The sequence below is a fragment of the uncultured Brachyspira sp. genome, assembly GCF_949287625.1.
Taxonomy (GTDB): Bacteria; Spirochaetota; Brachyspiria; order Brachyspirales; family Brachyspiraceae; genus Brachyspira.
This window is the reverse complement of sequence record NZ_CASEGO010000005.1, coordinates 1-57,671: the sequence shown is the minus strand read 5'-3', so window position 1 is coordinate 57,671 and position 57,671 is coordinate 1. Positions and strand designations below refer to the sequence as shown.

The 57,671-nt window shown below is 29.3% G+C and carries 55 protein-coding genes (1 of these 55 running past the window's edge); 15 read left to right on the top strand and 40 right to left on the bottom strand.

Going from position 1 to position 57,671, the window contains the following annotated elements:
* Both Q1X91_RS02185 and Q1X91_RS02180 read right to left on the bottom strand, forming a co-directional pair.
* Positions 1-854, bottom strand: the 5' portion of a protein-coding gene (locus Q1X91_RS02185) for a dicarboxylate/amino acid:cation symporter (RefSeq protein WP_300752978.1). 382 nt of this gene lie to the left of the window's left edge; the window shows 854 of its 1,236 coding nt (coding positions 1-854); the start codon lies at positions 852-854; its stop codon lies off the left edge, out of view.
* A gap of 17 nt (positions 855-871) precedes the next feature.
* Positions 872-2,071 (bottom strand): MalY/PatB family protein, encoded by a 1,200-nt coding sequence (locus Q1X91_RS02180; RefSeq protein WP_300752977.1) that lies wholly within the window; start codon positions 2,069-2,071, stop codon positions 872-874.
* A 156-nt stretch (positions 2,072-2,227) separates the two neighbouring features.
* Between Q1X91_RS02180 and Q1X91_RS02175 the strand changes: the two genes are divergently transcribed.
* Positions 2,228-2,896 carry a PAS domain-containing protein gene (locus tag Q1X91_RS02175; protein ID WP_300752974.1) on the top strand — a complete coding sequence of 223 codons (669 nt, stop codon included), beginning with the start codon at positions 2,228-2,230 and terminating at the stop codon, positions 2,894-2,896.
* 539 nt (positions 2,897-3,435) lie between these two features.
* On the opposite strand, the gene Q1X91_RS02170 is transcribed toward Q1X91_RS02175, so the two are convergent.
* From Q1X91_RS02170 to Q1X91_RS02080, 19 genes are all read right to left on the bottom strand, one after another.
* A complete protein-coding gene (locus Q1X91_RS02170) occupies positions 3,436-4,197 on the bottom strand; it encodes a DUF4253 domain-containing protein (protein ID WP_300752971.1) in 762 nt (253 codons plus the stop codon).
* A gap of 69 nt (positions 4,198-4,266) precedes the next feature.
* Positions 4,267-5,883: a peptide ABC transporter substrate-binding protein gene (locus Q1X91_RS02165; RefSeq protein ID WP_300752968.1), complete on the bottom strand. Its 1,617-nt coding sequence runs from the start codon at positions 5,881-5,883 to the stop codon at positions 4,267-4,269.
* A 187-nt stretch (positions 5,884-6,070) separates the two neighbouring features.
* Complete coding sequence (locus Q1X91_RS02160; RefSeq protein WP_300752965.1) at positions 6,071-6,373, bottom strand: nucleotidyltransferase family protein; 303 nt, start codon at positions 6,371-6,373, stop codon at positions 6,071-6,073.
* Complete coding sequence (locus tag Q1X91_RS02155) at positions 6,370-6,813, bottom strand: HI0074 family nucleotidyltransferase substrate-binding subunit (protein WP_300752964.1); 444 nt, start codon at positions 6,811-6,813, stop codon at positions 6,370-6,372. The genes Q1X91_RS02160 and Q1X91_RS02155 overlap by 4 nt, the downstream gene beginning before the upstream one ends.
* Before the next feature lie 49 nt (positions 6,814-6,862).
* On the bottom strand, positions 6,863-8,053 hold the full coding sequence (locus Q1X91_RS02150; RefSeq protein ID WP_300752961.1) for an acetate kinase: 1,191 nt from the start codon (positions 8,051-8,053) through the stop codon (positions 6,863-6,865).
* 182 nt (positions 8,054-8,235) lie between these two features.
* Entirely contained in the window at positions 8,236-8,697 is a 462-nt protein-coding gene (locus tag Q1X91_RS02145) for a hypothetical protein (RefSeq protein ID WP_300752959.1), read from the bottom strand.
* Between the two features lie 63 nt (positions 8,698-8,760).
* Complete coding sequence (locus tag Q1X91_RS02140; RefSeq protein WP_300752957.1) at positions 8,761-9,177, bottom strand: hypothetical protein; 417 nt, start codon at positions 9,175-9,177, stop codon at positions 8,761-8,763.
* A 26-nt stretch (positions 9,178-9,203) separates the two neighbouring features.
* Positions 9,204-9,983 carry a hypothetical protein gene (locus tag Q1X91_RS02135; RefSeq protein WP_300752954.1) on the bottom strand — a complete coding sequence of 260 codons (780 nt, stop codon included), beginning with the start codon at positions 9,981-9,983 and terminating at the stop codon, positions 9,204-9,206.
* A 732-nt stretch (positions 9,984-10,715) separates the two neighbouring features.
* Entirely contained in the window at positions 10,716-11,480 is a 765-nt protein-coding gene (locus Q1X91_RS02130; RefSeq protein ID WP_300752951.1) for an ankyrin repeat domain-containing protein, read from the bottom strand.
* Positions 11,481-12,036: 556 nt separating this feature from the next.
* Positions 12,037-12,801, bottom strand: coding sequence for an ankyrin repeat domain-containing protein (locus Q1X91_RS02125; RefSeq protein ID WP_300752948.1), 765 nt, complete (start codon positions 12,799-12,801; stop codon positions 12,037-12,039).
* A 374-nt stretch (positions 12,802-13,175) separates the two neighbouring features.
* Entirely contained in the window at positions 13,176-14,054 is an 879-nt protein-coding gene (atpG, locus tag Q1X91_RS02120) for an ATP synthase F1 subunit gamma (protein WP_300752945.1), read from the bottom strand.
* A gap of 15 nt (positions 14,055-14,069) precedes the next feature.
* Positions 14,070-14,927, bottom strand: a complete 858-nt coding sequence (locus Q1X91_RS02115; protein WP_300752943.1) for a beta-1,6-N-acetylglucosaminyltransferase — start codon at positions 14,925-14,927, stop codon at positions 14,070-14,072.
* 3 nt (positions 14,928-14,930) lie between these two features.
* The gene (gene atpA / locus Q1X91_RS02110) at positions 14,931-16,430 is read right to left on the bottom strand and encodes a F0F1 ATP synthase subunit alpha (RefSeq protein ID WP_300752941.1); all 1,500 of its coding nucleotides are present in this window, start codon (positions 16,428-16,430) and stop codon (positions 14,931-14,933) included.
* A 27-nt stretch (positions 16,431-16,457) separates the two neighbouring features.
* Positions 16,458-17,099 carry an ATP synthase F1 subunit delta gene (gene atpH, locus Q1X91_RS02105; protein WP_300752938.1) on the bottom strand — a complete coding sequence of 214 codons (642 nt, stop codon included), beginning with the start codon at positions 17,097-17,099 and terminating at the stop codon, positions 16,458-16,460.
* Between the two features lie 31 nt (positions 17,100-17,130).
* A complete protein-coding gene (gene atpH / locus Q1X91_RS02100; RefSeq protein ID WP_300752932.1) occupies positions 17,131-17,679 on the bottom strand; it encodes an ATP synthase F1 subunit delta in 549 nt (182 codons plus the stop codon).
* Positions 17,680-17,717: 38 nt separating this feature from the next.
* Complete coding sequence (gene atpF / locus Q1X91_RS02095) at positions 17,718-18,218, bottom strand: F0F1 ATP synthase subunit B (protein WP_020004475.1); 501 nt, start codon at positions 18,216-18,218, stop codon at positions 17,718-17,720.
* 27 nt (positions 18,219-18,245) lie between these two features.
* Complete coding sequence (gene atpE, locus Q1X91_RS02090; RefSeq protein WP_297298785.1) at positions 18,246-18,467, bottom strand: ATP synthase F0 subunit C; 222 nt, start codon at positions 18,465-18,467, stop codon at positions 18,246-18,248.
* A 54-nt stretch (positions 18,468-18,521) separates the two neighbouring features.
* Complete coding sequence (gene atpB / locus Q1X91_RS02085; protein WP_300752929.1) at positions 18,522-19,433, bottom strand: F0F1 ATP synthase subunit A; 912 nt, start codon at positions 19,431-19,433, stop codon at positions 18,522-18,524.
* Positions 19,434-19,572: 139 nt separating this feature from the next.
* Positions 19,573-19,908, bottom strand: coding sequence for an STAS domain-containing protein (locus Q1X91_RS02080; protein WP_300752927.1), 336 nt, complete (start codon positions 19,906-19,908; stop codon positions 19,573-19,575).
* A 298-nt stretch (positions 19,909-20,206) separates the two neighbouring features.
* On the opposite strand from Q1X91_RS02080, the gene Q1X91_RS02075 reads away from it, so the two are divergent.
* From Q1X91_RS02075 to Q1X91_RS02050, 6 genes are all read left to right on the top strand, one after another.
* Entirely contained in the window at positions 20,207-20,923 is a 717-nt protein-coding gene (locus tag Q1X91_RS02075) for a helix-turn-helix domain-containing protein (RefSeq protein ID WP_300752925.1), read from the top strand.
* 28 nt (positions 20,924-20,951) lie between these two features.
* Positions 20,952-22,415, top strand: a complete 1,464-nt coding sequence (locus Q1X91_RS02070) for a TolC family protein (RefSeq protein WP_300752922.1) — start codon at positions 20,952-20,954, stop codon at positions 22,413-22,415.
* 147 nt (positions 22,416-22,562) lie between these two features.
* On the top strand, positions 22,563-25,757 hold the full coding sequence (locus Q1X91_RS02065; protein ID WP_300752919.1) for an efflux RND transporter permease subunit: 3,195 nt from the start codon (positions 22,563-22,565) through the stop codon (positions 25,755-25,757).
* Positions 25,758-25,943: 186 nt separating this feature from the next.
* Positions 25,944-26,405, top strand: a complete 462-nt coding sequence (locus tag Q1X91_RS02060) for a hypothetical protein (protein WP_300752916.1) — start codon at positions 25,944-25,946, stop codon at positions 26,403-26,405.
* A 4-nt stretch (positions 26,406-26,409) separates the two neighbouring features.
* Complete coding sequence (panC, locus tag Q1X91_RS02055; protein ID WP_300752914.1) at positions 26,410-27,240, top strand: pantoate--beta-alanine ligase; 831 nt, start codon at positions 26,410-26,412, stop codon at positions 27,238-27,240.
* Between the two features lie 179 nt (positions 27,241-27,419).
* A complete protein-coding gene (locus Q1X91_RS02050; protein WP_300752911.1) occupies positions 27,420-27,914 on the top strand; it encodes a DUF5675 family protein in 495 nt (164 codons plus the stop codon).
* Positions 27,915-28,122: 208 nt separating this feature from the next.
* Here the strand turns inward: Q1X91_RS02050 and Q1X91_RS02045 are convergent, their stop codons facing one another.
* The 10 genes from Q1X91_RS02045 to Q1X91_RS02000 all read right to left on the bottom strand — a co-directional run bounded on the left by Q1X91_RS02045 (position 28,123) and on the right by Q1X91_RS02000 (position 39,057).
* Positions 28,123-29,076, bottom strand: a complete 954-nt coding sequence (locus Q1X91_RS02045; protein WP_300752909.1) for an ABC transporter permease — start codon at positions 29,074-29,076, stop codon at positions 28,123-28,125.
* Positions 29,077-29,113: 37 nt separating this feature from the next.
* Positions 29,114-30,226 carry an ABC transporter permease gene (locus Q1X91_RS02040; RefSeq protein ID WP_300752907.1) on the bottom strand — a complete coding sequence of 371 codons (1,113 nt, stop codon included), beginning with the start codon at positions 30,224-30,226 and terminating at the stop codon, positions 29,114-29,116.
* Between the two features lie 402 nt (positions 30,227-30,628).
* Entirely contained in the window at positions 30,629-31,501 is an 873-nt protein-coding gene (locus Q1X91_RS02035) for an Rpn family recombination-promoting nuclease/putative transposase (protein ID WP_300752905.1), read from the bottom strand.
* Between the two features lie 45 nt (positions 31,502-31,546).
* Positions 31,547-33,082 carry an ABC transporter ATP-binding protein gene (locus Q1X91_RS02030; protein WP_300752902.1) on the bottom strand — a complete coding sequence of 512 codons (1,536 nt, stop codon included), beginning with the start codon at positions 33,080-33,082 and terminating at the stop codon, positions 31,547-31,549.
* Between the two features lie 97 nt (positions 33,083-33,179).
* A complete protein-coding gene (locus tag Q1X91_RS02025) occupies positions 33,180-34,256 on the bottom strand; it encodes a BMP family ABC transporter substrate-binding protein (protein WP_300752900.1) in 1,077 nt (358 codons plus the stop codon).
* Between the two features lie 62 nt (positions 34,257-34,318).
* Positions 34,319-35,395: a BMP family ABC transporter substrate-binding protein gene (locus Q1X91_RS02020; RefSeq protein ID WP_300752898.1), complete on the bottom strand. Its 1,077-nt coding sequence runs from the start codon at positions 35,393-35,395 to the stop codon at positions 34,319-34,321.
* A gap of 34 nt (positions 35,396-35,429) precedes the next feature.
* Positions 35,430-36,218, bottom strand: a complete 789-nt coding sequence (locus tag Q1X91_RS02015; RefSeq protein WP_300752897.1) for a nucleoside phosphorylase — start codon at positions 36,216-36,218, stop codon at positions 35,430-35,432.
* 2 nt (positions 36,219-36,220) lie between these two features.
* Positions 36,221-37,036: a nucleoside phosphorylase gene (locus Q1X91_RS02010; RefSeq protein ID WP_300752894.1), complete on the bottom strand. Its 816-nt coding sequence runs from the start codon at positions 37,034-37,036 to the stop codon at positions 36,221-36,223.
* A gap of 32 nt (positions 37,037-37,068) precedes the next feature.
* The gene (gene deoC, locus Q1X91_RS02005; RefSeq protein WP_300752892.1) at positions 37,069-37,722 is read right to left on the bottom strand and encodes a deoxyribose-phosphate aldolase; all 654 of its coding nucleotides are present in this window, start codon (positions 37,720-37,722) and stop codon (positions 37,069-37,071) included.
* A gap of 216 nt (positions 37,723-37,938) precedes the next feature.
* Positions 37,939-39,057, bottom strand: coding sequence for a DegT/DnrJ/EryC1/StrS aminotransferase family protein (locus tag Q1X91_RS02000; protein WP_300752889.1), 1,119 nt, complete (start codon positions 39,055-39,057; stop codon positions 37,939-37,941).
* A gap of 216 nt (positions 39,058-39,273) precedes the next feature.
* Here Q1X91_RS02000 and Q1X91_RS01995 point away from each other — a divergent pair, with 216 nt between their 5' ends.
* Positions 39,274-39,714, top strand: coding sequence for an ATP-binding protein (locus Q1X91_RS01995; protein ID WP_300752887.1), 441 nt, complete (start codon positions 39,274-39,276; stop codon positions 39,712-39,714).
* On the opposite strand, the gene Q1X91_RS01990 is transcribed toward Q1X91_RS01995, so the two are convergent.
* From Q1X91_RS01990 to Q1X91_RS01975, 4 genes are all read right to left on the bottom strand, one after another.
* Entirely contained in the window at positions 39,698-41,014 is a 1,317-nt protein-coding gene (locus tag Q1X91_RS01990; RefSeq protein WP_300752884.1) for an MATE family efflux transporter, read from the bottom strand. The genes Q1X91_RS01995 and Q1X91_RS01990 overlap by 17 nt on opposite strands.
* Positions 41,015-41,369: 355 nt before the next feature.
* A complete protein-coding gene (locus Q1X91_RS01985) occupies positions 41,370-42,098 on the bottom strand; it encodes an amino acid ABC transporter ATP-binding protein (RefSeq protein WP_300752881.1) in 729 nt (242 codons plus the stop codon).
* Positions 42,091-42,804, bottom strand: coding sequence for an amino acid ABC transporter permease (locus Q1X91_RS01980; RefSeq protein WP_300752879.1), 714 nt, complete (start codon positions 42,802-42,804; stop codon positions 42,091-42,093). The genes Q1X91_RS01985 and Q1X91_RS01980 overlap by 8 nt, the downstream gene beginning before the upstream one ends.
* Positions 42,805-42,921: 117 nt before the next feature.
* Positions 42,922-43,665: a basic amino acid ABC transporter substrate-binding protein gene (locus Q1X91_RS01975; RefSeq protein WP_300752876.1), complete on the bottom strand. Its 744-nt coding sequence runs from the start codon at positions 43,663-43,665 to the stop codon at positions 42,922-42,924.
* A 235-nt stretch (positions 43,666-43,900) separates the two neighbouring features.
* Between Q1X91_RS01975 and Q1X91_RS01970 the strand changes: the two genes are divergently transcribed.
* From Q1X91_RS01970 to Q1X91_RS01950, 5 genes are all read left to right on the top strand, one after another.
* Positions 43,901-44,509 (top strand): LemA family protein, encoded by a 609-nt coding sequence (locus tag Q1X91_RS01970; RefSeq protein WP_300752873.1) that lies wholly within the window; start codon positions 43,901-43,903, stop codon positions 44,507-44,509.
* 117 nt (positions 44,510-44,626) lie between these two features.
* Positions 44,627-45,661 (top strand): LacI family DNA-binding transcriptional regulator, encoded by a 1,035-nt coding sequence (locus Q1X91_RS01965; protein ID WP_300752871.1) that lies wholly within the window; start codon positions 44,627-44,629, stop codon positions 45,659-45,661.
* A gap of 193 nt (positions 45,662-45,854) precedes the next feature.
* A complete protein-coding gene (rplS, locus tag Q1X91_RS01960; protein ID WP_300752868.1) occupies positions 45,855-46,286 on the top strand; it encodes a 50S ribosomal protein L19 in 432 nt (143 codons plus the stop codon).
* Positions 46,287-46,323: 37 nt separating this feature from the next.
* Positions 46,324-47,151 carry a sulfide/dihydroorotate dehydrogenase-like FAD/NAD-binding protein gene (locus tag Q1X91_RS01955; RefSeq protein ID WP_020004631.1) on the top strand — a complete coding sequence of 276 codons (828 nt, stop codon included), beginning with the start codon at positions 46,324-46,326 and terminating at the stop codon, positions 47,149-47,151.
* Positions 47,152-47,766: 615 nt separating this feature from the next.
* Positions 47,767-49,290, top strand: coding sequence for a YifB family Mg chelatase-like AAA ATPase (locus Q1X91_RS01950; RefSeq protein WP_300752866.1), 1,524 nt, complete (start codon positions 47,767-47,769; stop codon positions 49,288-49,290).
* An 85-nt stretch (positions 49,291-49,375) separates the two neighbouring features.
* On the opposite strand, the gene Q1X91_RS01945 is transcribed toward Q1X91_RS01950, so the two are convergent.
* The gene (locus Q1X91_RS01945; protein ID WP_300752864.1) at positions 49,376-49,861 is read right to left on the bottom strand and encodes a hypothetical protein; all 486 of its coding nucleotides are present in this window, start codon (positions 49,859-49,861) and stop codon (positions 49,376-49,378) included.
* 505 nt (positions 49,862-50,366) lie between these two features.
* Here Q1X91_RS01945 and Q1X91_RS01940 point away from each other — a divergent pair.
* Positions 50,367-51,845 carry a helix-turn-helix domain-containing protein gene (locus Q1X91_RS01940; protein WP_300752862.1) on the top strand — a complete coding sequence of 493 codons (1,479 nt, stop codon included), beginning with the start codon at positions 50,367-50,369 and terminating at the stop codon, positions 51,843-51,845.
* Positions 51,846-51,928: 83 nt separating this feature from the next.
* The gene (gene trxB, locus Q1X91_RS01935; protein ID WP_300752859.1) at positions 51,929-52,861 is read left to right on the top strand and encodes a thioredoxin-disulfide reductase; all 933 of its coding nucleotides are present in this window, start codon (positions 51,929-51,931) and stop codon (positions 52,859-52,861) included.
* Between the two features lie 63 nt (positions 52,862-52,924).
* On the opposite strand, the gene Q1X91_RS01930 is transcribed toward trxB, so the two are convergent.
* The 4 genes from Q1X91_RS01930 to Q1X91_RS01915 all read right to left on the bottom strand — a co-directional run bounded on the left by Q1X91_RS01930 (position 52,925) and on the right by Q1X91_RS01915 (position 57,123).
* The gene (locus Q1X91_RS01930) at positions 52,925-53,938 is read right to left on the bottom strand and encodes a guanido phosphotransferase (protein ID WP_300752856.1); all 1,014 of its coding nucleotides are present in this window, start codon (positions 53,936-53,938) and stop codon (positions 52,925-52,927) included.
* On the bottom strand, positions 53,928-54,476 hold the full coding sequence (locus Q1X91_RS01925) for a UvrB/UvrC motif-containing protein (RefSeq protein WP_300752853.1): 549 nt from the start codon (positions 54,474-54,476) through the stop codon (positions 53,928-53,930). Before Q1X91_RS01925 ends, Q1X91_RS01930 begins: the two co-directional genes overlap by 11 nt.
* Before the next feature lie 77 nt (positions 54,477-54,553).
* Positions 54,554-55,252 carry a 2-C-methyl-D-erythritol 4-phosphate cytidylyltransferase gene (gene ispD, locus Q1X91_RS01920; protein ID WP_300752851.1) on the bottom strand — a complete coding sequence of 233 codons (699 nt, stop codon included), beginning with the start codon at positions 55,250-55,252 and terminating at the stop codon, positions 54,554-54,556.
* A 14-nt stretch (positions 55,253-55,266) separates the two neighbouring features.
* Positions 55,267-57,123 carry an MATE family efflux transporter gene (locus Q1X91_RS01915; RefSeq protein WP_300752849.1) on the bottom strand — a complete coding sequence of 619 codons (1,857 nt, stop codon included), beginning with the start codon at positions 57,121-57,123 and terminating at the stop codon, positions 55,267-55,269.
* Positions 57,124-57,671 lie beyond the last annotated feature (548 nt).

Sequence of the window (57,671 nt, the reverse complement as noted above, 5' to 3'; positions counted from 1 at the left end):
CTAACATCTTCGCTTATTCCTATTTTTTCAGATGCTTCCAAGTTGATAGGAAGTGTAGCAATAGAGCTTTGTGTTGATAATGATGTTATCATAGGAGTTATCAAATACTTCATAGATTTTACACCGTATTTTCCAGCAGCAATATAACCATATATAGGGAAGAAAATAATAAAGTACAAAAATGCAGCAGGATAATAAACAGCACATGCTCTGGCATAAGTACCTATCAATTCTGGTCCGAACTTACCTACTAAATTGGCAAAATAAGCACCCAAACCTATAGGAGCATAATACATTATAATACTTACCAATTTCATCAATGCCAATGTAGCACCGTCAATAACAGCAACAAGAGGTTTAGCTTTTTCTCCTACCAACTTTATAGAAAAACCAAAGAATAAAGAAAATACTATAAGAGGAAGCATGTTGCTTATAGAAAGCAAATCTTTAAAATCTGTAACTGTTATCATTTTTACCAACTGTTCTGATACTTTAGGAGGATTAGGCTCTTCTACCTGAGTTATAGGAATTTGGAAACCTTCAGCTGGATTAAATACCCTTACTGTAATTATCATTATAGTTGCTGCAATAAGTCCAGTAATAATAAATACTACAAACATTGAAGCTACTATTTTTCCTAATCTTTTCATATCGTCCATCTGAATAATAGAGTTGGTAATAGATAAAAATATCAAAGGAACTACTACTGTGAAAAGTATATTAATAAAAATATCCCCAAAAGGTTTTAATACAGCAGCTTTTTCTTTCAATATTATACCCAATATACTTCCAATTACTACTCCTGAAACTAAAAGTATAGGAAATCTGTAATTTTTCCAGAAAGAACTTTTCATATTATGCCTCCTATTTTTTATTTATAATTTTTATTTTTTAATTGTGAAGATACTTTATTTACAAACTCCTCTATGTATTTAAAATCAGTTGCAACATTAACTCTTATAAATCCTTTACAATTATCAGAAAACCATTCACCGAAATCTATAGCTATTTTACAGTCATCTTGTATAAACTCTTTTACTCTCTCTGGATTAACAACTTTTCTTAAATCTATAAAAGGCAAATAAGTACCTTCTAAAGGGCTAGTTATTATTTCTGGAACTTTTGCTTTTAATTCATCTCTTATATATTCATAATTGCGTCTTATTGTTTTTAAAAGTCCGTCAACCCAATCTTCTCCGTATCTGTATGCTGCTTCTGCTGCTACCATACCAAGCAAACTTAATTCTGTTCTATTTACAGTATTAACATATTTATTATATTTTTCTCTCATTTTTTCATCTGGTATAACTATATGAGAGTTTAGAAGACATGCCAAATTAAACGTTTTTGAAGGCGAAGTTAAAACAACTAATCTGTCCAAATATTTATCTTTATTTTTTATAGAAAGTGCTGAAATAAATGGGCGAAAACCCAAATTTATATCTTGGTGAATTTCATCGGAAACAATATATACATTATGTCTTTTACATATATCAAAAGTTTTATCTATTTCTTCATCAGTCCATACCCTGCCAGCTGGATTATGAGGATTGCAGAATATCATTAATTTTACATTGTTTTTTACTATATCATCTTCTAACTTTTCAAAATCTATAGAAAATACTCCGTTATCGTTTTTTAACTCACATTTAATCAAATTTCTTTCATTATCTTTAACTGCATTATGAAAAGGATAATAAACAGGTGTAAGTATTACAACACTGTCGCCTTTATTTGTATATGTATTAACAAGCCAATATAATGCAGTTACAAGTCCAGTTGAAAAATTTATCCATTCTTCTTTTAAGTCTATATTATATCTTTTTTTCTGCCAATTAAAAAATGCTTCAAAATAACTGTCCCATAAAACAGTATATCCAAAAACTCCATGGCTTACTCTTTTATTTAAAGCCTCTATTACTTCATCAGGAGCTCTGAATTCCATATCTGCAACCCACATAGGTATAAGTCCGCCTACCTTAAATCTCCTGTCTTTTATTGTGTCCCATTTTTGAGAATTTGTACCTTCTCTGTTTACTAAATACTTGCTGTTAAATTCTTCTATTGTCATAAAATATTCCTTAATTAAATATATAATATAGTATATACAAATAGTTTATACTGTCAACAAAATTTGATAGTTTATATATTATTTTTATATTTTATATTTGTTTTTTATAAAATTATAAGATATAATACATTTAATAATAATCAATGGGGTAATTTTATGGATAATTATACTAAGTCTGGTTCTGTAGTATTAGATGATACGGATAGGGCTATAATACAATCATATGAAAATGCAGTAAAAGGAATAGCAAATATATTCGGAACATATTGCGAAGTGTTGGTTCATTCATTAGATAATTATGAACATGCGGTTTTATTCATAGAAAACGGGCATAATTCTTCAAGAGATGTAGGAGCACCTATAACTGATTTGGCTTTAGAGCTTATAAACTCAGTGCATAAAGATAAAAAATTTTTAGAATCTTATGAATCAAAATTTCCAAACGGAGATAGGTGCAAGTCCGTTACAATACCTATAAAAAATAAAGACAAATTAATCGGTTTATTATGCATCAATATAAATATGGAAGTAAGCCTCATAGATTTTATGAGAGAATTTTCTATAAATAAAAATGATAGTGAAGAGCATACTCATTCTGAAAATTATAGTTCAAATATTGACGACATGATAAAATCTATACTCAATAAAAATATTAATGATATAATACTAGATATGTCAATACCAAATCAGGAGAAAAATAAACAGATTATATTAAAACTTCATAAAATAGGATTTTTTCAATTAAAAGGTTCTGTTGAAGCATTAGCTGAAAAACTTCATATTTCAGTTCATACAGTTTATTCAAATATAAGAAAATATACATAAAAATATATCGTACTTGTTTTAAAACTTATTCATATTGTTTTTAATTTAGTAAATTATATATGTGTTTTAATCTTTTAAGAATATAAAATATCTTAAAACATATATAGCTATAATCATTGAAAAACTGAATTTTAAAAGCTTAAATATATAATTTAAAAACTTACAATATATACCTAAACAAATACAGTTTGTCAAATTTTAATTATTTATAAATGTAATGATAACTTATGAATATTATAAAGTATTATTGAGTATTAATAAAATAAGTTTAAAATCTATATTTTAGTTAAAAAATGCCGTCCTTCGCAACAACGGGCTGTGCCTGCTTCTCGCCTGCCTACGGCACACAGAGTGAGGCGTACTTCGTATGGGTCACCACCGAGTAGGCAGAGCGGACGGCAAAAGAAGCTGGAGTGTGGCACGACTGTGTACTTCGTAGGGCAAAGCCACTACAAACAATAAATTAAAAAAACTAACTTTTGACAAACCTAAGAATTTTTAGTATATATCTATATGTTTTAAAACAAGTATAATAAATATTAATCCCACCAAAAATACCAAACATTAGATTTTAATAATGTGCCTGCTAATTTTCCATGATCATAATTTTCGCAATATTGATCAACCCTATCCAAACAAAAATAATAATGTTCTATAGCAAGCTCTTTAGCATCTTCTTCTGTATTAGGAAGTTTTTGAACAAAAATCTCCCAAGTATCATATCCAACTACAGCTGGATAAGCATTATATTTTTCATACCAATATTTAAAAATAGCAGTCTGAGTCTCTGGATTTGGACAGTCATTAAATCCGCCCATAGGGATATAGCATGCCAATTCATAAGGATTAACAGTAGGAATTTTTGCTAATATTAAATCAACAGTACTTTTAGTTTCATAATCATAATATGAACCAAAACTATCAAATACTTCAAATCCTCCTTCTATAGGAGCATTGAATGATTTTTTTATCTCTTCAATATATTCTTTATCTTCATAAATATCTTCTACATTTTGATTCAAATATTTTTTATAGTCTATATCTTTTGACTTTTCTATGTACTCATTTATTAATTTTCTTGAATCTTCTATATCGCAGTCATTATCTTCCAAAAAACACTCTATTGCCTCAGTAAGCATCTCACTTGGTATTATAATTAGAGGTGTATATCCTTCTTTTTTTCCTTTTTCAAGATTTTCTTTATACCAATTCATTATATCAGTGTCATCTTCAAGTCCGCCATCAAGTATCTCGTAATCACATTTTAGAAAATCGGTTATAAACTTAATATCTTCATTCATATGTATTCTCCATTATCATTTGTATATAAAAACACTATGTAATTATAATTGTAAAAAATCATAATATAATTACTCTGACATATATGCCCTACTAAAATTATATATTCCAAATATATCGTAAATTACATCATTAAGTTTTTTATTCTGCATAACAGTACCAGAATAATAGAATATAGGTATAATAGCCATATCGTCCATAGCTATACTTTCAGCTTTATGCAGATATTCACTTCTCTCTAAATCACTTTGAGAGAGTGCAGCATCATACAAAGCTTTGTCAAACTCAGCATTACTATATCTTCCCTCATTAAGAACATAACCTGTTTTTACCAAAGATAAAAATGCCTGAGGACTGTTGTATCCTCCTATCCAGCCCTGTCTCGCCATATCAAAATTTCCATCTCTTCTAGTCTGAAGCAGTACAGCCCATTCTTCCTGCCTTATTACCATATTTATATTAAGTGCCTCTTTAAGCATAGACTGCACACTTTCTGCAATAGTTACATGAAATCCTGGATTAGTTAAAAATTCAAATACTGGAAAACCTTCCCCATTAGGATACCCAGCCTCTGCAAGCAAAGCCCTAGCCTCTTCAACATTTTTATTATAGTCTTCGCTATTAACAGAAAAATATCCGTCTTTTTGATATCTGAAATCATTAGTACCGTAAACATCTTTTATATTATAAGGTACTATGGCAGCTGCAGGTTTTTCTCCAGCCTTCATTATATTATTTACTATATATTCTCTATCTATAGCTAAAGAAATAGCCTTTCTAACTCTCTCATCATTAAAAGGAGCTTTAGTATGATTAACCTCATAAAAATAAAGTGATACATTAGGAACTACCCTAGCAACTCCATCTTCAATAAGTTTTGCTCTGTCATTAATAGGAGCATTATGATAAAAAGATATCTCTCCGTTTAAAATTGCAGACATAGCTGTATTATCATTATCTACAAACTCAAAATTTATTATATCTGGCTTAATCTCTTTATAATTCCAATAATCTGTATTTTTGCGTACAACTAGCCTTGAATTATGATCCCATCTTACAATCTGAAAAGCTCCGTTTCCAACCATAGTATCAGTTTTTAAAGTCCAGCCGTCTTCATCTTGACTTACAATATCTTCACGCAAAGGCGTATATGCAGTATGAGCTGCCATCTCCGGAAAATAAGGTACAGGATATTCTAACTCTACATATAAAGTTTTATTATCTAAAGCTTTTACTCCTAATGTATTTTTATCCTTTTTTCCCATCATAATATCGCTTGCATTTTTTATAACATCTAAAAGTATGGAATATGATGCTCCGTTTTTAGGGTCAGCTATACGCCTCCAAGCATAAACAAAATCATCAGCTGTTACGTCCATTCCGTCGCACCATTTTGCATTGCTTCTAATATTAAAAATATATATTGTGTTATTATTAGACGATACCCAGCTTTCAGCAGCACCTGGTATTATATTTCCATTTTCATCTTTAATAGTAAGATTTTCAAATAAATGTGTTGTATATATCATAGCATCTACTGCTGAGTTTATAGTAGGATCTATTGTTTGAGGTTCAGGACCTACAGAAACTGTTATCTCATTTAAAATATTTTTAGGCTCTTTAGAACAAGATATCAAAAAACAAATTATTATAAATAAAAAAACTGTAATTAATATATTCTTTTTCATAAAATCATATCCCTAACTTAAAATTATTATTTTTCTTATTATTGCTAATAAAAATTGTTCGCTAAAAATATATAGCAAATGAATTTGCTATATGCTCACAATTTTTATATTTAGCTTTCTAATATTAAAAATTATTATTTTTTAATATCGAAAAAAAATATGATTAACTAATTAAAATATTTTAATTTTAGACAGTTTCATATATTAATACTTTTTCATTATCTATAATGCTCTTAAAACTATCCTCTATAGCATTATAATCGATAATATCAGCAACATAAATTAAATCACTTTCTTCAAAATCATCTTTTATTCTTGACATCTCATTTAATGATAATTTGGTATTAATATCTATGACTATATCAATATCTGAAAATTTTTTATTTGTACCTTTTACTCTTGAACCAAATAAATATACTTTTCCATTTTTTATATGTTTTTTTAGAATATCTTTGATAATTTGAATTTCATTTTCAGTTAGGCTAATCATTCATTATTTTCCTCTAAACGTTTTAAAAGATATTTTGCATAAGGTAAAAATGCTTCTGCTTCATTAATCACTTCCAGAGAAACTTCATTTGAATAAATATGAGAAGCAGAATTTCCGGCATCTTTAAATTTTATCCATTTTTCAACATCATCTATAAGTAAATGTTTAGCTGCCAATCTGAATAATTCTTTTTTAGTTATACCGCTAGTTATGTCTGGATTTATATTCTCATTGAGCCATCTTTGTATAAATTTCCAGCTTTGTTCAAAAGCTATTTCAAAGTTTTGTATTACTCCAGATCTTATTGTAAGCATTAAATCTTCATCATCTGTTTTAATTCTATCATATACATTGATTGATTTTTCTAATGCTATTATAGATTTTTTCAGACTATCCAAATTTAATATCATAAAAAACCTTAAAAATAGGGCATCTTTCATAATAAAAGATACCCTATCAATTTTAATATTTATTATTTTTATATAAAAATTATTTCAATGCTATATTATAAGTATCCATAGCTATAGCTTTTTCTTCGTCAGTAGCTATAACATAAAGTTTAATAGCAGCACCGTCTTTTTCAAAACTAGCACATCCTCTAGCTTTAGAGTTTTTATCAGCATCGCATTTAATACCAAGTTCATCTAAGCCTTCAAGTATTCTTCCTCTAATAGAAGAACTATTTTCACCTATACCGCCAGTAAATACAATACCATCAACATGACCAAGAGCAGCCATATAAGAACCTATATATTTTTTTACTCTGTAGCAGAACATTTGTATAGCAAGTTCAGCTTTATGATTAGTTTTAGAAGCCTCTTCCAAGTTTCTCATATCATTACTTACTCCAGAAACTCCTAAAAGTCCGCTTTTTTTATTTAAAATATTATCCATTTCTTTTGGAGCTAAATTTTCTTTAGCCATAACAAAAGTAGCAACAGCAGGATCCATATCTCCGGATCTAGTACCCATTACTAAACCTTCTAATGGAGTTAAACCCATACTTGTATCTACTGATTCTCCGTTTTTTACAGCAGTTACACTAGCACCATTACCTAAATGGCAAACTATAACATTAGCATTAGGTTTGTTTACAGCTTTGCAAAACTCTCCGTAAACATATTTATGTGAAGTACCATGGAAACCATAACGGCGTATTTTATATTTGTCATACCATTCATGAGGAACAGCATACATATAGGCATATTCTGGTATTGTTTGATGGAAACTAGTATCAAAAACAGCAACCATTTTTACATCTTTTAATATTTCTTTACAAGCAGCTATACCCTGCAAACCAGCTGGGTTATGTAAAGGAGCTATATCACAGCATGCTTCTATAGCTTTGATAGCTTCATCTGTAATTAAAGTACTTTTACTGAATGATTCTCCTCCATGTACAACTCTGTGACCTACACCTGATATTTCGCTCATATCAGATATAACACCAACTTCTTTATCTGTTAGAAGAGAGAAAATCAAAGACATACCTGCTTTATGGTCGGCAACTTTTTGCTCTAATTTTTTTTCTTTGCCTTTTTCTACGGCTGTGTGTTTTAATGCACTTGTCTCTTCGCCTATCTTTTCTAAAAGACCCTTAGCTAAAACTTTTGCTTCCGGCATAGAAAATAATTGATATTTAATGCTGGAACTGCCTGAATTAATAACCAATACGTTCATATAATGACTCCATAGTTTTTAATAATTATAATTTAGTTTATTATAACATAATGTATATATTTATCAATGAATTTTTATTTTATTACAATTTTACAATTCATATAATACATATAAAAATATAAAAAAGGCTCAAAACATTTGTATGAATTAAGCCTCTTAAATTTTTAGTGTATGAAACAAAATTAATTTTTAGTTAATGTATATTCTGTACCATCATGAGATTTATATGTTACAGTCTTTCCGTCACTTGAGAATGTAAGAGTATATATCTCTTTTTCTGTCGGACCATATAGAGTAGATGTTATAACATTTCCTCTTAATCTGCAATCCATAGCATCTATTGCTGTATTCATAGAGCATATTATTTTTCCGTCTTTATCTATAGTTACTGTATGACCGTTTCCGTTATATGTACCTTCATATTTCTCTAATAATTCAGTTTTTTCATAATCCTGATATAACTCTTTATTATCAATGAAAGTTCTAAGTAGTAATTCTGTCTGACTTAAATCTATCCTCAAACTTTGACTTTTATCTGTCAATATTAATGTATTATTATCCGAAGTTGCTGTAAATGGAGCTTGTTCCAAAAAATAAATATTTCCAGAATTATCTATTTGAATATATGTATCACCTTCAATCAAATAATTACCAGCAAACTTAGAAAAAGCTTCAATTGTACCTATCTTTGTTTTTGAAGGATCATTCTAATAAGCTTCTTTTTTTAAAATAATAACAGTATTTCCTGTAATTTTACTTCCTAAAGTATATGTATAAATATAATTATCATTTTTCATTACTATTTTAGAATCGCTTTCATACAAAGTTACAGTTCCAGTAAAAGGCTTCCATACTTGAGAATCTATCAAATAAATACTGCTGTTTTTTATCTTTAATTCATTTTCATTTCGAATAACATCATCTATATTTCCATATACCCCTGTTTTATCTTTCAAAAAAGCAGAAATTTTTAAAGGATCTGAAGTGCCTATTTCTCCTGTAGAGCCTCCGGTTCCTGTAGATCCTCCATTATTTCCGCTTCCATTATTATTTGGATTTGACGGACTATTGCAGCTGAAAGCAAATAGCATAACAGCAAACATCAATAATAATTTTTTAGTCATTTTATATCTCCTTAATTTTTATTTAATTACTGTTTTTTAAAAACTATTGGTTCAGTATGATAAGATAATACATGTATTACACAATTATCCCCATTATTATAAAATTGTAATGGTTTGTCAGTATCAAATAAATAGAAAGCTCCTTTTCCTGATACATTTCCATTATATATCTCAGTTGTTTTAAAAGTTGTTTCATCATATTCATCTAATTTTATATTATTACCATTTATTGTTAAAGTGTATTGCACAATAGTAGTAACGCTACCTCCGTCATATTTATTCATTCTAAAACTCTTATATGTAGCTGCAAATTGCTCTATACCTTTAGATGAATCTAAATCTGGTGCTCTATCTAATTTAAGATTTTCTCCATTAAATGAATATTCTAGAACAGACTTATCATTATTAAATTTAAAAGAAAATGAATCTGGTATACTATATGTTAAAGCATCTGAAGACTTATATTTATTAAGCTCTTCTATAGGAAGACGTCCTGGACTTCTATTAGGCTCATAATCTGTATTTAAAAGAAATAAATAACCATTATTTATTTGATTATTTATAACTACATAAATAGTATACCCTTCAGTAACTCCCTTATATTCTCCAGCAAACTGTTCTATGCCTTTGGTATTATCCACAACAGAAGTTTCTCCAGTTCCTGTAGATCCGCCAGTTCCTGTAGATCCGCCAGTTCCCGTAGATCCTCCATTATTTCCGCTTTCGTTGTTATTTGGGTTTGACGGACTATTGCAGCTGAAAGCAAACAGCATAACAACAAACATTAATAATAATTTTTTAGTCATTTTTCTTTCTCCTTAAAAATAAAATTATTTATATCAGCCTATATTTATTTTATCATAATATAAAATATTATAGGTCAATAAGCATATTAAATTAGTAAAATTTAACTGTATTAGCATTAATGCAAGATACAGTTAATATATTTTTCTCAATATTTAATACGTATTTTTTTAATAATTTCCTATTTTTTTTGAATAAATTAAAAAAATATAGTAAATTTTTTTTAGTATATATCTAAACAATTATAATTTGTCAAAAATTAATTTTTTTAATTTTATTTAAATATTTGCACCACAGTTTTTTTGTGATTCTGTCCGCCTTCGGTGTGGCACAAAGAACCATACGAAGTACGCCTCGCTCTGCGTGCCGTAGGCAGGCGAAAAGACTGCATTTGACGAAGTCCACCTTTAGGTGTAGCCATATTTTGGGTATTACCATACATTTAACACATATCTTTAAAATATAAAGTTCTAATAATTGCGTTTTTCGCGTAGCGTATCCGAAAGATAAAAACTTTGACGAAGTCCGCCGCACACCATGCCTAACGGTACTTCTTTCGGTCGCAGGCGGACTTCGCAGTGCTAACCTGCCTATGGCACGCATAGCAGTTACGCTTGTACTTCGTAAGGGAAAGGCCAGCAAATATTTTAAATTTACAAAATTTATTTTTGATAAATTATAGTTTTTTATATGTATACAGCATAAATAATATTATTCAATTTTATTAATAAAAATTATTCTTCTGCACCCAATTCTTTTAGTTTTTCTATTGCCTCATCTTCATCAGCATAATATAAAACTCCGTCTCCGTCCTCATCTGTACTATTAATATCAAAACCTAAATCTCTAACTAAATATTCAAATACTTCTGTATTATTATTCAAAGCAGCCATATGAAGACCGTTTGCATCATACATATTTTTAGAGTTTACAACATCAGGATCAGCCTGCACAAGCATTTTAATAACATCAACATTTCCAGTACCGCAAGCCCATAAAAATGAATTCCAGCCGTCATCATCTTTTACATAAGGGTCTGCTCCATTATCAAGTAAATATTTCATTATACCTAAATCTCTATAGAATACGGCAAATATCAAAGGAGTAGCACCATTAGCAGAATAACTATCATTCATAAAGTCGCTGTATATGCTATCATCTCCATAATAAGACTCATCAATATCTCCGCCATCTTCTATTAATTCCATTACTCTCTTTAAGCTATGATTTTCTATAGCCTCAAATATATCATAGTCCTCGCTGTATTCCCCTTCCTCCCTGTTGGCATAGGATAAGGCAGAGTTCATATTAACAAATTTACCCTGTATCTTTACAACATTAGTATAAGTTTTATGATAAATATTATCGGGATTACTCACATACACAGAATTATTGCTTATACTTACACTAACCTCTTCTTTTTTCTTGCATGATATAATAAATATAATTGATAATAAAGAAATTAACAATATAGTTTTTAACACTTTTATTCTTTTCATAAACACCGCCGTATAGTAATTAATAATTTGTGATATATTATACAATAAAAACAAATTATTTTCTATTATTATTAATAAAAAATTGTTCGCTAATTAAGTCTGTCAAGTGAACTTGCCAGACGCTCACAATTTTTTATTGATTATTAATAAAAATTGCCTAATTAAAAAATTAAAAAATCTCGCTTTAAGGCTCTAGACATTGCTAGATGCTAGATTTTTTTATATACTAAAAATTTTTAAGTTTGTCAAAATTTAGATTTTTAATTTTATTGTTTGTGGCGGCTTTGCCCCCACACCCCTAGTTCTTTTTGTGACCAAGGCGAAGCCCGCCTCTGGCGATAACCAAAAAGACTGCATTTTTAACCTAAATTTCAGGTATTACTATACATTTAATACGTATTGTAATAATATAAGGTTGTAGTATTTGCGTTTTCGCGAAGCGTGCCTGTGGCAGCAACTTTTTTGTGCGTCAAAAAAGTTGATAATTCTATATAAAGAGCATCAGTTGACAAAATTAAAAATTTTCAGCATATATTAATGTATTACACAATTTATATTATTTGGCACCTAATTTTCTTAACTTTTCTATTGCCTCATCTTTTCCAGCATAATCTAAAACGCCGTTGTCGTCCTCATCAGTGCTGTTTATATCAATACCTAAATCATTTACTAAATATTCAAATACCTCTGTATTATTATTCAAAGCAGCCATATGAAGTCCGTTTTCATCATAGACATGTTTAGAATTAATTAAATCAGGATAAAACTTTACAATCATTTTTATTACATCAACATTTCCAACAGCACAAGCCCATAAAAAGGCATTCCAATTGTAAGGGTAATCATCTTTAGTATAAGGATCAGCACCTTTATCAAGCAAATATTTCATTATACCCAAATCTCTATAAAATATAGCAAACATTAAAGGAGTAGCTCCGTCAAGATAATAATAATCATTGAAAAAATCGCTATATTTTCTCTCACCGCTATAAGTTTGATTTATATCTTCACCTTCTCCTATTAATTCCATTACTCTTTTTAAGCTATGATTTTCTATAGCTTCAAATATATCATACTCTTCGCTGTATTCTCCTTCTTTTCTATTGCTGTAAGAAAAATCAGAGTTCATATTAACAACTTTACCCTGAACCTTTACAACATTAGTATAAGTTTTATGATAAATATTATCTGGATTACTTACATACACAGAATTATTGCTTATACTTACACTAACCTCTTCTTTTTTCTTGCATGATATAATAAAAATAATTGATAATAAAGAAATTAACAATATAGTTTTTAACACTTTTATTCTTTTCATAAACACCGCCGTATGTAATTAATAGACTTGTTTCAAAACTATTTTTATTTATAATTGCGGGGACTAGCCCCCGCACCCCCCACTTCTTTTGCCGTCCGCTCTGCGTGCCGTAGGCAAGGCACCTACTCGGTGGTGACCCATACAAAGTACGCCTACGGCGAGAAGCAAAAAGACTGCATATTTACATACTAAAATAATAAATTATACAACATATAAAAAATTGTATTTTATAATTTAAGATTAAATACTTTTAAAGTTAATCTTGTCAAGTACTTTTGAAACAAGTCTATTATAGCATAATGATTAAAGAATTAAAAATAAAAAAATACCACCCATAAAATGAATGGTATTAATTTTATATTATCAAAAATAAATTATATAGCCTCAGAACCGCCTATAATATCAAGAAGCTCATTAGTAATATGTTCCTGTCTAGCTCTGTTGGCTTTATTTTTCAAATCAGTAATTAATCTCTCAGCATTATCAGTAGCATTTCTCATAGCAATAGAGCGTTCGGCATTCTCTGATAAAAATGAACTTGTAAGCATAAAATAGAAATATGTTTTTATAGCCATAGGCACAATCTCTTTTAATACATCTTCTATATTAGGCTCTATCACATAATCAAGTTTTTTCTTAATTTTATGACCTTCAATATCCTCTTCATCAGGTATCATAGGTATTAAACTTTTTATTTTGGGTATATGTACCACCCTTGTATAATACCTAGTATATATTACCTCAACTCTTGAAGCATTATCCACAGCATATTCATGCATGAAATGCTGAACTACTGCAGCACAGTCATCAAAAGTAGATTCCTCATCTATACGCGGATATTTTCTAGCTATTGGTATACCTTGCTTTTCAAAATATGCCTCACCCTTTTTACCAAGTACATGAAGCTGAACCTCTCTGCCATGTCTATGATGATGTCTTATCCTCTCCATAGCCTCATCAAAAATTTTAGTATTATAAGAGCCGCATAAACCTCTGCTAGAACTTACAACAAAAAGTATTATATTTTTTATCTTCTTTTTTGGAGCAAGAAGCGGATGCACATGATCCATATCAGAATGCGAAAGGTCTTCTACTATTCTGTTTAATTTTTGAGTAAAAGGACGCATACCCTGCTCTACTGTAAGTATTTTAGCAGTTCTTGAACGTGCTATCATATCCATAGTCTTTGTGATTTTATGTGTGCTTGTTACAGCTTTAATTCTTGCCTTTAATACATTAAGTTTCTCTGCCATAATCAAAACTCCAAATTAATTAGAATTTTCTAAATCTTTATATAATTTATCTATTATATCATTATCAATATTTTCATCAAACTTGCGTGCAAATAAATTATCATTAATATTATTCTTTATATCATTATAATCTTTGATAGTAAATGTTTTTGGAGAGGAGCCTTTCTGACCACTCCAATCTATATATCTTAAATTATTATTTACGCACTTGTTTTTAAATTCGCTGTTTAATAATATAGATTGAAAAAAATATTCATCACTTCCCCAAACATTTTTAAATTGATTCATAAAATGTTTATATTTATTTAAATAATTCAATATATATTCAATTGCATTATTAGTTAAATTCCACCATGAAGAACCGTAATATATATCATATTTAATTTTCTTTTTTGTTACATTCAAATTAGATATAAAATATCTTATAGAGCTATGCAAAATTTTTCTTGTAAGTCCTTCAAAATTATAATTTCTTACCCTACTAAAATTTTGAATATCAAAAATTTCACCTGATTCTACACTATTAACTTGATAATAAGAGATATATTCATTATATAAATTATTATCAAAAAAATTTTGTATATAATTATTATTTTTTAAAGGTAAATCCTGTCCGCTTATAAAAATATATCTGTCATAATTATTTTTATAAGCCTCATTTATCAAAAATAATGTAGAAATAATTTGACTTACTTCAGCATGATAAACTTTATATTTTTTATAAAATTTTACATTATCAAAATTTTTTAAATTTAGTTTGCTTTTTTTATCAATATGCACATAAATATCAAAATCTTTTTTAAGATGATTAATTAATCTTAATAATTGACCTTGATTTTTATGTGCCGCTATTAAAAAACAAATTTTACTCATAAATTAGAACTTAGACTTAAACTCTTCTATAACTTTATAAAGACCGTCCATATCTTCTATATCTTTTTTCTCTCTGATATTATCAAGTACACTAGGCTTATCAGCTTTAATATACTGTAATAATCTCCATTCAAACTCATGAACTCTGTCAACTTCAATATTATCCAAAAAACCTTTTGTAGCAGCGAATATAACAACAACCTGCTCTTCAAAAGGTATAGGGCTGTATTGTTTCTGCTTTAATAATTCAACCATTTTAGCACCTCTGTCTAACTGTGCCAAAGTAGCCTTATCAAGCCCAATACCAAGCTGAGAGAAAGCCTCCAAAGATCTGTAAGAAGCAAGGTCAAGTCTTAAAGTACCAGCAACTTTTTTCATAGCCTTAGTCTGAGCATTACCGCCTACACGAGAAACAGATATACCAACATCTATAGCAGGACGTACACCGCTCATAAATAAGCTAGTAAGCAAATATATCTGCCCATCAGTAATAGAAATAACGTTAGTAGGAATATAAGCTGATACCTCATTATCCTGAGTTTCTATGATAGGAAGTGCTGTTAAAGAACCTCCTCCTAATTCATCGCTAAGTTTAGCTGCTCTTTCAAGAAGTCTTGAATGCAAATAGAAAACGTCCCCTGGGAAAGCCTCTCTTCCTGGAGGTCTTCTAAGAAGTAATGATATCTGTCTGTAAGCATTAGCCTGTTTAGTTAAGTCATCATATATTATTAAAGTATCTTTTTTCTGTTCATACATAAAGTATTCAGCCATAGCACAGCCTGCATAAGGAGCTATATAAAGAAGCGGAGCAGAATCAGCTGCAGTAGCCGCAACTACTATAGTATAGTCTAATGCCCCATGCTGTCTTAATGTATCAACAACACCAGCAACAGTAGAAGCCTTTTGTCCTATAGCTACATATACACATATTACTCCAGTGCCTTTTTGATTGATTATAGCATCAAGAGCAATAGAAGTTTTACCAGTACCTCTGTCGCCGATAATAAGCTGTCTTTGACCTCTTCCAACTGGAGTCATAGAGTCAATAGCTTTAATACCAGTTTGAAGCGGCTGTTTTACCGCCTGCCTGTCAGCAATACCTGGAGCTGGAAATTCTATTACTCTTCTTTTATCAGTAGTAATTTCGCCATGCCCGTCTATAGGTACACCCAAAGGATTAACAACTCTTCCTAAAAGAGCCTCCCCTACTGGAACTTCTAATATTCTTTTAAGTCTGCTGACTTTACTTCCCTCTTTAATACCGTAATAATCGCCCAAAACTATAGCACCAATAGTTTCCTCTTCCAAGTTAAAAGCAAGTCCTACCGCACCGCTTTCAAAAAGTATCATCTCATTAGCCATAACATACGGAAGTCCAATTACTCTTGCAATACCGTCTCCTACCTCTACAACTACCCCTACTTCATTCGGAGTAAAATCAGCTTTATAATTCTTAATCTCTTCTTTAAGAACTGCTGCAATTTCACTAGCTTTTATATTCATAATCAATTCCCCAAATGTAAAATATAATCAATTATCATCAGAAATAGAAGTTTTTAATCCTGTAAGTACTCTTCTTATACTGTAATCATAAACAATATCTTCTATCTCTATTACAATACCGCCTATAATATTTTCATCTGTATGAAATATAAAATGAACATCTCTGTCCTTAATCATATTTCTAATACATTTTTTTAATTTTTCTATATCATCTATATTATTTATATCAGATGCTGTTATAATTCTAGCCACTGCTATATTATAATATTCATTACATAAGTTTTCATACTCTACTATTATAGCAAATAAAGTATGAATCAAATCTCTTTCTATTAATATAGCAATAAGATTAAAAGTCTCTTCTGATATTTTACCTGCATATACCTTTTTTAAAATACTCATTCTCAAATTGCCGTCTATAAAACTAGATTTGAAAAAATCATATGTATCTTTATCAACAAGCAAAGAGGAATAAACAATATCCAAATCACTTTTAATCACTTCTATTTTTCCAGCATCAGAGGCTACATCAAACATTGCCTTAGCATAATTTTTAGCACTGGATTCATTTTTTGTTATACGCGTGAATCTGCTAACTTTTTCTTTTGTGCTTTCTTTCAGCACCTCTTTTTTTAAGTCTTTTAAAATGCTGTCAGCAATGGACTCCATAAGCATAATCTCCTACAATATTTAAGATTAATTAATTACCGCGTGTAAATTTACTTTGCAATAAATCTATCTGATTTTTTATACTATAATCATAAACTGTAGAACCAATATATACTATTATACCGCCTATAATACTCTCATCAATTTCTGTTTCATAAGATATTTCATTACTGGAAAAACATTTCACTGTCTGAATAATATCTTCTACTGTTTTATCATCAATAGAAGAAGCTGTAATAATACGCACTCTCACTATATTATTATAATCATCTGCTATATTTTTATATAAATTCACTATATCAGGCAGTACATCTATACTGTCATGTTCTGCCAATATAGAAACAAAAGCATAAGTTTCTTTAGAAAGCAAAGGTTTTAATCTTCTATCTATTAATTCTTTTTTGTCTTTTTTAGAAATAAATTTATCAAAAAAATAATTCTTTATATCAATATCCTGAAATAATTTAGAACATTCTGTAAGTTCATTATATATTTCTCTTATCATTCCAAGCTCTCTAGCTATGTCAAATATGGCATTAGCTGTAGGCTTTAGTATTTCCAATTTTTCACTTTCTCTCATATATCACTTCCTAAACACTTACGCTTTTTATAAGTTTATTATTTATTGTTTTCTTTTCCTGCATTATTAATAAACTCATTAATTATAGCCTGATTATCTTCTTTATTTATATTTCTTTTAAGAATAGTTTCTGCCATAACAACAGCAATATCAAGTGCCTGTTTTTTCACACTATTCATAGCCTCTTCTTTAGACCTGTCTATTTCAGACATAATTTTGTTTTTATTAACTTCTGCTTCTTCTCTAGCATTATTAATAATTTTATCTCTAATTCTATTAGCTTCAACCCTTGCATTTTCTATAATAGCACTGGCTTCAGCTTTAGCATTATCAATCTGCTCTCTGTATGCTGCCAAAGATTTTTTAGCATTTTCTCTAGTTTTTTCTGCTTCTTCCAAATCTTCCTGTATTTTATCAGCACGTGCATTCAAGCCTTTCAAAATTATTTTCCAAGTAGAAGCACCTAATATAGCAAGAACTAGTAAAAATGTGATCCAAGTCCAAATAATAATACCTGGATCTATTTTTAAAAGTGCCATACATATACCTCCAAATATTTTTTTTAATTATTTTGTAAATAATGCAAGAATACAAATAACTAAAGCAAATAAACCTACCCCTTCTATTAATGCTGCTGCTATAAGCATAACAGCTTGTATCTTTCCAGAAACTTCAGGCTGTCTGGCAACACCTTCAACTGCTCTAGAACCTATAAAACCTATTCCTATTCCAACTCCTATGGCTGCAAGACCTGCTCCAATTGCTGCTCCTAATATAGAAAGTTCCATTTTTTTTATTCTCCTTTTATTATAAGATTATAATTATTTAAATTATTTATTTTTTTAATGCTCATCACTAATAGCAATTCCAATATAAACTGCTGATAATAATGAGAATATATAAGCTTGTAAAACCGCTACAAACATCTCAAGTACATATATAAATGCCAAAAACAACACTGCAAAAGGCGAAACAAGTAAAGTTCCAGACATAATAATTAAGTACGGTATTACTATCATCATTATGTGTCCGCCTGTAATGTTTGCAAAAAGACGTATAGCAAGAGCAAAAGCCCTGTTAAATAATGTAATAAACTCTAATACCCATATTATAGGTATTAGCGGTATAGGAAGACCTTTAGGCACTAAAGATGTCCAATACCTTATAATACCTTTCTTTCTTATACCCGCAAAAATATAAACTATAAACACAATTACAGCTATAGAAGCCGTAAAACCTATATTTGCACCAAGTCCGCCTGCTATATATGAATGACCTCCATTTTCTGTAGGAAACTTCACAGATGCTGGTATAAGCCCCAATATATTTGAAAATAGTACAAATAAAAACACAGTCAGACAAAAAGGCACATATTTTTTTCCTTCCTCACCTAATGCAGCACCTATTACATCTTTATTCATATAGTCAATTAAGCCTTCTAATATGCTTTGTAAGTAGGTGGGTCTTTTGAAAGGTCTTTTTAACTTATGGGCTAAATATTTCATACTAAGTACAGATAAAATACCTGCCAAAGTTATCAATATAATATGTTTAGTTATTTTGAAATCGAAATTAATATAATGACCTAATCTTATAGGAATAGTGTAAAACGGATCAGATGTGTTATCTGTTATCTCCTCCATTATATAATCATTAATACTTTCAGCCCCATATACTATATCAGATGTAAATATAGCTGCTGCAATAAATGTTAATACAAAAATTTTCCTTAAAAAAATCACTTCTTTAATCATAATAAACAATTACTACCCTTAGCTTAAGAAAATTTCTTTGATTCAATTAAAAATAAAAATAATTTCGAATAATTGTATAACTATTAAATAAAAAATCAACCATTATTATTTATTTTTATTTTTTTAACCAAAATAAAAATCAAAATTTATCTATAGCCTCAGTTTCACTAGTAAATATTGGAAAAAAACTTGTTATTTTTGTAAGCTCAAATACCTTTTTTACAGGTTCTGTAACTTTTACAAAACATATTTTACCATTTACCTTCTTAAAAGTACCAAGTGCTGAAATAAATACTCCTATTCCGCTGCTGTCTATATAATAAACATCTTCCATATCTATTATTATTTTCTTGGCACCAAGCTCTATTTGGGAAAAAATAACATCTTTTAAATCTGATGAAGTATATACATCTATATCCCCATCTAATTTTAGTACAGCTGTATTATTTTCAAGTTCTTTAACAGAAACTTCCATAAAAAACTCCATTTAATTCTCTTAAACTTCTTATATGTTAATATTAACCTAAATAATATTTTTTACAATAGTTAATTCAAAATATTTTTAATATGTATAAAATGTATAATTATTCGTACGTATAAATAGTATGATATTAATTTATATAAAAATTTTGTAAAATTTATCATACAATATCTATTGACAATAAAAAATAATTGTAATAATATTGATTCTAAAATAAAAATGACACTAGTATCGTTTTTATTTTTTCATACCTAAATAATAAAAAATAAGAGGTGAACGCCAAAATAATACAATGCCTAAAGTTAATGAAGAATATTTTGAGAACAAGAGAAAGATAATACTTGAAGCAGCTATGAAAATTTTTCTAAAAAAGCCTGCCTATAGTGTTACAATGAAGGATATTATTAAAGAAGCAGAGTTAAGTCAAGGAGGGGTTTATAAATATTATTCAAATATAGATGATATTATTATTTCGCTTTTAAATAGCAAAAAAACTAATATAAATCCTAAAGATATCATAGAAAAATATAATGATGAACCTGAAAAAGTTATATTTGAATTATTTGAATACTTTAAAAAGTTTTTTTTCATTACGGCAAGCGAATTTGGTAAAATAATGTTTGAACTTCAGCCAATATTTTTTAATGATAAAAAAAGGTTTGAAAAACTTAAAAAAAGCATAAATAAAGATGTTAATTTGTATTTTTGGCTTACTGAATTATTTTTATTCATAGATAAGAAGATAGAAGAGAAATATTTTGTACCAATAGCTGAACATAATGATATTTATATGCAGATAATAGTAACTATAGCAGGTATAGGAACTGAATTAATATTAACTAAATATTATGATCTTGACAGAAAATTATATTATTATAAGGACAATATGGAACAAAATAGAAATTTAGATATTAATTTGAACAATTTAATTGATAATTTGTGTAAAACTGTATTATATTTACTTGGAAGCAAATACAGTTTTGAGAATTTAAAAAAAACAGAAGAGTAACTTACGTATATTTAGATAAGGAGTGCTAATGAAAATTAAGATAGAACTTACAATATTTTTATTAATGTTTTTTACTGTGAATATTTTATATTCTCAGACCAATACATTAACTTATGCAGCATATATGGAAACTATAAGGGATCAGATTCCAGAGCTGAAAATAAATGCTGTTACTGAAACTAATGCTGAAATGAATCTTCTTAGTGCCAAAAGTTCAGGCGATGTTAATTTATCTGCTCAGCTTGGTGCTGTAGGAAAATACGGAAGTTTGTCAAGCGGAAGCACTACTTCAACATCAGCAGGTCCTACAGTAGAAGCTGCAGGTATACAGGCTGGAATTGGTGTAGGATCATTAATACCATACAGCGGAACTACTTGGTCTGTTAATTTAACTCATAGTTCTTTTTTAGGCGGAAAATTATACCCAGATGGTGTTAATTCTGTAGATTTTAATAATTATCTGCCTTCTCTCACAATAGAAGTTACTCAGCCTCTTTTGAGAAATTTTTTCGGTAAATTAGACAGATACCCAATTAAAGATGCTGAATATGCTCTTGCCATAGCGAAACTTCAAAGAAAATTAGATGATGCAAGTGTTATAGTTTCATATCAGAAAATTTATTATCAATGGATAATGTATGAAAAACTTCTTGCATACTATAGAAGCATGTATATCACAGCAAGAAGATTTGAAAATCAGATGAGAGACAGATATAATAACGGACTTATAGATAATGACTCATATCAGAATGCAAGAACTCAAACTATGGTATACAGTGATTATTATGCTCAGAATCAGGTTTATTTAGAAAGTCTTTTAGCAACAGTGAGTTTCTTTATGCCTGTAACTAATATAAAACCAGATCATACCACTTGGGACGCTTATTTAGACTTGGGAAGCAACATGCAGATGGAAAAAGTACCTTTTGCAGACAGTATAAACGGACAAATTGCATATCAGTCAAAGATAAGAGCAGAATATACACTTGAAGCTATGAAAAACGGAACTTTGCCTAATTTAGATTTGGTAGGAAGTGTAAATTTAAATGGACTTAGCCCAAACAGCGACGGATATTTTAAGTCTTTTGGGAGTATGACAAATGTTGACTTCTTTGCAGGAGTTCAATTCTCATACCCTATAGGAAACAGAGCAAATAAAGCTCAGTATCAAATGGCTGAAAACTCATTATACGGAATTATAGCTCAGTACGATCAATTAGAAAAAGATTATAATACACAGCTGCAGACATATATTTCAAGATTTAATGCTTATAAAAATTTAATAGCAAGTAAGCAAATGCAGATAAGGGCTATTAATTCAAGAATAGCAACTCAGCTTCAAAAATTAGATCAGGGACGTTTGGAAATTGATGATTTGCTTACATCAAGATTGGACTTAGTCGCTACGCAGACGGAACTTTTAAATCTTCAGTATGAGTTTATAACTACTATATTTGATTACAGGGCACTGCTTGCAATTGATTATGAATAAAATATTTTTTATTAGACATTTGATAAGGATTTAGAGGGATATATATAAAAATCATTCGGGGGTTAATTTTGATTAACCTCAAAATGATTAAGTCTTTAAATTTTTAGTTAACATAAATAAAACAGAAATAGGAGATGCAGATATATTATGGAAAAAATTATTGTATACTTTGCAAAACATACTATGCTTGTAAATGTAATCGTACTTGCGGTATTATTTGTAGGCGGATATTATTACTTTAACCTAAATAGAGAAGCTTTTCCTTCCACAGATTTGGATATGATGCTTATAGCAGTAACATATCCGGGAGCTTCGATTTTGGACGTGGAACAGAATGCAGTTATACCTATAGAAGAACAGCTGCAGGGAATATCAGGTATAGATAAGTATGAAACTACGATTATTGAAAACTTAGGTATTATATTGGTAGAGTTAGATCAATCTTTACCTAATAGGCAGCCTGTAAAAGACGAAATATTTAGAGAGATGCAAAACGTTCCCGATTTGTCTACAGATGTTGAAGAGGTTACAACTTATGACTTGAACCCTAATAAAATGTCCATATATACTTTAGGAGTGCATTTTAAAGAGGGTATGGAAGGAAATGAAAGAGAATTATTTGACATAAGCCAAAGACTTGAAGACGATATCATAAGACTTCCTGGTGTTGCAGAAGTGAGAGTAGAGGGAAGAACAGATCCTGAAATACAAATATATGTGGATCCTCTAAAGATGCAGAGCAATTACATAGCTTTATCCGATGTAGTTAATGCTCTTGCAGTTAGAAATGTAAGAGCTACTGGAGGAGATATGGAAGAAGAAAATAGGGAAAAGTCAGTTGTAACTTATGGAGAATTCCAAAATCCTATGGAAGCTGAAAGTACAGTAATAAGATCTACTTTCAATGGACAGAGAGTGCTTGTTAAAGATATAGGCAGAGTAAATGAAGGATTTGAGGAAAAAACCACACATATGAGAGTAAATAAGGCTCCGGGATACTCTTTGGATATAGTAAAAAATGAGAATGCAGATATTATAAAAACTATAGCCGAAGTTAATAAATACTTGGAAGAAAACGCAGCTATTATACCAGAAAATGTTCAGGTATCTGTTATGGGAGACAATTCAAGAACCATTAACTCTCTTATAGCAATAGTGTCTTCCAACCTCATACAAGGATTTTTAATAATATTTATCTGTTTGATAATATTTTTGGATTTCAAATCTGCTATGTTTACAAGTTTAGGTATGATATTTACCATGTTTGCATGTTTCATATTTATGAAAGCAACAAACATCACTTTCAACACTATGTCTCTTGCAGCAGTAATCACCGTACTTGGCATGATAGTAGATAACTCTATAGTTGTATCTGAAAATATATTCAACTTCAAACAGGCTGGATATAAAGGGCTTGAAGCTACGAGACTTGCCGTAAGCGATGTAGTAATGCCGATGGTGGCTTCTACTTTAACCACAGTTGCTGCTTTCTTTCCTCTTCTTACTATAAGCGGAATGATGGGAAAAATCATTAACTTATTTCCTAAAATAGTAATATTTACGTTAATTGTGAGTTTGTTTCAGGCTATACTTATTCTTCCAAATCAATTGCAGGATAAAGAGGATAAATATAAAAATTATAAGCCTAAGAAGAAAAGCAAGTGGAAAAATCCTCTTGACTTCGATAAGGATAAATTATTCGACAAGATGAAAGTGCCTTATGGATTTTTCTTGGAAAAATGTTTGAAAGTAAGATATATTGTAATATTGTTTTTTATACTTATGCTCATAGGTTCTTTCTTCTTGGCTCAGAACAGTTTTAAAAACTTCGTTCTTATATACGATACCAGTGCAGACACTATAGTTATCAATATAGAAACTGAAATAGGAAGTACAAAAGAATATACTACCGAGCAGATAGCTAGAATAGAAGACGTTGTTGCAAGCGTTGTTAAGCCAGAAGAGCTGATAGCGTTGTATACTCTTGTAGGTTCTCAGGTAGATCAGGAAATGGTATCTGAAGAGAAAGGTAATTTGGCTGGTATAATGGTTTATTTAGTGCCTGCAGCTGAAAGAGATAGAACAGCTGACGAACTTGTAAATTTGATAAATCAGGAGATGGATAAAACTGATATAAGAGATACTGTTCCTGTATTTACTATGAACACTAAAGGTACTGTTGACCCAGGTGATCCAGTTGACATTAAGGTTATAGGCAACGATACTGATTTAGCAAGGCAGGCGGTTGAAGAAATAAAAACGTTTTTAGCAACTGTACCCGGAGTTATCAATATAGATGACGATGATAAACCTGGTAAGGATGAGCTTAGAATAATGCTTGATTATGATAAGATAGCGGAACTTGGTATAGACGTTGAAACTGTAGGTTATGAGGCTAGAACTGCATACTATGGAACGGAGGCTACTTACATACAGGAGCTTGAAAACAGACTGGACTTTAGAGTACAATTTGATGAAAAATATACTTATGATTCTCAATATTTAACTAATCTTCTTATTCCAAACTCTTCCAGAAGGCTTATATATTTGCATAATATAGCCGACTTGGAATTAACAAACGGGCTTTCCGCTTTAAGGCATTATAACGGACAAAGAAGCATAAGCGTAACTGCCGATTTAGTACCAGGACAAAATACTTCCAGAAATGTAATGCTTACAGTATCTGAACATTTCAAAGACTTCGGTACTAAATACAAAGGCTTGAGATTATACTTCGGCGGTGAGGCTGAGGAAACTATGGAGGCTTTGGGACAATTGATATTCAGTTTTGCTATGGCATTAATATTCGTATATGTAGTGCTTTTATTACAGTTAAATAGATTTATACAGCCTATAATGATACTTACTATTATTCCTTTTGGTATGATAGGAGTATTTTTAGGATTTGCTTTACATAGAATGCCTTTATCATTTATGGGTGTTGTAGGAATAATCGGTTTGGCTGGTGTAGTAGTAAATAATGGTATTATATTGGTAGATGTAATCAACAACATAATAGAAATGGGAGTTAAAGGTGATCCTAAAAAAGGTGTAACCCAAGCTATAGTGGACGGATGTAAGCAGCGTTTACGTCCTGTATTTTTAACTACGGTTACTACTGTTGTGGGACTTTTGCCTACTGCTTATGGTATAGGAGGAAGAGCGGATATAATTATTCCTATATGTATGGCTTTGGCTTATGGTTTGCTTTTTGCCACATTATTAACATTAGTATTACTTCCATGTATGTTCCTAACTATGTTTGACTTAAGATTAATCAAACTTCCTAAAGACAGTCCTTCAGAGGAGATTACTACTACTATAACAACAACTGCAAATTAATCTAAATTACTATAATGCATTAATAAAATCCCTGATATTTTTGATAAATGTCAGGGATTATATTTTTTATATAAAGTTTAATGATTATTTATTTATAATAGTTGACAATTTTGCTATTTATAAATATTATTATTAATAAAAATTTAATACACTGAAGCTGATTAAATGAAGGAGCTCAATAAAATTATGGCTAAGACTATTAAATGCAAATCTTGTAAAACTGTGAATGATAAATATGCCAAACAATGCCGTTCATGCGGAACTTTACTTTATCCTGAAATATCATATAAAAATGCAACAATAGTTACTATTGCATTAGACATATTTTTTACTTTTGTATATCTTTTTGGAATATATCTCTTTGTTGTTAATGCCAATAACAATGAAATACCTAAATATATTACTATACTTCCAGCACCAAATACATTACCATATTTTATAATAATACTATTATTTTTAGTATTTGCTGTTACTAAAATACTTTATATATTAAATGTATTTGTATTAAAAAAAGATATCATATTTACTATCAGACGTTTTAGTATGTTTATTGAAGCTGTTATAATGTTTCCTATTCAAACGATACTAGCATTATATTTTTATGAACCTGCTACTAATCAGGATAAAATAATAAAAAAAATGGATTAGACTTATGTCTTTAAATATCTTAAAAAGTATAAAAAGTTCTTATAAATTTATTAATGAAAATAAAAACTCTTCTATTGCTTTAATACCCACTATGGGAGCTTTGCATGAAGGTCATGTTTCATTAATAAAAAAAGCAAAAAAAGAATGTGATGCAGTAATAGTAAGTATATTTATTAATCCGCTTCAGTTTACAAAAGTAGAAGATATAGAAAAATATCCAGAAGATGTAAATAAAGATAAACAAATTTTAGAAGAATTAGAAATTGATGCACTATTTTTACCATCAGTAGAAGAAATGATACCTGATAATTATAGCACATATATAAATATGGATAATATAGCTTCAATAAAAAGACCGCTATATTATAAAGGGGCTGTTACAATAACGGCTAAACTTTTTAATATATTCTCCCCTACACATGTTTATTTTATGGAGCATGATTATCAAAAAATATTTTTAATAAAAAAGATGATAAAAGATTTCGGATATAATATATCAGTAAAAACTATACCTATAGTAAGAGATGAAAACATGCTCGCTTTAAGCAGTTTAAATAGTCTATTAAGTGAAAGAGAAAAAGAAGAAGCATCAGTAATATACAAATTATTAAAAGAAGCAAGAGAAGAGTTTAAAAAAGCAAGTACAAAATCATCTTACTTAATGGATATAATAAAAAATAATCTCCGCTCTCATAAAATGTTAAAATTAGAACATATTGATATTGTTGATAAAGATACTTTAACTAGTGTAGAAACTGCCTCAAAAAACTCTATTATATTAATATCCTGCTACTGCGGATCTACTAGATTATTAGATAATATGCCTTTGAAATAATATTATATAGTTTTGTATTTTTACATCTATAATAATTACTAGAGAACAAAAAGTAGAAAATAAATACAAAATACCAACTGACAATTCAAAAAAATATTATATTATATTTTTCTGCTTCCGAATAATAAAAAAGATTATTAAAAAATTATTACTATAAAATAATTATGAGGTGTATATTTATGTTTAAAATTATTATTCAGAGAGAAAAAGAATATCAAAATGTTTCTAAACCTAAGTCCGATAAAAAACCTGAAGGCTCTACCGTTGGAATTTTGTATATATTAGATGAAAAATGCAATAATATTTTCAACTGTTTTACTTTAGAAAATATAGGTCCTTCTACCGATGAAAAAGAAAAAGATAAAAGAATTATTGCTAGAAATTATAAATTAGAATGGACTGTTACATCGCTTAAAAATGTTGTACCAAAAGAATATAATAATAAAGCACTTCTTATCACATGCGATGATGTACTTCCTTCTTTTAGAGATAGAAGAATATTAATACATGTAGGAAATTATCCTCAAGATACTTTAGGGTGCATACTTCTCGGGGCTGTCAATAATGATAATGGAAGAATAGAACAGAGTATTAAGGCAGTAACAGAATTTTATAATATAATAAATAAATATGGAGCAGAAAATTTTGTTATGGCTATAAATGAAATAAAATAATAACTTTATAAAAAACAAATAAATATTTATATTGTTTTTTATAAAGAGTAAGTTATTTTAAAATTAGTAAAAAATAAAACTACTTATATTTTAAGTAAAAAATATAAGTAGTTTTAAAGCAAGTATATTATAAAAAGCATTTATTGCTATTAATAAAAAGCTGGGATTCCCAGCTTTTTATTAAATATTTATACATTATTAAACATTCTTACCTAGCCCCTTTATCGTAAGGAACTCCTGATGCTTTTGGTGCCTGTGAATTTTTAGAAGTAAATGCAAGCACTATTATAGTTGTTATATAAGGTATCATTTTATATATATTATTCGATATAGGAAGATTTGCAAGTATAGGTATTCCAGAGTAAGCAGAAGCCAAAGTTTTCATAAGTCCAAAGAAAAATGCCGCATATAATATCTTCATAGGTTTCCATTGTCCGAATATTAATACTGCCAAAGCCAAGAAACCATATCCTGCTACAGTGGCATTAAAGTTGGTAGAAGTAGGTATAACGAATACTAATCCTCCTAAACCGCCTAAAGCTCCTGATATAGCAACACCTATATAACGCATTTTATAGACATTAATACCCACAGAATCCGCTGCCTGAGGATGCTCTCCGCAGCTTCTTAGTCTAAGACCAAATCTTGTTTTATAAAGCAAAAACCAAGATAATGCCAATATTATAAAACCTATATAAGTTGTTATGTATGTATTTTTAAAAAATAATCCGCCTATTATAGGAATGCTTCCAAGTATAGGTACAGACTCTATTCTAAAATTATTAACAAAACTTATTTGCTGAACTGTTTGAATAGCTCTTGTTACATATATAGCAAAAGCAGGAGCAAATATATTTAAAGCAGTACCGCTTATAACTTGGTCGGCACTCATACTAATAGCAGCATATGCATGAAGAAGAGAAAATATTACACCAGCTAAAGCAGATATAATCATAGCAATAAATAATGTAACAGTAGGCGGGAAGTTTGCACCTAATCTGCTTATAAAAAATATACCCGCAAAAGCTCCTATTATCATTATACCTTCAAGAGCAATATTAACAACACCGCTTCTCTCAGAAAACATTCCCCCCAAAGCTACAAGTAAAAGCGGAATAGAAAAAAACATTGTCTGCTGAACTAAAAAATAAATTGTATCCATTGAAAATCTCCTTTTTATATAAAGCAGCTTTAAATATTTACTCATTAGCATTTTTCTCTTTTTTATTTAGCTTTTTAGATATAAACCCAACAATGGATTTAAAAAGCAAAGCAAAAGCACTAAAATATATAATAGAAGCAATAATCATCTCTATAATCTCTGGGGTAAAATTATATATCTGCATATAAAATCCTCCCACAGTAATATGAGCAATAAAAAGCCCCGCTATTAATATACCTATAGGGTGAGAAAGTCCAAGCAAAGCAATAGGTATACCCATAAATCCTTCTTCAGCAAGTACATCAACAACCTCTATATGCTTACCTACACCAGAAAGATATAAAAGTCCGCCTCCTAGTCCTGCCAAAGCACCAGCTATAACCATAGAAAGAATTATATTTCTTTTTTCGTTAATACCAGCATATTTGCTGGCATCTTTATTAAATCCGCATGCTTTAAGCTCAAAACCGAATGTAGTTTTTGAAAGTATTATATATACTATTATTACTACTATCACAGCAATGAAAAAACCTCCATTGGCACTTGAACCTTTAAATATCACATTAAGCCCCATAGTAGGCATAGTAGCAGAAGGAGGAATATTCTGAGACTGATTTTTAAGCATATCATAAACTGTAAGTGTAACAAGGTAATTAACCAAATACATACCAATATAATTCATCATAATGCTTGAAATAACTTCATTAACATTAAAATGAGCTTTCAAAAAACCAGGTAAATAAGCCCAAAGACCTCCAGCTATAAAAGAAACAAGCAAAGCAATAATCCAATGCAAAGCAGGAGGAATAAATGTACATTTAATAGCAACAAGTACCGCAGCATAAGCACCTACAATAAATTGACCTGGGGCTCCTATATTAAATAATCCATTTTTAAAAGCAAATCCTACAGAAAGCCCTGTAAGTATTAAAGGCGTAGCAGTGTATATAACCTGCCCCATTCCTCTGCTTCCTCCAGAAAAACCGCCTGAAAGTATTGTCATAAAAGCTGGAAAAGCATCATAAACATTACTTACTAAAAGTATTATAAGTCCCAGAAGCAAGCCTATAATAATAGCAAGAAAAGAAGAAAATATATTAATAAATCCTTCTTTCTCCAAAATACTAGCCAATTTGTTTTTGAAATCCATTAAGTACTCCTTTTATAACAATACATTATTAATATTTATGAAACTTGTTCGTTAATAAACTTCTGCCATTCTAACGAATGTCAGGAACTCACAAGTTTTTATTTTATTATTGTTATGCTCGCCTTCGCCTTAAAAAGACAGCGAATAAACTCACTAGCTGGCTTCGGCTCGCTTTTTTAGTGTAATATATGTCCTATACATTTTATTATATATTTTTTATTTCTTTTTTCATCTATAAAAAACTTGCTCACTTTAAGCATCTGTCAAGTAAACTTGCCGGATGTTCACAAGTTTTTTATTTCTTTTTTCATCTATAAAAAACTTCACAAGTTTTTTATTTCTTTTTTCATCTATAAAAAACTTGCTCACTTTAAGCATCTGTCAAGTAAACTTGCCAGATGTTCACAAGTTTTTTATTTCTTCTATACTCAAGCCTGTTAATTCGCTAATAAGATTAATATCCATATTTTTATTTTTCATATTGATAGCCAATGAATATTTTTCCTTTTCTATACCTTTTTCTATACCCTCTTTTATACCTTCCTCTCTTTCTCTTTTAAGCATTATAGTCTGTCCGTATAAAAAAGCATCTCTGGCATTATAAACTTCCATCTCTTCTTTACTTGATATAAATCTCTCATATTTATCTATTACTTTAGGCATAATACTATTAACCTCCTTCAATTTATCTTTTACTTCTTCCAAATCTTTTACAGTAAAAAACTCTATCCAAGATAATATTTTATTTTTCTTAATATCATCTGTATTTGAATTATATAATATTTTTATGAATCTTGGTATTTCTATGATATGCATTTGAATAATATCCAATGACACATTATGATTTTGAGTATCTATAAACTTAAAACATCTATGAGCTTTACCTTCATCATAAAAATCCATATTAAAATTTACAAAATTAATGCTTATAACCTGACTAATAATATCATAAGATTCATTCTCATTAAGTTCGCTTACTATATTTTTTGCTATATAATAATATATTCTCTTTACAAAATCTATATTTCCAGAAAGCTGTATCTCTATAATAATTTTTTTATTATCTTTAGTAATTGCCTTAACATCTAAAACAGACTCTTTAAGATTAATATTTTCAGGCAGATTATGAGGATTGATTATTTCTAAATTATAAACTTCTTCAAAACCTGAATCTCTAAGTACACAATTAACTATATTTTCGAGTATATCTTCATTACCCACAGAGCCTAAAAGATAACGCACGAAATAATCATTCATTCTATTTATGTTTCTCATAAACAATAAACCCAAAATAATATACAAATAAATGTCATTAAAATATTAAGCACTCCTCTTAGAGCCTGCCATATAAAGACCAAGTTCATTAATAGTTAAATCCTTGTTAAGAACATTAGCTACTATTTCACCCTCATATATAACTAATATCCTATCGCTTAAATTCATTACCTCATCAAGCTCTAATGAAACAAGTAAAACAGCCTTTCCATTATCTCTCTGAGAAATTAATTCTTTATGTATGTACTCTATAGCACCAACATCAAGCCCCCTCGTAGGCTGAACTGCTATAAGTAAATCTGGATTTCTGTCTATCTCTCTTGCTATAATTACCTTCTGCTGATTTCCTCCAGACATGCTTCTTGCTATAGTTTTAGAGCCTTCTGCACTTCTTATATCAAACCTTTTTATTAATTCATCAGCATAGTTATCTATTTCTTTAAACTTTAAAAATCCGTTTTTTTGAAATCTATCTGTAAAATATGTCTGAAGTATAGTATTTTCTGAAAGAGTATAATCAAGAACAAGTCCATGTTTATGCCTGTCCTCTGGAATATGCCCTATGCCGCTTAATGTTTTTTTTCTTATAGATAAATTAGTAATGTCTTTACCATTTAATGTAATAGTTCCGCTTGACATCTCCATAAGACCAGTAAGAGCATATATAAGCTCGCTTTGTCCGTTTCCGTCAATACCTGCAATGCATACTATTTCACCAGCATGCACATCAAAAGAAACATTTTTTACTATATTTTTTTCGCTTTTATTATGATGAGATTTAACATTTAAATTTTTTACAGAAAGTATTATATCTTTAGGCTTAGCTTCAGTTTTTTCTACTACTAAAGAAACCTTTCGTCCCACCATCATTTCTGACATCTCTTCTTTAGTAGTGCTTTTTACATCAATAGTTCCTATATATTTACCCTTACGAAGAACAGAACATCTATCAGCAACCTCTTTAATTTCGTTTAATTTATGAGTAATAAATAATATAGATTTACCTTCTTTTACCAATGACTTCATTATCTTCATAAGTTCTTCAATTTCATTTGGAGTAAGTACAGCAGTAGGCTCATCAAAAATAAGTATATTATTATTTCTATAAAGCATTTTTAATATTTCCACTCTCTGCTGCATACCTACAGTTAAATCACTTATAAGAGAGTCTGGATAAATCTCAAGTCCGTAAGTTTTGCTCAATTCCATTACTTTTTTTCTAGCGTCATCAACCTGAAGTATTCCATGCTTTACAGTTTCAACACCAAGCATAATGTTTTCCAAAGCAGTAAAATTATGTACTAATTTGAAATGCTGATGCACCATACCAATACCTAATTCATTTGCAGTATTAGGATTATCAATATTTACCTCTTTTCCATTAACTTTAATAATGCCCTCTTCCTGCTTATAAAGTCCGAATAATACGCTCATTAAAGTAGATTTTCCAGCTCCGTTTTCTCCAAGCAAAGCATGTATTTCACCTCGTTTTAACTGTATAGTAATATTATCATTAGCTACTATTCCCTTAAAACGTTTTGTAATATTAAGCATTTCAACTACATATTCTGAATTTTCCATATTTTTTATACCTATCTTACTATTAACTATTAAAAAACCATAAAAGAGATACCAACAATATAAAATGTCAGTATCTCCTAAAATTAACTAATCTCAATTATTGTATAAAATTAACTTTTACTGTATCTAAAGGTAATTGATTAACCTCTTTAGCATCTTTATCAGTAAGAACTTTTATTTCTCCGCTTACCAATCTTTGATATATAGCATCATAATCAGCTTGTGTAAATTTTTTAAATCTTGAAGTTTTCATAGGAAGACCTATACCATTAACTTTAGCATCAAGTACAACAGATTTTCCGCCAGGGAATTTACCATTATAAAAATCATCTATAGCATTATATACAGATTCACCAAGCATTTTCATAGCAGAAGTAATAACTGTATCAGATTCAGCACTTTGATCTATATCAACACCTATAGCCAAAGCATTATTTTGTTCAGCAGCACTCATAACAGAGTTTCCAGCTCCTCCTGCAGGGGCAAATATTACCTGAACTCCGCTTTGATACCAAGAAGTAGCAAGAGTCTGATTTTCTGGAGTAGCGTTGAAGTTTCCTATATATGTATAATTAATTTTTACACTTCCAGAAGCTAAAGCCATTTCTTTAGCTGCATAATTAGCACCTTGTACAAATCCGTATCCGAATCTTATAACAGCAGGTACAGCCATACCAGCCATAACTCCCAAATTAGTATACCCTTCTTTTACTATAGAATATCCAGCTAAAAATCCAGCCTGCTCTTCAGCATAGAGTACAGAATAAACATTAGTCTCTATTCTAAAATCAGTATATGTTCCGTCCTGAGGAGTACCATCTAAAAGTACAAAAGCAACATTAGTGTGCGTATCCTGAGCTCTGTATACTGCAGGTTCAAATAAAAATCCTGGTGTTACAACCAATTTTGCACCTGCTGCTACTGCCAAATCTATAGCATCAACATAGGCGTCAGTAGTTTTTTGAGTAGGCTGATAATATTTATGAGATATTCCTTTTTCCTGAGCATACTGCGTCAAACCTTCCCAAGCCCCTTGGTTAAATGATCTGTCATCTATAGTACCAACATCTGTTATCAATGCTAGTTCATATCCTCCAGATTTTTTTCCGCCTCCGCATGAAATAGTTACTATAAAAACTGTAACTATGATTATTGAAGTGAGAAACTTTTTCATATTTCTGTCTCCTATTTTTTTATTATTTATTGCTCAATTTTTATTAAAGCCTAAATTAATATTTACTTTATATAATCTACATTTACTATATTTAAAGGCAAATCCTTAACGCTTTTTGCATCTGTATCTTTTAATACTTTAATATTTTTATTTACAAGCAGTTTATATATATAATCATAATTATCTTTAGTAAATACATTAAACTTTGAAGTTGTCATAGGAAGTCCTATTCCATTAACTCTTGCATCTAATATTACAGTCTTTCCTCCGTCAAATGTTTTATTATAGTATGAAGCAGCAGCATTATAAACTGACTCTCTTATCATTTTCATAGCTGAAGTTATAACAGTAGGCGATTCAAAACTCTGATCTACATCCACTCCTATAACAAGTCCGTTATTATTTTCAGCAGCACTCATAACAGAATAAGCAGCTCCTCCTGCAGGGGCAAATATTACCTGAGTACCGCTTTTATACCAAGAAGCTGCAAGAGTCTGATTTTCTGGGGTAGTATCATAATTGCCTACATAAGTATATTTTATATTAATATCACCTTTTTTAAGTTCTAATTCATTGGCAGCATAATCAGCACCCTGTAGAAAACCATAACCAAATCTTACAACTGCAGGGTGAGCAAGTCCTCCTATAACACCTAAATTGGTATACCCTTCTTTAACTATAGCGTATCCTGCCAAAAATCCAGCTTCTTCTTCAGCATAAAGTATAGCAATAGTATTTGCTTCTGTTTTATAATCAGTATAGGTACCGTCCTGAGGCTCTCCGTCTATTAATATAAAGTTTACATTTGTATAAATATCCTGAGCTCTATATATAGCAGGTTCAAACTGATACCCCGGAGTTACTATTAATTTAGCACCGCCTTTTACAGCAAGCTCTATAGTATTTAAATATGAATCTATATCTTCATCTGGTACTTTATAATATTTATGAGTTATACCATAGGTCTGAGCATAATCCTTTACCCCTTCCCAAGAGCCTTGATTAAATGATTTGTCATCAACACTGCCCAAATCTATTAAAACAGCTATTTCAAAACTATTTGGCGTATCATTTTTTTCTTCCCTGCCGCAGGAAAATAAAAACAGAGATACTGCTAATAACAATATTTTTTTATACATAATCCTATCCTAAACTATTATTTGTTTTTATTTCTTATCTTTTATTATCTTTTTCTATTAAAATTTTAATAGATTCTATAATCAAATCTATTGCTTCTTCACCAGTATAATCTTTTGGATCATTAATATTATTTTTTGCTCTCTCCTGATTGTGAAGAACAAGCATAGCAGCACCAGTACGTACATTTTTGGAAGCTCCCACAGCAAACAGTGTCGCAGATTCCATTTCAGAAGCCAAACAGCCTGCTTTAATATAACTATCCCATTTATATAAAAGCTCTTTATCAACAGCCATACTCTCTGGAGCATGCTGAGCATAAAAAGCATCTTTACATTGTACAACACCTACATGACTTTTTGTTTTTATTTTGCGTCCGCCTTCAATCATAGCTTCAAGAACATCAGCATTAGGCACACAAGGAAACTCTTTAGGTATATAATTATCCATAGTACCGCCGCCTTTAACAGCACCATTAACTATAACAACATCACCTGGTAAAACTCCCATATTCATACCGCCGCAAGTACCTACACGTAAAAAAGTATCAGCTCCAATCTTTATAAGCTCCTCTAATGCTATTGCAGTAGAAGGTCCTCCTATACCATGCGACACCGTAGAAACTTTAACTCCGTTTATATATCCTGTATAAGTAGCATATTCTCTATAATCAGCTACTAATTTCGCATTATCAAATCTTTTAGCTATTTTGGCACATCTTTTAGGGTCTCCCGGCATTATAATATATCTGCCTACATCCCCCTTTTTTAATTTCAAATGATGGACTAGATTTTCATTTTCTTCATAATAGGCTTTAGGAAACATATTTAATTACCTCTTTTATCTTTCTCATCTAATAAAACTATAGCTTCTAATGCAGTCAATATCATTTTTTCTATGTTATCGCTGTATTCAAGATGAGTACCCATTCTCTCTATCATAGTATTTTCTACTATATGCATTACTCCTCCTGCTCTTACCTTTCTTAAAGAAGCACATGCAAAAAGGGCGGCACATTCCATCTCTGAAGCTATAGCACCGCATAATGTATAGTATTTAAGATTATTTTCAAATTTCTCTCTGAAAAAAGAATTCTCCGGCTCTAATTCTCCGTAAAAACAATCCTTACTATGAACAACACCTATATGATAATTAGCATTTATTTTTTTAGCAGCATCTCTTAAAGCAAACATAACATCAGTATCAGCAATGGCAGGATATTCAAAAGGTATATATTCTCTTGTAGTTCCTTCATCTTTGATTGCAGCCTGAGCTATTGCTAAATCATTAGGCTTTACTTTAAGACTAAGTCCTCCAGCTGTACCTACTCTTATAAAAGTATCAGCACCTATATTTATAAGCTCTTCCATAGCTATTGACGCAGAAGGCCCTCCAATCCCTGTAGAAGTTACAGAAACGCCTACACCTTTATATTTGCCTGTTACAGTAACATACTCTCTGTTATCAGCCTTAAGAACTGCATCGTCTAAAAACTTAGCTATATATCCAACCCTTTTAGGATCCCCCGGAAGAAGTACGTATTTAGCAGCATCGCCTTTTTTTAATTTTATATGATACTGAAGAAGTCCCTGTTTATTGGCCTCTTCATCATAAAAAGCCTTTATTTCTTTTGCTGATTCCATAGTTTATACTCCATTTTTATTAGAGAAAGATTTTATTTTTTTTCTGCATTTACTATAGCAATACCGCTGCTTGTACCAAGTCTGTTTGCCCCAGCATTTATCATTTTCATAGCATCTTCATATGTTTTTATTCCGCCTGAAGACTTTACCCCCATTTCATTTCCTACAGCCTCACGCATAAGTTTTACATCATGCTCAGTAGCTCCAGCTGAAGAAAATCCTGTAGAAGTCTTTACAAAATCAGCCCCGCATTCTTTGGCTATTTTGCATGCCAAAACCTTCTCCTCATCTGTTAAAAGACAAGTTTCTATAATAACTTTTAATACGCTTGCAGAACAAGCATCTCGTACCTTTTTTATATCGCGTTCAAAAAGGTCTATTTTTCTGCTTTTTAGAAAACCGACATTAATAACCATGTCTATTTCATCTGCACCGCTGTCAACGGCAAATTTAGCCTCATAAGCCTTAGCTTCTTTCATCATAGCTCCCAATGGGAAACCTACAACTGAACAAACTTTTACATCTGAATGCAGAAGAAAATTATAAGCAACATTTACATAAGCGGAGTTAACGCATACAGAATAAAATCCGTATTCTTTTGCTTCTATACATAACTTCCTTATATCATCTAGTGTTGCCTCTGGTTTAAGAATGGTATGATCGATTAATTTACTTATACTGTTCATTTTTTTCACCTCTGTTTCATATCATATAAAATATCACTCTATTTGTCAAATTTATTATGTATAAAAGACGAATTTATATATCTTATACACTTATAGTATAATAAATTAATTTGTTTAAATCATGTAAAATATAGAAATTATTTATTGATTTTTATTATTATGATAAAATACAAAATGAAAGCATAAAGCACTTTCATTTTGTACTATATGTAAATATTATCCTTTTACAACTTTTTTTATTGCATCTATAACAATATCCTGCTCTCCTTTCAAAATATCATTATCTATAGGCAAAGCTATATTATGTTTTGAAGCATACTCAGATACTGGCATATCTCCTTCTTTGTAGCCCAATTTTTTTACTAAAATAGGAGCTAAATGTATAGGGTGAGGATAATAAAGTGCTGTAGGAACGCCTAATTCAGATAATTTTGCTCTCACTTCATCTCTGTTATTTTCTACCTGTATAACATACTGTGCATGAACACTTTGAGTATAGTCTGCTATTTCTGGTACTTTTACAATACCTTTTAACTGTTCATTATAATATTTAGCGGCATTTCTTCTATATGTCATATCCTCTTCAAAACCTTTAAACTTCTCAAGCAAAATACCAGCCTGCATATTATCAAGTCTTCCAGTAGTACCTAATTTTACATGATTCATGCCGCCTTCATCACCATGATGACGTAATTGTTTAAGATTTTTATAGAACTCTTCATTATCTGTAAATACCATTCCTCCGTCTCCGAAACAGCCCAAAGGTTTAGCTGGGAAAAATGATGTAACAGCAATATCTCCTAATTTTCCTGAACATGACTTTATATTTTTATAGCTTGCCCCAAATGATTGGCAGGCATCTTCTATTACAAAAATATTATTTTTTCTTGCAATATCAAGTATAACATCATAATCAGCACATTGACCGAATAAATTTACAGGTATAATAGCTGCTGTATTTTTATTTATTAAACTTTCTAGTTTTTTTACGTCCATATTGAAATATTCATCAATATCGCATACCCTAACTTTCATACCTAAAAATGAAGGAGCTTCAGCAGTAGAAAAAAATGTCATAGCTGGTACTATAACCTCTTTATCAGAATGATCCTCTCCCGCATTAAACCCCAATGCCAAAAGGGCAAGAACCAAACCAACATGTCCAGATGAAACACCTACAGCATATTTCGCACCTGTATAATTTGCTAATTCCTTCTCTAAAGTATCTAATTCTTCACCAAATACAAACTGACTTCTCTCTATAATAGAAGATATTCTTTTATCAATAGCCTCTTTTCTTTTTTCATATCCCCTGTAAAGATTCATATATTTCATAAAAAATCCTTTGTATAAATTGAAATTAAATATAAAATTTATATAAATTGTATTCAAATTATAATTATTGTCAATAGATTTATTAAAAAAAATATTATTAATAGTAATATTTTAAAAATATAGCTTAATAATTCTTGAAATACATATTTTATTTTACTATACTATAATATACTGATAATAAACTGATAATCTAATAAAAACAAACGGAAATTGATTATGAATATGTATGTTAAGGATTGTCCCAAGCGAACAGAAAAAATATTATTTATGAAAAAAATACCCAGTGACAAATTATTAATACCAAAAATTTCTAAAGATTTTTTGGATATGCTCCATTCAAACGGTATAGAACAATGCGATGCTTTGCAAATAGCATTTGAAGAAGCCCTCACCAATGCCATAATACATGGAAATAAAAATAATTATAATAAAAATGTATATTTCAATATTAATATAGATAGTGAAAAAATAGAAATTATAATAGAAGATGAAGGCGAAGGCTTTGATTATTTTCTGGCTATGATAAATCTTACAGAATCGCAGGAAAATATTTATAAAGACAGCGGAAGAGGTATATTTTTAATCTCTTTATACACAGATGATTTTTATTTTGAAGACAATGGAAGAAAAATAGTAATGATTAAGTATAGAAATTAAGAGGCAAATCTTTTTTATTATTTTTTATAAAATAGAATAAAGAAAATAAACTGCTTAAAATCTCTGCTGTAGGAAAAGAAAGCCATACTCCAGTCATATCAAAAATATATGATAAAATAAATATTAATGGCATTATAAATATAAATCCCCTTAAAATTGATATTATAAATGAAGGCTTGGCATTGTCCATAGCACTGAAATATACACAAGTTATAATATTATATCCTGCAAATATAAAAGCTGTAAAATATATATGCAGTCCATTAATTGCTATATTCTGAAGAGTTATATTATTATCTTTGTTAAAAATAGAAGTTATGCTGTCTGCAAATATTAAAGTAAAAATATACACTATAACAGAAACTAAAGATGATAAAATCAAAGCATATTTATATATTTTATTTATATTATTGATGCTGCCGTAATTAATGCTTATTATAGGCTGTATACCCTGACCTATACCAGTAAATATTGCCATAATAACCAATGCTATATTAGCTATTATTCCATATGCTGCTACCCCAACATTTCTAGCTATGTTAAGTATTACTATATTAAAAGCTATCATAACAAAACCTGATGACAATTCTGTAATTAAAAAAGAAATACCTAATGAAGATATTTCAAAAATATTTTTTAAGTTTATATTAGGCTTTACTATAAAAAAAGTATTCTGCTTTTTAAAAAATATACTTGATAATATAATCATGCTTATAATAGGAGAAAAACCTGTAGCAAGAACAGCTCCGAATATGCCCATTTTTAGAGGAAATATAAATATATAATCAAAAATAATATTAAATAAACTTCCCATCACCATAGCAAGCATTGCAAGTTTCGGGTGATTGTCATTTCTTACAAAGCCTAGTAAAACATTATTAAGCATAAACATTGCAGAAAATATAAATATTACTTTTATATATATGTTTGTCATGTTATGTATTTCATCTCTAGCCCCAAGAATATATGCAATATCTTTTGTAAAAAATAAAGCTATAATAATAAAAAATAAATAAGCAGAAAATACATATATCAAAGCATTGGTAAAAACAGTATTTGCTTCATCATCTTTACTTTGAGTTTTTAATATAGCATACTTTGTAGCAGAACCCATACCGATCATCAAGCCCAATCCGTTTATAAAATTATAAATAGGTATAGCTATATTTAAAGCGGTAAGCCCGTCAGCACCTATTCCCCTAGCTACAAAAAATGTATCTGCAAGTATATAACATGAAAGCCCTATCATTCCAAGTATATTTAAAGATACATATTTTATAAATAAATTAAATATATTCATAAACAATACTCCGTAAAATACATAAGTATTCAATAATAAAAAAACGTTTGCTTTCATACTTTTAAATATCTGCTGCATGAAACAAACGTTTTAAAAAATTTATCCTGTGACAAATTGTTTTAATATTTATATAAATAAATAAATATCAAAATTACTAGCGATTTTTTATAATTATAAATAAAAAAAATTATAAGTCAATAATTATAATTGATAACAAACTTGTTTAAAAAATACTTGAGAAGATTAACTGTAAAATTATAAAATACAATGTTTTACAAAAAGATAATAGCTCTATTACATATATATATTAAACATCAAAATGCGGTTATTTAAAATGTTTTTAATGTAGTTACAATTATTTATGTAATACTTTATACAAGAAGTCTTTAACTCTTTCATGTTTAGGATTAGAGAAAAATTCATTAGGCTCTTCATCTTCAAGTATTTTTCCATCATTCATAAAAAGTATTCTAGTAGCAACATTTCTAGCAAATCCCATTTCATGAGTAACTATAAGCATAGTCATACCTTCTCTTGCAAGCTCAACCATAACGTCCAAAACTTCTTTAATCATTTCAGGGTCTAATGCCGAAGTAGGCTCATCAAAAAGCATAATGTCTGGTTCCATTGCCAATGCCCTTGCTATAGCTATTCTCTGTTTTTGACCGCCTGAAAGTTTATTAGGATATACATCTTTTTTATCAACCAATCCTACCTTTTCTAATAGTTCAATAGCTTTTTTTTCAGCATTCTCTTTTGAAATTTTTTTTACTTTTATAGGAGCTAAAGTAATATTTTTCATAACTGTTTTATGAGGAAACAAATTAAAATGCTGAAATACCATTCCAAGTTCCTGACGCATAAGGTTAATATCAGTATCTTTGTCCATAATATTTTTGCCGTTTATGATAATGTCTCCTTCTGAAGGCTCTTCAAGACGATTAATGCATCTTAAGAATGTTGATTTACCGCTTCCGGAAGGTCCTATTATAGCAATGATTTCGCCTTTTTTAACATCAACATCTATACCTTTAAGAACTTCCAGTTTACCGAATTTTTTATGTAAATTTCTTATCTTAATCACTTTCTCTCAAACCCTCCTCAACTTTTCTCATAAACATAGCAAATATTGAAGTTAGTATAAAATATATTATTCCTACAGCAATTAAAGGTTCAACTCCCCTATAGGTTTGGCTTGTAATGATATTAGCAGATCTAAGAAGGTCAACTCCTCCTATAAAACCTACAACAGAAGTTTCTTTAAGAAGTGCTATAAACTCACTTACAAGCGGAGGAAGTATTTTTTTTACCGCCTGCGGTATTATAATTTCCTTCATAGAAAGTGAGTAATTCATACCCAAAGCTCTGGCTGCTTCCATCTGTCCTTTATCCAAACTCTGTATACCAGCTCTTATAATTTCAGCAACATAAGCTCCAGAGTTAATACCGAAAGCAATAGCTGCTATTATAAGTATAGGCGTATCTCTTAAACTATCAACAAATACAACATTAGCCCATATCATAAGCTGTACAACAACTGGTGTTCCTCTTAAAATATTAACATATAAAAATGCTATTTTTGAGAGAGGATTAAAATTGCTTAATTTTTTTGAGTTTTTGAATGGATAAAATTCTGAAAGCTGAAGCAGTGCTATAAAAATACCTAGTATAATACCTATAATAGTAGCAAGGGCAGTTGTTCCTACAGAAAATATTAATCCCTTTATAATATATATGTATCTGCCATTTGATATGAATATTACTTTAAGAAGTTCCAAATATTCCAGCATATAAACAAACCTTTATAGAAAGATATCTTCTCTTTAAGTTTTTATGTATTAATTTTTAATTTATATTATCAAAATTAATAAAAAAATAAAGAGAAGACATATATATTTTAATTATAATTAATTTTCAAAATACTTATTGATTAAAGTTTCATAAGTTCCGTTTTCATTAATAGTTTTTAGAGCATCATTTACTTTAGTAAGAAGTTCTGTATCATCTTTTCTCATAGCTATAGAATACTCTTCAGTAGCAGAATCAGTTTCTATTAATTTTAATTCACTATTTTGAGCAACATAATTTTTAGCAGGTTCATAGTCTAAAACTACAGCATCAACTTTTTGTGATTTTAATGCTAATATAGTTTCAGAAGTAGCATTAAATTTTTGAACTTCTACATTAGTCATTTCACTAACCAAAATATCTCCAGTATATCCTAATACAACCCCAACTTTTTTGCCTGCAAAATTATCAAAAGATGATATATCAGTATTATTTGAAAGTACAACTATAGACTGTTTAGAATTATAATAAGGTTCAGAGAAATTAACAAACTGTTTTCTTTCTTCTGTTGCAGTCATACCTGCTACTATAAGGTCTATTTTTTTAGCTTCTAAAGCTGGAAGAAGTCCGTCAAACTGCATGTCTACAACTTCAATTTCAGCTCCTATTAATTTTGCAATTTCGTTTATCAAATCTATATCAAAACCAACAATATTATCGCCTTCTCTATATTCAAATGGTTCAAATTCAGCATTTGTTCCTACATAGAGTTTATTTTTGTCCTCTTTTTTCTGACAGCCTATAAATACTGTTAAAATAATAGATACGGCTATAATTATTTTAAAAAGATTATTTTTAAACATGGCAAGCTCTCCTAAATTATTATAGTGTGAATTAATTAAAAAATACTATATGTAAAAATTTCTTATTTCAAACAATTTTATATAATAATATAAAAAAGTCAAGGTAAAAATAAAAATACTAATTATATAACAAAATGTATTATTAACTGTTTAAAATATAAATAAAATAAATAAATTTGTATAAAAAAACTATATAATATATAATTCTAACAATTTATAAAAAACAGGAGTATTAATGCGGGGTTCTGCTGTAGCAATAATATTTATAGTAGTAAACATAATAGCAGCAAGTATATTTTTAATAGTATCTACAACATCTATTAAGACTTCTATATTAACAGAGGAAAAATTATCAAGAGAATCTTTGAACACTATTATAGATATATATTATAAAAAAAATATAGCTTCTGAAAATTATTATAAAGCAGTATCTGTTATACCCAGAATAGATATATATACGCTTCATTCATTAAGTAATTATATACAAAGGGTAAAAACTATAGAAGCCGATGCTACACTTATAGAAAAACCATTAACATTTCAGGAATATCAGTATCTTCAGGCTAGAATAACAGAAAATATTGATAAAATTAATTATACAGCAAGAAACTATCCAGTTCTTAGAACCAATCAGAATTATATAACAGCATTAAGCGAAATGCGTCCTATAATAGAAGATGAGAAAAAATCTATTTCGCTTTATAACAACTATGTTGCTGAATATAACAAATTAACTACAACTCCTCCTTCAAGTATAGTGGCTGGAATAATGGGAAAATTTCCTTTTTTAAGATTTGAAACGGGTACTAATATTATAGCACAAACCGCACATATGTTTCAATAATTATTAATAAAATATAAAAAATAATATTTATTGTATGTTATTGTATTTGCAAAAAATGCAAGTTTTACTATAATATAAACAAGATGCAGAGTAAATATATGGAAACATACAAACTTTATGAATAATATAGAAGATTTAAAAAATCTAAAAAGAGTAACTCAGAAAGAAATAGCAAAAAGACTTGGAATAAGCAGAACTACTGTTGCAAGGGCTATAAACGGCAGTGAGTTTATTAAAGAAGAAACAAAATCAAAAATACTTGAATTAGCTTCAAAGCTCAATTATGAAAAAAATTATATAGGAAGTTCTTTAGCAAATCAAAAAGAAAAGATTGTTCATTGTTTAGTAGCATATTCTTTTAATGAGTTTTATACAAGCGAAATTATACGCGGATTAAATACTGTATCGAAAGAGTATTCAATATACAATTATAATCTAAAAATAACCGCTACAGAAATACATTCCCCTGATAAACAAATAGAACTGCTTAAAAAAATATTAAAAGAAGATGATATAGACGGACTCATAATAACACCATTAAATAGAGATGTTATTTATAATATTTTAGAGCCTTATTTTAATAAGATAAAAATAATATCTATAGGAACAAGACTTTCTGAAAAGATTGCACATGTTGGTCCCAATCATATAAAACAAGGTGCTATGGCAGCAGGCATAGTTTCTAATCTGCTTAGAGATGATGAGGGACTTCTTATAATAGATAATGGTGATGATAAAATATCTTCTGGAATGTATTTAGAAGGTTTTTTAGAAAGAATAAAACATACAAATATAAGTATATTAGGTCCTATATTATGCGGCAATATAGAAGACAGTATTCAAACAATCAAAGAAATGTGTGTCAAATATGATATTAAAGGTATTTATATAAATAGATATGCTCAGGAAATATATGATATAATAGATAAAAATATACTAAATGGTAAAAAAATAGTTACGCATGGTATGGCTGGAAGTATAAAATCATTAATAAAATCTGGTATAATTTCATTTACTATTATGGAAGAAGTATTTATGGAAGGATATGATGCAGGTAAAATGATGTTTGAAATGATATACAAAAATCATATAACTAATAATTGGAAAGTATCTGATTCTAAAGTGATATTTTTTGAGAACTTGGGTATTTAACAATTTTATTATATTGCTATATATTTATACATTACACTTATTGCTTGTATAAAAATTTATTTGATAATTTCACTTGATAAAATTAACATATTGTGATAATATATTTAAGATATATTATATGATGTTATATCTGTTTACTTTTTCAAAAATTAGAAATTAAAATAATATTAATAAATTTATTAGGAGATATAAAATGGAGCAAAAGATAAGATTAGTAGAAGCAAAATATAAAAAAGAAGCTATTTTGCCTTTTGAAATAGGTGATACATTAAAAGTATGGGTTAAAATTATAGAAGGCGACAGAGAAAGATTACAGGCCTATGAAGGTACTGTTATTTCTATACGCGGTAAAGGAATTAATAAAAGTTTTATAGTAAGAAAAATCTCTTATGGTGTAGGTGTTGAGAGAATATTCCTTCTTAATTCTCCTAGAATAGATCATGTTGATATTATACGTAAAGCTAAAGTAAGAAGAGCTAAACTTTACTATTTGAGAAAGAAAGTTGGTAAAAAAGCACGCTTAGTAGAAAGATTAGGCGTGAAAATTCCTAAACATTCAGATTTGATTAAAAATACTGCTGAAGAAAATAAAGCTGAAGAAAGCGATTCTTCAAAAGCAGAATAATATTTTTTAATTTTGTTATTTTTTAAGGAGAATTTTTATGGGTTATAAAATAGTTGCCAAAGAGCAATGGTCAGAAAAAGTATTTATGATGAAAGTTGTAGCTCCTGATATAGCTAAGCATCGTAAAGCAGGTAACTTCATTATTTTTAGATTAGATGAAAAAGGCGAAAGAATACCGCTTACTATAGCCGATGCTGATACAGAAGCTGGAACTATTACTATAGTAACTCAAAGTATAGGATATTCTACTTCTAAACTTATGCAGCTTAAAGTAGGTGATGAAATATTAGACGTTATAGGACCTTTGGGTCAGCCTACTCATATTGAGAAAAAAGACGGTATAGTTTTAGGTGTAGGCGGCGGTGTTGGTATTGCTCCTTTACATCCTATAATGGAAGCTCATCATAAAGCTGGAAATAAAGTTATCTCTATATTAGGTGCCAGAGATAAATCACTTATCATTATGGAAGATATGATGAGAAAAATATCTGATGAAGTACTTATTTGTACTGACAATGGAAGCTATGGAGAAAAAGGTGTTGTTACTAATATGATAGAAAGAATCTATGACAGAGGAGATAAAATATCTGAAGTTATAGCTATCGGACCTGCTATTATGATGAAATTTGTAACTATACTTACTAAAAAATATAATCTTCCTACAGTTGTTAGTTTGAACCCTATTATGATAGATGGTACTGGTATGTGCGGCTGCTGCAGAGTAAAAGTTGGCGATCAAACTAAATTTGCATGTGTTGAAGGTCCTGAATTTGACGGACATTTGATTGATTTTGATCTTCTTATGAAAAGACAGGCTATGTACAAAAAAGAAGAGCATGAATGTAATTTAAAATTGGCTAATTAATTTTTATTAAATTTGTATTTAAAAGTTATAGTCCAAATTGGGCTATAACTTTTTTATTTATGCGGTATATACCTAAACAATTACAATTTATCAAAAAATTATTTTTTTAATTTAAAATATTTGCAAGGCTTCACAGTCGTGCCCGCTCTGCGTACTTCGTAACCCTCCACTTCTTTTGTGACGTCTGTCCGTGCCGTATGCATGTGTGCCACATACGAAGTACGCCTCACTCTGTGTGCCGTAGGCAGGCGAGAAGCAGGCACAGCCCACACGCTCTGCGTGCTGACGAAGTCCGCCTGTGGTGTCGGCAGCGAAAGGCTATATTTCTGGCTAAATTTTACAATTTATTCTACATGTAAAACATAATTAGTACTATTTAGTATTATTGTTACACTTGCACTTTTGCGAAGCGTATCCGAGCTTGTTGAGGATATAAGGTTCTTTTTGCGGCGGGAAAAAGAACAATAAAAAAATTGACAAATTATATCTGTTTAGCTATATTTAAAAAAATCTCAATTTTTTACAATTTTCTATAAATTCTAGGCTTAAAAGGATAAAAAAATTTGTTTAACTATAAGCATATAAATAATAATGATTAAATAACGGAGTTTTTATATGCATACAAAAATATATTCAGAAGCTCTTTACGGAATAGAAGGAATACCTATTATAATAGAAGTTAATATATCAGAAGGACTGCCTAAATTTGATGTTGTAGGACTTCCAGACCAAGCAGTTAATGAAGCCAAAGAAAGAGTAATAGCGGCAATAAATAACAGCGACAGATTTTTTCCGCCAAAAAGAATAACTATCAATTTAGCACCTGCTGATATAAAAAAGACTGGTAGTATGTATGATTTGGCATTTGCTTTGGGAATATTATCATCAAGTGCTCAGGTATTTTTTTCAGATTCTATGGAAGAGACTATTATACTAGGAGAGCTTGCCTTAGACGGAAGTGTAAGGGAAGTAAAAGGAATATTTTCAATGCTTTTAAATGCCAAAGAACTAGGAATAAAAAACGCTATTATACCATTTAATAATATGGAAGAAGCCAATATAATAGAAGGACTTAATCTTTATCCAGTAAAAACACTTAAAGAGGCAATAGATGCCGCCGAAGGAAAAAAGGCTTATATAGTTTCAGAAGGCAGATTTAATTTTGATACTTCTGATGATGATAAAATAGATTTTTCAGATGTTAAAGGGCAGGAATATGCCAAAAGAGCCGCAATGATAGCAGCTGCCGGAGGACATAATTTTATAATGATAGGAGCTCCCGGATGCGGAAAAACTTTAATAGCAAAAAGAATACCTACAATACTTCCGCCTCTTACATTTGAAGAAGCCTTGGAAGTGACAAAAATATATTCTTCTTACGGACTATTGTCAAAAAATATGCCTATAATAAAAAAACGCCCGTTTAGAATACCTCATCATACATCTTCTTATGTAAGCCTTGTAGGAGGAGGAAGAAACATAAAGGCTGGAGAAATTACATTGGCACATAACGGAGTTTTATTTCTTGATGAGTTTGTAGAGTTTCAAAGCTCAGCATTACAAACTTTAAGAGAGCCTATGGAAGAAAAAACTATAACTATAAGCAGGGCAAACGGCAGTATTTCTTTTCCTGCTAACTTTACATTGATTGCGGCTATGAATCCATGCCCATGCGGTTATTACGGAGATGAAAAACATACTTGCAGATGCTCTGATATAGCTAGAAAAAAATACATTGCCAAACTTTCCGGACCTATACTAGACAGAATAGACATATCAATAGAGGTGCGTGCTGTTGATTATAATAAAATGACTTCAAAAGCTGACGGAGAAAGCTCTAAATCTATGCGAAAAATAGTTACAAAAGCAAGAAAAATACAGGAAAAACGCTTTAAAGAAAACTCGCTAAAAATATTTTCAAACTCTTCTATGGGTATAAAAGACACTGAAAAGTTCTGCATATTAGACGATAAAGCAAGAAATTTACTTAATCTAGCTATGGAAAGATTTTCAATGAGTGCAAGAAGCTATAATAAAATATTAAAAGTATCAAGAACCATAGCCGATTTGGAAGAAAAAGAGATTATAGGAGTTGATCATGTTACAGAGGCACTTCAGTATAGGTTTAACTTAAATTAAATGTTATATTTTTATAAAATAAAAGGCAGATAATATAATATTACCTGCCCATATTAAAAGGTTAATTAATTAATCTTTTAATTAATTATTTCCAATTTGCTTTAGGAATGAATTTTATTGTTAAACCATTTGCAAATAATTTCTGTACTTCTGCATCAGCAGTGTAACCATCTTGCACTCCTACTGTAAGAGTTAAAGTTAAAGGATCTTTAGTACCAGCATCTCCTCCTGTTACTTGCGGATTACTAGCTGTTATACCATTTTTTTCTAATATTGGAGTTGCTCCAGCTGTCAAAGCTTGCATTACTTGAGCTGCTGCAGCACCGCTTCCTGATGTAGTAGATGTTAATTCAGGAACTTGACTAAGATCTGTAATTGTAGAGAAGTCCCAAGTTTCTCCGCCAACTTCAAGTTTAGGAACAGTTTTCAACACTTCTAAAATTTTAGATACTGTTATTGTTTTAGAAGTATCTTCTGTCTTTTCAGGACCTGTACTTTTATTGCTGCATGCTACAGCAAATAAAGAAAATAAAGATATTAATAAAAATAATTTAAAAAATTTTTTGTTCATAATTGAACACTCCTTAATAAAAAAATTATAATATACCTCATAATTCCATCAAATTTATTGGCTTTATAAGGCAAAAAGCTAGATTTATATGTTTGTACTACATATTGAACATAGATGTATATGAAAATATATTTTTGATGTATATAATTTATTAATGAATTAAATTTATAATTTTTAATGAAATAAAATAAAAATGATAGACTGATTTTATATAATAAGAAATTATAAAGATATACTAGATGCGATGCGATGCGATGCGATGCGATTTTTTAATTAAAACAAACATCATGTTACCTTTCAGTTATTTAACTAAAGTCTACTATAAACTATTAAAAAGTCAATATATTTTTTATACACTTTTTACAAAAAAAATATACTTTTGTAAATAATACTTTAATAACATACCATATATATGTAATTTTAACCATTTTTAATATATTTAGGTTGATATATATTAAATATATGTTATCATAACATGTATATAGGACTTTTATATGGATATGGTATGAAGATTGTATCTGGCAGATTCTTCTCTAAATCTGAGTTAAGAAATAGAATATTAAGAGATGTAGTTATATTGATATTGTTCTTATTTATAACTTTTTTGATATATATACAGATGAGAAGCCCTATACCTATTAAATTTATTTTTAAATCCCTCTTTCAGGACGTGAAAACTTCTATAGTAGAAGAGTATTCTAAAATATTTTATCCTACATACTACTTCTCTATGCAGATGACACCTATATTTGATATAGTAAACAAGGCACCAGAAGCATATAAATTACTTATAACCAATTTCTTCCCAAAGCATACATTTATAGAAAAAGCTGCTATGAAAGTCGGAAATAACTATATGTCTATTACAAAAGAAGTAAACGGATACAAAGTTGTAGGGCATATTGTAACAAACAGCACTGAAAGCAATCAGTATGCCTCTGTACCTTTTGAACAATTAAGTATAGATTCCTTTTATATAAGAGATGGAAAACCTTATATACATTTAATATACATAGCAAATGAAAATATAGCATTTGAATATATATCTCAGTTTAATGTAAATTTTAATGATGTTGAGCTTAAGAATATAGAAAATATTTATGCTTATTTGGTTACTGGAAACAGCAAAATAACATTCCCAGTATCATACACTAGTACAAACAGCAATACAAGTGATAATATAACAGTACTTGATTATAATGCCATAGCAGATATTATGACTGAAGAATTTAACGGTACTAATGAGGATATGTTAAAAGTATTATATAAAGATAATATATATTGGGGATATAAGGGTTCATTCTCTGTAGCGGACAATAATATAGAAATAGGAATCATCATACCAGAAAAGGCACTTATAAATAAAATACAGGTTCCTATTATATTATTCTTAATTGTATTTATTTCTATTAGTGTAATACTTGTTGTTATATTAGCCGTTCATTATATTAGAATCATAGAAGAGCTTAAAAGAAATCATATGAATATAAAGAAAATTATTGAAGAAGGCGAAAACACTAATGTAGAGTTCAAATCCAGCTTGAGATACGACAGCAATACTGAAAAAATTAATAAAGCATTAGAAGAAGTAATCATGAAATCAATAGCAGCATTCAGCAATACAGAGGGCGGAAGATTATTCATAGGTATATCAAATGACGGCGAAATATTAGGGCTTGAGCATGATTACAGTACATTGAAACATGCCAACAGAGATTTCTTTGAACTTCATTTAAGAACACTTATTGAAACATATTACGGAAATGCTTTCTCTGCTGAGGGAATAAGAATTGATTTTGTTACCGAAGATGAAAAAGATATATGTATAGTTTATATAAGCAAAGGAAAAGAACCCGTATATACTAAAATTACAAACAAACAAGGGGCAAAAGAAGAGAAATTCTATATACGTGTAGGAAACTCTTCAAGAGAAATAGCTAATGCTAGTGAAATAATAGCTTATGTTAAAAAGCATTTTAAATAATTAAATGTTTTATATATCTAACTTGACTATTTATAATTAATACCATATAATAATTATTATTAATAATAAAGGAGTGTTTATATATGTCTGTATATGATAGTATTATAATAGGCGGAGGTCCTGCAGGGCTTTCTGCTATGCTGTATTTGGGCAGAGCTTTAACAAACTCTCTTCTAATAGAGAAAAAAGGAGCTGGCGGTCAGATGATGAGTACTGATACAGTTGAAAATTATCTAGGCTTTCCAGAAGAGATAAGCTCTTTTGAACTTGTTGCAAAAATGCAGCAGCATGCTGAAAAGTTTTCAAAAAATGAAATAGTTTATGATGAAGTTATAAAAATAGAGGACATAAAAGAAAAGATAAAAAAAGTTATCACAGCTGACGGAAAAACTTATGAAACAAAAACTATAATACTTGCTATGGGAGGCTTTGCCAAAAAATTAGGAACTAAAGGAGAGGATACTTTTTCGGCAAAAGGTGTTTCATACTGTGCTACATGTGACGGGGCTTTCTACAGAAATAAAACTGTTGCTGTAGTAGGAGGAGGAAACAGTGCTTTTGATGAGGCTTATTTCCTTACAAGATTTGTTAATAAAATATATTTAGTTCATAGAAGAAAAGAGTTTAGAGCTGAACCTATAAACGTAAAACATTTAACAGATACTGGAAAGGTAGAATATGTACTTGATTCTGTTATAGATGAAATTTGCGGAGACAGTAAAGTTACTAGCATAAAAATCAAAAATGTACTAGACGGAAGTATTCATGAACAAGCAGTAGACGGAGTATTCGTATTTGTAGGACAAGAACCTGCTACTCATTTCTTAAAAGATACTGGAATAGAATTAAAAGAAACTGGTCATATAGTTACAAATATGTCTACAATGGAAACTAATATTGAAGGCGTATTTGCATGCGGAGATTCTATATTCAAACCAATACGTCAGGTTGCCAATGCTGTAGGAGAAGGTGCTGTTGCTGCTGTAAGTGCCACAAATTATCTAAACAAAGCATAATTAAATTTTTTAAATTAATTATAATAAACTAATAAAAAATGAGCATAACTTAAAACATTATGCTCATTTATTTTTTAAAATATCTCTTATAACATTAGCTCTCATTTCGTCTATATTTTTATAATAGCTGCTTTTCTGATATAACTGCTTTAAATGTCCGCTTCTTCCAGCTGCTATAATATAATATAAAGTATCAAGCTCCAAATCCTCAAGTATCCCGTAATCAATACCTACTCTAAGCCATAAACTATACTTTATAAGCTCTTTATATTTGAGAGTTCTTGCTGATAATAATATTGCTCTGCTTCTGTATATTCTATCTTCAATTTCTATTCTATCCAATTTTTTTATTCTGCTTCTTATTCTTTTCTCTTTTTCCGATATTTCTTTAACTTTTTCGATAATACCGTCAAGTATAAACTTCTCAGTAACTCCTATCATAATATTATTTTTTATATACATAAGCCCGTTTTTTATACTAGCTTCAAATCCCATTTTAGCACATTCATTAACAAAATAATCTATATTATCAGGGGTTTTCCAAATAAGACAAGGTATAGCCAAACATACATTCACACTCATAGCAGTACCTATTATATCAGGGGAGCTAGTTAAAAATCCGAACTTTTTATCATAGGCAAAATCTATTTTTTTGTCTAATTCATTTTCTATCTTGTATGCCCTATTGAAACAGTCCTCAAGTTCTAATCCCCTTGCTATAGTCTGTATTTCCAAATGTTCATTAGAGTTTATAAGCAAAGATGAAGATTGATTTATATCAGTATATAATGAAGCATTAACTAAATTTTTATTTTTTGGTATTGTAAGATTTTCTATTAGTATGCGTATATTCAAATTAGGTTCATTAAAAAGTTTTATATATTCAAACTCATGATTTAAATTTTCTATATTTGTTCTTAAAATAGATTCGGTTTTATCAAAATCTTCTTTATCCATATGATAAAAGAATCTTATATTATCCAAATTTCTATAAATTGAAACTTTTGAATATAATACTATATTATCATCATTTCCTTTCTGATATATCCAATTTGCTATGCTGTTATTAACGGACATCTTTTTTTTCGCTCTTAGTTTTTTTAGATATTAAATCATGCTGCAGAGTTTCAAGTTTGTCTCTTATTAAAGCAGCCTCTTCAAAATTTTCTATTTTTATTAACAGTTCTATTTTTTCTTTATACTCTTCTATTTTTGATTCTATATCTCTGAAGCTTAAATTTTTATTAGATATTTTACCTATATGTTTATTCTCTCTATGTATCTTTTTAACCGATTTAGATAAATCTGATTTTAAATATTCATAACATTTAGGACAGCATACTGCCCCTGTCTTTAAAAAGTCTTCCAAAGAATAACCGCATACTTTGCATACTTTATTAGAATTAGGAACTTTCTTCTTTTTCTTTTTTGAAGGCAGAGATCTGTAATTAGGAAACGCTGTATCAATATTATCGAATTCAAGCTCAAGACATTTCTCCATAATATTGCCGTTAATCTCGCATTCTTTACATATATTTATCTGATGACGCTCATTACCTATAATTTCCTGAATATGTAATACAGCCTTCTCTTTACCGCATATATCGCATTTCAAAATATATAAACCCCTAAATAACTTAGTTTGAAAATTTTATCATTTAATAAGAAAAAAAGCAAATAATTTATATACTTTTACTTCAATTTAATAAAAATATTCAAGTCCTCTTTACTCGTAATCTTTATATTATTAGATGAACATAAAACTATTTTTACATTTCCAAAGTATTTGCTGTATATCTCAGCATCATCTGTAGCTAAATTGGCATTTTTATCATTAATATATTTTTCAATAGCTGTAATATAATTATCAAATTTAAAGCCCTGAGGAGTAGCTGCCCTATAAAGATATGTTCTGTCTATAGTCTCTATTATATTATTATTATCATCAGCTTTTTTTATAGTATCAACAACCTTTGAAGCTAATATTGCAGCATCATGCTCTAATACAGCATCATATAAAGATTTTATTTCATTTTTACTTACAAGAGGTCTAACCCCATCATGAATAAATACATAATCAGTCTTTATATTATCTTTTATAAAAACAACAGCATTATATACTGAATATACCCTCTCACTTCCGCCTTCTATATAATGCATATTTTTTTTAGCATTTTCTTTTATGCTCTCTTCTTTTTCTATATATTTTTTTATATTTTTTATATCATCTTTGGAGCTTACCAACACAATATTATCAAAATTAAATTTAAGCATATTTATTAAAGTATGTACAAATATTGGCTTTTTATCTACTTTTATAAACTGCTTTTTTACTTTACCGCCGAAACGTTTAGAACTTCCAGCTATTAATACTACTAAAGTTGTATTCATAAATATTATATCTCTTAATTATTTTCTGTATTGTCTTTTTTATTATTTTTATCTCTAAGCATTCTTCTCTCTTCTCTTCGTTTTTCTTTTTCTATATTTCTTTCATCTCTAAGTTTATGTCTTGCCTCTCTTCTAGCCTGAACTTCCTGTTTCATTTTCAATTTTTTCTCTTCTTTCTCTCTTTTTCTATTTTCATTATACTCTTTTCTTTCCTGATTTATCTTCTCTCTTTTTTCTTTTATCTCTTCAAGCTGCATTTTCCATTCAGCTCTCTCTAATCTTTTCATCTCTTCTCTTTTCTTAGCTTTTTCTTCTCTTTCCTGCATCTTTTCTATTTTCTCTATTTCCTTTTCTCTAAATAGTACAAGTTTTACAGGGTCTTTTATTTTGCTTAATTTCTCTCTCATCTTCTGAATATAATCTTTCCTTTTACCAATATTTTTAGGGAAAAGTTTAGCACCTAAAGAATCTATAAAAAGTCTTGTTCTTAAAATAACGCTGTTTTGAGTTTTTAAATTAATAACAGATACCCAAGGAACTTTTGATATAATAATAAATGCTATAACTCCAGACATAGTATTAGAAAATAAATTGCCCCAGAATACTGACCAATAAGATAAATACTTCGTAGTTACAATGATAAATATAAATCTTAAGAACCATATCCTAAGTATACTGATTATAAGAGGTACTCTCGTCCTTCCAAGACCTATTAATGCACCCTGCACAACCATAGTAATACCAAAACCTAATACCCCTAATGCAAAAATAGGCAAAGCACCATTAGCAACATATAAATCTTCTGCCTCCCTAGTAAATAATATTGTTATATGAGGAGTAAGAGGTATAACAATGGCTATAAGTATAATTGCAGTAATTGCACTTAATACCATACCTGTATAGCATGACTTTTTTGCCTTATCGGCATATTTAGCTCCTATATTCATACTAACCATAGTTGTAACAGCAGAACCAAATGCAGCTGGAAGATTAAAACATACGGTAGTTATATTATTGGCTATACCCTGACCATTTAATATAGTAGCTCCGTATTTTTCTACTTCGGTATTAATTAAAAAGAAACCTAAATTGCTTAAAAAAGTGGTAAGCATTGAAGGAACACCTATTATCATAAGTTCTTTTAAAATGGATCTATCAAATTTAAAATCTTTTAAAGATAATTTATCATCGCTCTTTTTTATAAATAAATCATAATACATCCAAGCTGTAACTATTAAATATGTAGAAAATGATGCTAATACGCTTCCTACTATTTTTAAGTGCATAAAATAAACATATATAAAATTAAATACAATTTTTAAAAGAAGAAGTATAACGCTTCTTATAAAAGTAGCTTCAGGCTTACCATTGGCATTTTTTATACCATTATATAAAGCGGCCAAAAATGTCATAGGCATAACAAAACTGTATAATGATAAATACTGATATACATTTTCTTTAATGCCTGGCTGTAAATTCATAGAAACTAATATACTTACAATATAAAGTGTAGGTCCCATAGCAATACCAAATAAAACACCAGTAACTACTATTTGAGTTGATATCTTTTTGGCATTCGTAAAATCACCAAGTCCATTATACTGCCCCACTATTGCCATAGCAGCAACCCCCAAACCTTGAGATAATGCTGTCATCATATTAATAATAGGTTCAGCAAAGTTTACACTGCTTGCTATAATAGTACCTGTAACATTATTAAGAAAAAGCCCGTCCATTAATGGTATTAATGACTGAACTAAACTCATCATAAGTGTTGGTATAGAAAGCATTATTAATGTATTAGTAATAGAACCATGAAGTATTAAATCACGCCTTGCTTCTGTTGACTGACTTTTAAAAAAATTGACCATAAATAATTTCCTTTTACTTATAAAAAAACATCATAATATTATATATTTAATAAAACAATAAATACATATAATACAAAAAATTATATTGATAAAAAATTTATATAATATTTTACCCGCATATAAAGGCTATATTATACCAATAATAATAAAACTTTTAAAGATTATTTTGATAATATTTAAAAATTATAATAATTTCATTCATAACTTAATATAAAAATACTGAATATATATTGTACTTGTTTCAAAACTATTATAATAATTTAAAACATGATGTTTTTTAATTATGTAAGTGCTTTACCCTTACAAAGTACATGGTCATGCTGTGCCCGCACTTCTTTTGTGACGCTGTCCGCCTCACTCTGCGTGCTATAGGTAAGCGAATGCGGCAAAAGAACAACAAAAAAATTGACAAACTTAAAAATTTTCAGTATATACCTAAACAACTATAGTTTGTCAAAAAATAAATTTTTAAATTTTAGTATTTGTGGGGACTAGCCCCCACACCCCCACTTCTTTTGTTGCCACAAAGAAGCAAAAAGGCTATATTT

Bases quoted from the DNA above. Each gene is read 5' to 3' on its own strand.
- Q1X91_RS01975 (WP_300752876.1), bottom strand. From the start codon at position 43,665: ATGTTTAAAAATAATCTTTTTAAAATAATTATAGCCGTATCTATTATT.
- Q1X91_RS02130 (WP_300752951.1), bottom strand. From the start codon at position 11,480: ATGAAAAGAATAAAAGTGTTAAAAACTATATTGTTAATTTCTTTATTA.
- Q1X91_RS01945 (WP_300752864.1), bottom strand. From the start codon at position 49,861: ATGAACAAAAAATTTTTTAAATTATTTTTATTAATATCTTTATTTTCT.
- Q1X91_RS02030 (WP_300752902.1), bottom strand. From the start codon at position 33,082: ATGGAAAATTCAGAATATGTAGTTGAAATGCTTAATATTACAAAACGT.
- Q1X91_RS02015 (WP_300752897.1), bottom strand. From the start codon at position 36,218: ATGTTTCCTAAAGCCTATTATGAAGAAAATGAAAATCTAGTCCATCAT.
- Q1X91_RS02060 (WP_300752916.1), top strand. From the start codon at position 25,944: ATGGCTAAGACTATTAAATGCAAATCTTGTAAAACTGTGAATGATAAA.
- Q1X91_RS02075 (WP_300752925.1), top strand. From the start codon at position 20,207: ATGCCTAAAGTTAATGAAGAATATTTTGAGAACAAGAGAAAGATAATA.
- Q1X91_RS02050 (WP_300752911.1), top strand. From the start codon at position 27,420: ATGTTTAAAATTATTATTCAGAGAGAAAAAGAATATCAAAATGTTTCT.
- deoC (WP_300752892.1), bottom strand. From the start codon at position 37,722: ATGAACAGTATAAGTAAATTAATCGATCATACCATTCTTAAACCAGAG.
- Q1X91_RS02045 (WP_300752909.1), bottom strand. From the start codon at position 29,076: ATGGATACAATTTATTTTTTAGTTCAGCAGACAATGTTTTTTTCTATT.
- atpH (WP_300752938.1), bottom strand. From the start codon at position 17,099: ATGGAGTCCATTGCTGACAGCATTTTAAAAGACTTAAAAAAAGAGGTG.
- rplS (WP_300752868.1), top strand. From the start codon at position 45,855: ATGGAGCAAAAGATAAGATTAGTAGAAGCAAAATATAAAAAAGAAGCT.
- ispD (WP_300752851.1), bottom strand. From the start codon at position 55,252: ATGAATACAACTTTAGTAGTATTAATAGCTGGAAGTTCTAAACGTTTC.
- Q1X91_RS02070 (WP_300752922.1), top strand. From the start codon at position 20,952: ATGAAAATTAAGATAGAACTTACAATATTTTTATTAATGTTTTTTACT.
- Q1X91_RS02150 (WP_300752961.1), bottom strand. From the start codon at position 8,053: ATGAACGTATTGGTTATTAATTCAGGCAGTTCCAGCATTAAATATCAA.
- Q1X91_RS02160 (WP_300752965.1), bottom strand. From the start codon at position 6,373: ATGATTAGCCTAACTGAAAATGAAATTCAAATTATCAAAGATATTCTA.
- Q1X91_RS02135 (WP_300752954.1), bottom strand. From the start codon at position 9,983: ATGACTAAAAAATTATTATTAATGTTTGTTGTTATGCTGTTTGCTTTC.
- Q1X91_RS02155 (WP_300752964.1), bottom strand. From the start codon at position 6,813: ATGAAAGATGCCCTATTTTTAAGGTTTTTTATGATATTAAATTTGGAT.
- Q1X91_RS02010 (WP_300752894.1), bottom strand. From the start codon at position 37,036: ATGGAATCAGCAAAAGAAATAAAGGCTTTTTATGATGAAGAGGCCAAT.
- Q1X91_RS02175 (WP_300752974.1), top strand. From the start codon at position 2,228: ATGGATAATTATACTAAGTCTGGTTCTGTAGTATTAGATGATACGGAT.
- atpF (WP_020004475.1), bottom strand. From the start codon at position 18,218: ATGGCACTTTTAAAAATAGATCCAGGTATTATTATTTGGACTTGGATC.
- Q1X91_RS01950 (WP_300752866.1), top strand. From the start codon at position 47,767: ATGCATACAAAAATATATTCAGAAGCTCTTTACGGAATAGAAGGAATA.
- Q1X91_RS02000 (WP_300752889.1), bottom strand. From the start codon at position 39,057: ATGAAATATATGAATCTTTACAGGGGATATGAAAAAAGAAAAGAGGCT.
- Q1X91_RS01995 (WP_300752887.1), top strand. From the start codon at position 39,274: ATGAATATGTATGTTAAGGATTGTCCCAAGCGAACAGAAAAAATATTA.
- Q1X91_RS02040 (WP_300752907.1), bottom strand. From the start codon at position 30,226: ATGGATTTCAAAAACAAATTGGCTAGTATTTTGGAGAAAGAAGGATTT.
- Q1X91_RS01980 (WP_300752879.1), bottom strand. From the start codon at position 42,804: ATGCTGGAATATTTGGAACTTCTTAAAGTAATATTCATATCAAATGGC.
- Q1X91_RS01915 (WP_300752849.1), bottom strand. From the start codon at position 57,123: ATGGTCAATTTTTTTAAAAGTCAGTCAACAGAAGCAAGGCGTGATTTA.
- Q1X91_RS02035 (WP_300752905.1), bottom strand. From the start codon at position 31,501: ATGAGAAACATAAATAGAATGAATGATTATTTCGTGCGTTATCTTTTA.
- Q1X91_RS01990 (WP_300752884.1), bottom strand. From the start codon at position 41,014: ATGAATATATTTAATTTATTTATAAAATATGTATCTTTAAATATACTT.
- Q1X91_RS01930 (WP_300752856.1), bottom strand. From the start codon at position 53,938: ATGTCCGTTAATAACAGCATAGCAAATTGGATATATCAGAAAGGAAAT.
- trxB (WP_300752859.1), top strand. From the start codon at position 51,929: ATGTCTGTATATGATAGTATTATAATAGGCGGAGGTCCTGCAGGGCTT.
- Q1X91_RS02065 (WP_300752919.1), top strand. From the start codon at position 22,563: ATGGAAAAAATTATTGTATACTTTGCAAAACATACTATGCTTGTAAAT.
- Q1X91_RS02170 (WP_300752971.1), bottom strand. From the start codon at position 4,197: ATGAATGAAGATATTAAGTTTATAACCGATTTTCTAAAATGTGATTAC.
- Q1X91_RS02125 (WP_300752948.1), bottom strand. From the start codon at position 12,801: ATGAAAAGAATAAAAGTGTTAAAAACTATATTGTTAATTTCTTTATTA.
- atpB (WP_300752929.1), bottom strand. From the start codon at position 19,433: ATGATTAAAGAAGTGATTTTTTTAAGGAAAATTTTTGTATTAACATTT.
- Q1X91_RS02025 (WP_300752900.1), bottom strand. From the start codon at position 34,256: ATGAAAAAGTTTCTCACTTCAATAATCATAGTTACAGTTTTTATAGTA.
- Q1X91_RS01970 (WP_300752873.1), top strand. From the start codon at position 43,901: ATGCGGGGTTCTGCTGTAGCAATAATATTTATAGTAGTAAACATAATA.
- atpH (WP_300752932.1), bottom strand. From the start codon at position 17,679: ATGAGAGAAAGTGAAAAATTGGAAATACTAAAGCCTACAGCTAATGCC.
- Q1X91_RS02165 (WP_300752968.1), bottom strand. From the start codon at position 5,883: ATGAAAAAGAATATATTAATTACAGTTTTTTTATTTATAATAATTTGT.
- Q1X91_RS02020 (WP_300752898.1), bottom strand. From the start codon at position 35,395: ATGTATAAAAAAATATTGTTATTAGCAGTATCTCTGTTTTTATTTTCC.
- Q1X91_RS02080 (WP_300752927.1), bottom strand. From the start codon at position 19,908: ATGGAAGTTTCTGTTAAAGAACTTGAAAATAATACAGCTGTACTAAAA.
- Q1X91_RS01955 (WP_020004631.1), top strand. From the start codon at position 46,324: ATGGGTTATAAAATAGTTGCCAAAGAGCAATGGTCAGAAAAAGTATTT.
- Q1X91_RS02180 (WP_300752977.1), bottom strand. From the start codon at position 2,071: ATGACAATAGAAGAATTTAACAGCAAGTATTTAGTAAACAGAGAAGGT.
- Q1X91_RS02140 (WP_300752957.1), bottom strand. From the start codon at position 9,177: ATGACTAAAAAATTATTATTGATGTTTGCTGTTATGCTATTTGCTTTC.
- panC (WP_300752914.1), top strand. From the start codon at position 26,410: ATGTCTTTAAATATCTTAAAAAGTATAAAAAGTTCTTATAAATTTATT.
- atpG (WP_300752945.1), bottom strand. From the start codon at position 14,054: ATGGCAGAGAAACTTAATGTATTAAAGGCAAGAATTAAAGCTGTAACA.
- atpE (WP_297298785.1), bottom strand. From the start codon at position 18,467: ATGGAACTTTCTATATTAGGAGCAGCAATTGGAGCAGGTCTTGCAGCC.
- Q1X91_RS01965 (WP_300752871.1), top strand. From the start codon at position 44,627: ATGAATAATATAGAAGATTTAAAAAATCTAAAAAGAGTAACTCAGAAA.
- atpA (WP_300752941.1), bottom strand. From the start codon at position 16,430: ATGAATATAAAAGCTAGTGAAATTGCAGCAGTTCTTAAAGAAGAGATT.
- Q1X91_RS01940 (WP_300752862.1), top strand. From the start codon at position 50,367: ATGAAGATTGTATCTGGCAGATTCTTCTCTAAATCTGAGTTAAGAAAT.
- Q1X91_RS02115 (WP_300752943.1), bottom strand. From the start codon at position 14,927: ATGAGTAAAATTTGTTTTTTAATAGCGGCACATAAAAATCAAGGTCAA.